We start from the raw sequence: 57,671 nt of genomic DNA, 5'->3' as shown, positions 1-57,671 counted from the left end.
AGGCGATCAATACTGGAAATGGAGATACTTTAAAAAAAGGGATTACAGATTTACAGGGAGGAATTCAACAAAATCAAAAGTCTACAAAAGCATTAATAGAAGAATTAATGCAATTAAAAAATGCTATTGGAGAAGATGTTAGAACATTTGGAAGTCATAAAGAGACATTGCAATCGATTTTAAAAAACCAAGGTGCCGATGTGGAGGCTGACCAAAAGCGTCTAGAGGACCTTTTAGGACAAGTAAAATATCAGAAAGATATAGAATCTAAGGGGTTAGACATGGTGAAAATTCCCTTTATTCCAACCTTGATTGCTGGTGGCATAATGATAGGTGATGCAAGAGGTAAGTTAGGTTGGCTAGAACCTGAATTAGCAAAATTGCGTCAGACTGTAGATTATAAAATAACATTGAATCGTGTAGTTGGAGTTGCATTTCATAATATTAGTGATATGCATAGTATGCTTGATAGTGCTATCACTGCTCTTACCTATATGTCTACGCAATGGGAGGATTTAGATTCTCAATATTCGGGTGTACTGGAACATATTGATAAAGCTGATCAAAAAGCTGATCAAAATAAATATAAATTCTTAACCCCTAGCTTAAATGCAGCGAAAAACAGTTGGAAAACATTAAAAACAGATGTTGTCACTTTGCAAGAAGGGATAAAAATTGCAGAGAAAAAAGAACAGGATTTTTTGAATCAGCTTCGTCCATCAAACGTTTTCTACTTTTATAAAAAGATTCATAACGCATACACTTTTGAAATAAAGACTGGAACAAATGCGCCAAATGCGTCTTATAAAGTTATGAATTTAACTAAAAACACTGTTCATAATATGTGGAGTGGAGGGGCTAATACTAACATGTGGGCTGATTGGCTTTCATTCAATCCAAATGATGAATTTGCGGTAGTAGCAGTAGTGAATGGTAAAGAATATGTTGTGTATAAAGACAAAGTACAAAATATAATGAACTGAATCTGAAAGTAACGAAGTAATTGGAGCTGGACAATAAACTAGACAACAAGTTAATTGAAAAATTGTAATGGCATATTTCTCCTTATGTCCTAGAATACTTAGCTCAAGAAAAAGTAAATATTGAACCAAGGCGTTACTTGCATTATGTGGATGGCTTTACCGAAAGGTTTCAAGTACATTACTCATACAATTATGTAGTTATCCTGAAGCATCTACAGGTGTTCTTATCGACCTTGAGGAACTACTTAGCTTCCTAAGTGTAGTAATTTTATGCAAAATTAAGTGAACGTTTTTGTACATAGATTAGTTGACATTCATATAGATTTTTTCCATTTTCAAAGATAGTTTTGTTTTTTATGTTATTTTTCAAAAATTACTGTTGAAGTTCCTATATTCATGACTCAGTATATAATTATTGTTTGATGAAATGACATACCACGTCCCTTAGAGTTTCAGACATACTACGATAACTTAAAGAAAAAAGATAATAGTAGTCAACGGTTACTATTATCTTTTTTGAACTATTTTTCATTAAATTTTCCAGATTTTATCCTAGTTTAAAATTTATGCATTTGAACTGTTTATACAATTTGTAGGATTTTTAGCTTTTTTGTCGAATACACTTAATGCAAGGAGGGACATTACATGATTATTAAAGATTATTTCATCAACCTTTCTATTTTTTCTTTATTAGTTAGCGCAGCAATATTTATTCAAGTGTTTACAATTAATTCTAGTCGATATTTCGAAAAGCTCTATGGAGGGATTATTGCAGTTACGTTAATGTTCTTTTCTTTTCCATACATGGGATTTTCCTACGATCTTCGAGTTGTTCCTCTTATTCTATCTTTTATTTACTTTGGTCGTATTGCTGGTTGGATTACGCTAATTAGCATAATATTAATGCGTATTTTTTACATTGGAGAGTATTGGGAACCTCCTGTGATTGCTTATTTATGTATGGGGATTCTATTTTCTACTTTTAAAATTTATGTAAAAAAACTACATCCTTTTAAAAGTGCATCTTTATATTTTTCTGTTTTTATTGGAATAAAGTGGTTAGTTGGGGTATTATTTAACACTACATTACTTTACACAGGAGGCTTATTATATATAGCGTTAGGACTTTTAATTGGGCTATTTCTTATGGAAGCCTACCAGAGATTGTATTATTTAACACAGGACTTATCTAAAATGAATCGAGAATTAAAAAAATCGAAGCAAGAACTTACAGATACCGTACATGAGCTTCAAGGAGGAATTTTTAAATTTAAAAAAGTGGATAAGCACTTTATACACACTTTATGTGATGGACAGTTTTATTATCAAAACGGATTTTATTCTGAACAGGTGGTAGGAAAAAGCTTACGTACTATTGATGCTTCTATTATTCCTCCACATTTAGTTCCACAATTGATGAAGTACTATCTCCAGGCATGGGAAGGAAAAGAAATTATATTTGAATTACCTTGGCCAAATGATAAAACTATTATTCTTATTGCGCTTAGGCCAATTAAACGAAATGGACAAGTTATTGAAGTTGTTGGTTCTACAGTTGATATAACCGAAAGGAAAAAGGTAGAATCAGAATTAAGCGCTACCAAAGAATTATTAGAATCATTTATAAAGCATAATCTAGATGCTATTACCATTTCTGATCGAGAAGGGCATATTTTACAAGCCAATAAAGCTTATGAAAAGATATTTGGGTGGTCATCACAAGAAATCATAGGTAAGAGATTACCTTGTGTACCGGATTTTTTAATGGAAGAATCGCTTGAAAATATTCAGAAAATTCTAACAGGAGAATCGGTGGTTACTAGATTAGAAACTGTTAGACAACGGAGTGATGGGAGTCTTCTTGATATCAGTCTGACAGTTTCTCCTATACTAGATGTAAGAGGAAATGTGATAGCTTTATCAGCAATATGTAGAGACATCTCTGAAAGAAAACAAGCAGAAAGAGAACGGCATCGATTACACCAGCAATTAAGAGATAGTGAAATGAAGTACCGTGCACTAATTGAACAAGCAACTGATGCGGTATATGTAGTAGAGCTAAATGAAGATAATGCTCCAAGTCGATTTATTGAGGTAAACCCTGTTGGGTGTAGAAGATTTGGATATAGTAGAGAAGAGTTGCTCTCATTATCATTTTCAAATATAGTACCACAAGATTCTCAAATGATCGTAAGGCTATTAGAAAAAATTAAAAAGGGAGAAACTTCCTTCACTTTGCAAGATGAATATGTTTTTCCAACAGGAAAAGTAATAACAACTGAGTTTAGTGTTCGTGTTTTTAACTTAAATGGTAAAAAGGTTTTCCTAAGTATTTCTCGTGATATCACTGAACGGCTAAAAACAGAAGAATTATTACGAAAATCTGAAAAACTTGCTGTTGTAGGACAATTAGCGACTGTAATGGCTCATGAGATTAATAATCCATTAACTGCAATGAAAGGGTTCATGCAATTACTAAAATCAACGGAAAATGAGAATAATCAGGGTTATATTAATATAATATCATCAGAGATTGAGCGTATAGAGAGCATTACAACTGAATTTATGGCGGTAGCCAAACCACAGGTAGTAAAAATGCAACCTAATAATATGAGTGTGCTAATGGATCAAGTTTTAATGCTACTACAACCTCAAGCAATGATGAATAATATAAAATTTAGAATCGATCTTAACCCTGGTATTCCATTGATTTCATGTGAAGGAAATCAATTAAAACAAGTATTTGTTAATATATTAAAAAATGCAATTGAATCTATGCCGATGGGAGGGGAAATTCTGATTCAAATAAATATACTTGATAATAATCAAGTAAGCATTCGTTTTATCGATCAAGGGTGTGGGATTCCAAAAGAACGTATACCATACCTCGGAGAACCTTTTTATAGTATTAAAGAAGAGGGGATTGGCTTAGGATTAATGATCTGTTATAAAATCATTGAAACACATCAGGGAAAGATATTTATTAAGAGTGAAATGAATAAGGGGACTACAGTTGAAGTCACTCTCCCTATTTGTACACTTCAAAATTAAGATATTCTCTTACTGAAATTTTTTAAGAAACCATACAGAATGTAATGCCAATGTTACTTAATGAAATAATAAAGAGAAGAACACTGGTAAAATTGTACCCTATAGAATAGACATTTGAAAAAGCTTGTTATAAAAACATCCTTTCTTTAGAACCAAAAGAAAGGATGTTTTTAATATCGTAATTCTTCTTGAAAATATTTCTGATATTTACTTGTAATACATTTTTTTAACTAATTTTGGTTAAGTTATTTTCAAAGGCGTTATTATTAATTCAATAAGTATACTTACATATCACCATCTCTAATTTTAAAAACTGCAATTTCCTGAAAACTATATATAGTTTCTTTCTGAAAGGAAGGGTATTATCAATTGAAACCACATGAAAGAATATCTGTTTACCCAATAGAATCTTTGCAGGATTTAATGAAATTACTAAAAAAATCTAAAGATTTTATAACGTTGGAGATCGCTTCAAACAAATCCTCTATAGTCATTTCATATTTTAGAACCTTAATCGATGTAAATATATTTCATGAAGAGGTTTTAACTTATATAAAAGAGAAGAGCTTCGATTCATTACAAGATATTCGGTCTGTCTTACCCTTTGAAAATTCAAAAATAACAAATCAAATGGAAGATATTCAGGATAGTATTTTAAACGGCTATATACTTATTCAGTTCGATACAGATAAATTAAATTGTTTGTTAGTAAATGTGTCAAAGAAAGAAAAAAGGGATATTACAAAAGCTGAAATTGAATACAATATTGTGGGTCCGCAAATCGCATTTGTCGAAGATTTAGATGTGAATTTAAATTTGGTACGTAGAAAGCTTCCAACACCCTATTTACAAATGAAGGAATTGAAAGTAGGCGCGCTCTCTAACACAACTGTTGCAATTGTATTTATTGAGGGAATTGTAAATGATCAAAATCTACAAGAAATTATAAAACGGGTAAGCCAAATAAAAACAGACCATGTTTTGGATAGTACTTATTTGATTCAGTTAATTGCAGACAACCCGAATTCTATATTCCCTCAATTTTTGAATACAGAACGTCCGGACCGTGTAGCAGCTGTATTAGCAGAAGGGAAAATTGTACTTTTTGTAGATGGCTCGCCTTATGCTATCACTCTTCCAACAACATTAATTGACTTTTTTTCTACGACAGAAGATTATACCATGCCTTGGATTATGGCCTCATTTTTTCGACTGTTAAGGATTTTTGCTTTTATCTTTTCTGTTTTAACGACTCCATTATATGTTTCGATCTTAACATATCATTATGAGCTAATTCCAAAAGAACTTCTTGAAACGTTGATCATATCGAGAAGTAAAGTACCTTTTCCTCCAGTCATTGAAGCACTTTTTTTAGAAATAACGATTGAATTACTGAGAGAAGCGGGGACACGTTTACCAACTAAAGTGGGTCTAACTGTCGGTATAGTAGGGGGTATTGTTATTGGACAAGCATCGGTAGAGGCAAGTCTTACAAGTAACGTACTTATTATTATTGTTGCACTTTCAGCTCTTAGTTCATTTACAGCACCAATATATCGAATTGGTAATACAATTCGAGTAATTCGTTTTCCTTTTATAATAGCTGCACACCTGTTGGGCTTATTAGGAATTGTTTTAACAAGTTCTTTACTTTTAGCACGCCTATTACGTACAGAATCATTAAGACGTCCTTATTTGTTCCCTTTTTATCCTACACGCCCTACAGATTGGAAAGACAGCATTATACGTATGCCAATCTCAGCGATGTTCCGACGTCCTATTTTTTCAAGGTCTAAACAGCGTTTTCGTTTTAATCCAGAAGAGGTAGAGAAAAATAAAATCAAATCACGAAATGATTTTGATGATTGAAATTAACAGGGAGGAGCATTATGAAACAGGTCCCAATTGAGTATCAAGTCTCTCCATATATGGTGTTTTTTTTAATTATTACTATACAGATGGGGGTTGGTATGCTTGGTTTTGAAAGGATTAGTGCAAAATTAGTTGGAAATGATGCGTGGATTAGCACGCTGCTTTTTGGAATATCTGTTAATCTTATGATTTGGATTATATATCAGATTTTAAATCAGGGTAATGGAGATATCATTGCAATCAATCAAGACGTACTTGGAAAATGGATTGGTGGATTGTTCAACTTCATTTTTTTATCTTATATTGTATTGTTAGGTGCAACAACACTACATACTTATATAGAAGTAGTACATGTTTGGATGTTTCCTTCCATTTCATCTTGGATTATAGCAGGGGCTTTTTTGGGTCTATGTTATTACATTGTGACTGGAGGATTTCGTGTAGTTGCTGGAATCGGCTTCTTTGGAATCGTTATCCCAAGCATTCTAATCTTCACATTTTTTTATCCTTTGCAGTATGCAGATTTCCAAAATTTATTTCCAATTGCACAGCATTCATTCCTAGAAATTATGAAAGGAATGAAAGGAAATATGTTTAGTTTTTTTGGATTTGAAATGTTATTGTTATACTACCCATTTATTAAAAAGGCAAGAACGTCTCAAAAATATGCGCACTATGCAAATTTAGTAACGACTATTGTCTACACATACCTTATGATTTTAACTCTTGCGTTTTTTAGTGAAAAACAACTAGCGAGCGCGATATGGGCATATTTAAGCATGATTAAAATTATACAATTTCCCTTTATAGAGCGGTTTGAATACATTATTGTTTCTGTTTGGGCTTTTTTTATATTACCCAATGTTTCCTTTACATTATGGGGAGTAAGTCGTGGTATAAAAGAGGCACTGGGAATAAAGCAAAAATATGTTTTGCCAGTTATCATCCTGTTCATCTTTGTTTTATCATTTTTCTTGAATAACCGTAATAAAATTAACTTATTAAATACTTGGACAGGTCAAATTGGCTTTGTATATATATATGTATACCTACCTATATTATGGCTAATTCAAACCGCCAAAATAAAGTTAAGGAGATAAACATGAAGCGATGGATACTTTTCCTTATAGTAAGTGTCTTCTTAATAGGTTGTGCTAAAACGAAAATTGTGGATGACATTGACTTAGTTCAAGTTGCGGCATATGATACCGAAGCAAAAGGTAAGCTAAAAGGAACCTTTGCGATTTCAGCTTATAAAGGAGGCGGGGAAGGTGAAACGAAAATCTATTCAGCATCAGGCCAGACTGGTAGAGAAGTTCTTGCAAGAGCATCCGAAAAATCTTCTGGACCTCTAGAGTTGGGGCAATTGCGTGTTATTATATTTAATGAAAAAATAATTGATAAGGGAATGCAGGAAATTTTAGAGACTTTGAACCGAAATCCTAGTGTAGGAAATGCAATTTATTTAGCAATTACAAATGTAAAAGGGGAATCACTATTAAAGGGGAACTATTCTGAAGAAAAAGAAATTGCTTCCTATCTATCCTCTTTACTGGAGCAAAATATGGATAATGGAACGCAGCCAAAAACAAATTTTTTTATGTTTTTAAACCAACTTAATGATGATGCGAGAGATTCATATTTACCGATAATATCTAAAAAAGGTAATGTGTTGGAGTTAGATGGAATAGCACTTTTTAAAAGATGTAAAATGGTTGATAAAGTAAACCCTAAAGATTTATTTGTATTTAAATTGTTGACAGATAATTTTAAACAAGGTACATACCAATTCAAACTACCTGGTTCCTCAAATACTTACGCCACGATAGAGAATATAAAAGCTAGAACAAAATATAAGATGGAGGGGAATAGTAAGCATCCATTCGTAAATGCTCATATTCAAGTTAAAGCTGAAATTCAAGAATTTACAAAAACAAAAAATCTAGATAATCCTAAAGAAATAAAAAAATTAGAAAAAATTATGGAAAAAGAAATAGAAAAAAAAGCAACTACATTGATAAAGAGATTTATTAAAAAAGACACAGATCCTATAGGACTTAGAAAGCTTGGTAGAACTCACGTAAGAAAATGGAACAGTCAAGAATGGGAAGAATCCTATAAACATTTACGTTTTCGTGTAACAGCTGATGTAAAAGTAACCCAATCTGGTGTTACAGAATAAATCAAATAAGATATGGAAAATTTTAGTAAAAAAATATAGTCTCGCAGGAGATTAGGGAGAAGAGAAACGATTAACAAAGAATTTCATAAACATTAAGATGCTTCGTTAATCGTTTTTATACCTGTAGCTTTATCACTTATAGTAATCATAATTATAATAAAAGAACACCGAAACAAATTCCCGATACCACATAATTATGAGAGGACAATAAAGCATCAAGATATAATGTATGCTTTGTCTGGAAAAAAGAATTTAAGTACTTCAAGGTTAAACACTTAACTTTAAAATAGTAAATTCGTTGCTTGTAGCACTTCAACTAGACTGTGCCCCCGAAAGTTAGAAAGGTCGGTTTATTAAGTAGCCTCTAGGGAATGAGCCTAGTACAATACGGGATTCATTTCCTTTTATTTTTCCTTGATTCTTTCATGATTATAGTATTTTATATACTTTGCTAATTCTGGTTTAAATTCTGTTATACTTTCAAATTCTTTCGATACAGAAATAGACATACAAAAACGCCATTCTTTCTTATAAATTTACAGAAAGAATGGCGTATTCTTCAAAAGTGAGTTCCTTTATTGAAAAGTTTTAGTTCTATATGACAGATAAAAGGGCAAGCAACGCTAAAATAGCGAGAAATCCTTGTTTCATGATAATTGATTTATTGGATGTGAAACCTCCGGAAATAGCTGCTACCACTACACAAATGATGAAAAATAATTGAATCATATAACCAATGGGATTGTTTCCAAGTATAAGTCCCCGAGTGAGGCCAGCTGCTAAGAATTCATTATATAAACCGTTTGCAAATTAATTGTCTAAGTATTTCTAAGTTTAAAGAGTACAGTGTCTTCGTTTTTTATTGAATCAACTTTTACATGTTGGTTCAATATTTTCTATTCTCTTGGAACTTAGTTCTCGTTTACTTCTCACAAAAGCAATAAAATCTATTATCTCTTCTGTTGACAGTGCTTCTCCATCTATTAAAAGTGTTGGATCTGGATCGTTTAGGAGTCTTGTAATATCAATTACATCTTTGTTTTGATGTGAATGATCAATTCGGCCTAATATATAATCTACAGATGTATCAAATAAATCGGCTATTTTTGATAAAGATTGTAATGAAGGTAATCTATAACCATTTTCATACCCGGCATAGGTGCTTTTCGCAATCCCAAGTCGATCTGCTGTCTCTTGTAAGGACCATTTTTGATTTTTTCTTAATTTAGATAAACGTTCCAGCATTCGTCTCATACCCCATCTAATTTTATTAAATTAATTATAACATAGAAAAAGAATCAAGAATAGAAAAAAAGTACGCGTATTGAATACAAAATCTTGATTAATTCAAATTAAGTTCTATAATGATAAATATAAATACGCATTACGCGAACGATATATCGTTGTTTATTTTATGGAGGGGTTGTGTATGAAGAAAATTTTATTACTTGCAACTGGTGGGACAATTGCATCTGTGGAGGGGAATGAGGGGCTTGTTCCAGGATTGTCCGCTGAGGAATTATTGAATTATTTTTCGAAGTCTTCTCGAAACTTAGAAATAGATTGCAAAATCTTAATGAATATTGATAGTACCAATATGCAACCTGAGCACTGGAAAGAAATAGCTAATGCTGTTTTTAATCACTATGATGACTATGACGGGTTTGTGATTACACATGGAACGGATACGTTAGCTTATACATCTTCTGCGTTATCTTATATGCTGCAAGGTTTAAGAAAACCAGTTGTTTTAACAGGTTCACAAGTACCTATTAGTTTTAAAAAGACAGACGCAAAGAAAAATGTAGCTGATGCTCTTAGGTTTGCCTGTGAGGATGTTGGCGGTGTGTTTATTGTTTTTGATAGTAGGGTGATTATTGGGACGAGAGCAGTTAAAATGCGAACAAAAAGTTATGATGCATTTGAAAGTGTGAATTATCCATATGTTGCTGAGGTAAATGAAGATGAAGTGAAATATCATTGGAAGCCAACTTCCTCACATAGTGAACTTTCAATAAATACTAATTTATGTACGGATGTTTTTCTTATGAAATTGTATCCAGGTACAAAGCCTGAGGTATTTGATTGTTTAAAAGATTTGTATAAAGGGATTATTATTGAAAGTTTTGGAAACGGTGGATTACCTTTTGAAGGAAGGAACTTGCTTTCGAAAATTCAAGAGTTGACTGAAATGGGGATTGCTGTAGTGATTACTACTCAATGCCTGGAAGAAGGAGAAGACATACTTCTCTATGAAGTAGGACGGAAAGTGGCGCAACATCAAGTAATATTGTCTGGAGATATGAATACGGAAGCCATCATAGCAAAATTGATGTGGGCGCTTGGGAAAACTAATAAATTAGAAGAGATTAAAAAAATTATTGAAGAGCCTTTAGCCTACGATTTAACAATAAAATCTGATAAGGATTGGTAATGACTTCATATGATTTATTTAGGTTTTACATTTAATATGGGGGAGAAATTAAAATGGCAATGACAAACAAGAACGTGCGAGTGGAGAATGATTTTTTGGGAGGAAAGGAATTACCTATTGAGGCATATTACGGAATTCAGACTTTACGCGCTGTTGAAAATTTCCCGATTACAGGGTATAAAATTCATGAAAGTTTAATTAGAGCGTTCGCAATTGTAAAAAAAGCAGCAGCGCTTGCGAATACAGATGTAGGAAGATTGGAATTGAACAAGGGCGGCGCGATCGCAGAAGCTGCTCAAGAAATTCTTGATGGAAAATGGCATGATCATTTCATCGTAGATCCAATTCAAGGCGGAGCGGGTACTTCAATGAACATGAATGCAAATGAAGTCATTGCAAATCGTGCTCTTGAATTATTAGGGATGGAAAAGGGAGACTATCATTATATTAGTCCAAATAGTCATGTAAATATGGCCCAATCAACAAATGATGCATTCCCAACGGCGATTCATATCGCAACGTTAAATGCATTAGAAGGCTTATTACAAACGATGGGTTATATGCATGATGTATTTGAATTAAAAGCAGAACAGTTCGATCATGTGATTAAAATGGGACGTACACATTTACAAGACGCTGTGCCAATCCGTCTTGGACAAGAATTTAAAGCATACTCTCGCGTACTTGAACGTGATATGAAACGAATTCAACAATCGCGTCAACATTTATATGAAGTAAATATGGGGGCAACTGCAGTTGGTACAGGCTTAAATGCAGATCCAGAATACATTGAAGCAGTTGTAAAACATTTAGCTGCAATCAGTGAATTACCGCTTGTTGGTGCAGAAGATTTAGTAGATGCGACGCAAAATACGGATGCGTATACTGAAGTATCTGCAGCACTGAAAGTATGTATGATGAATATGTCTAAAATTGCAAATGACCTTCGCTTAATGGCATCAGGTCCACGTGTTGGTTTAGCAGAAATTATGTTACCAGCTCGTCAACCAGGTTCATCTATTATGCCAGGGAAAGTAAATCCTGTTATGCCAGAAGTTATTAATCAAATTGCGTTCCAAGTAATAGGTAATGATCATACAATTTGCCTTGCTTCAGAAGCAGGACAATTAGAATTAAACGTGATGGAACCAGTACTCGTTTTCAACTTACTGCAATCGATTAGCATTATGAATAACGGTTTCCGTGCCTTTACAGATAATTGCTTAAAAGGAATTGAATCGAATGAAGATCGCTTAAAAGAGTATGTTGAGAAAAGTGTAGGAATTATTACAGCCGTGAACCCTCATATCGGTTATGAAGCAGCAGCTCGCGTTGCGAAAGAAGCAATCGCGACAGGGCAATCTGTTCGAGAACTTTGTGTGAAAAATGGTGTATTGTCACAAGAGGACTTAGAGTTAATTCTAGATCCATTCGAAATGACACACCCAGGGATTGCAGGAGCAACTCTTTTAAAGAAAAATTAAAAGAAGAGGGGGGACAAGTCCCTCCTCTTTGTTTACAATATAGGGATTTTATATGTGAATAGAGGTAGGGAGATTATAAGTAAGTAACAGTGGCGTTTAATAGTTCATAGAAACAAAATTAAGAGGAGCAGCAATATAATCAACATCACTTTTAAATAAAGAGGATTTATTAAAACATCTTATCATGTTAACAACAAGTTTACATGAATCTTTATAAAAAACTATGACCAACCATGAATCAATAGTTGGCCATAATAATCTCAAAGACCAATATCTTTTAATCCAGGACTATGCTCATTTGGCATTTCAGGAAGTTCTGGTACAGGAAAACCTTTTGGCGGGTCCGTTACTGCTAATGTTCCTTTGTTTCTACTTGGTGATTCACCTTGGAATATTTCTCCCATTCTTGTTGGATCTAAGCTAAAATTAAATTGTGCGTTATGGAATCCCATGTCTACATACTTTCTGCACTCTGGGTATTTATTAATATCATAGTTCGGCACAGGGAAGAGTTTCCCCCATTCAACACCCAATGTCTCTAAAGCTTTTGCGAAAGCATTTTGATGTGCATTATCACGTACAATTAAAAATGCAAGTGTTTCTCTAAAAGTTTGATTGGAACTCATTTCATAAATTCTAGTTTTTTGAAGTACACCTGTAGATTCAAGTACTACGTTATCTAATAAATCGCTAATTAAATTCCCATGGCTATATACCCAAGATCCATTCCATGGGTTGCCAGCTGCATCAACGGGCAATGAACTTTGAGCACCTACAATAAAGTGATGAGGATTGGCATGTTTAACCGCTTCATCAAGTGGTGCCGTGTCAACACCTGCATTTCCTGGTGTAGGTTCACCAGATCCAGTTAATAGTTGATTAATTGTATGTTGTACAAGTTCTACATGGCTTATTTCTTCTAAAAAAACACCTCGAAGTAAATCACGATATTGCTTCTCTTTCCCTCTAAAATTTGAGCTTTGGAAGAAGTATTGCATCATTGTACGCATTTCGCCATAATGCCCACCTAATATTTCTTGTAAAACTTTTGCGGCAGCTGGATCTGGCTTGTCCGGCTTGATAATATTAATCAGTTCTTCTTTATAATAAAACATGAAGTACACCTCTTTTAAGTTAGTTAACATTGTTATCGTGTCCGCCATTTGGTTACTTAATACTTTAATTCATGTTTTTACCAATTATTTATTGCCTCAAAATGCAAAGTTTTTGAAAATAACTATTTTAGATGTGAGATGAAAATAGGGGATAGATACTTAGCATTTAATAAAAAAAGATAAGATTACGAAATGTAATCTTATCTTTAAGGCTTCAGAATGACTTTTATACAGTCGTCTTCACGATTATTAAAAATTTGATAACCGTAGCTCGCTTCTTCAAGGGGGATTTTGTGTGTAATAATCTCTTTTGGATCAAATTCTTTATTTGTTATTTTTTCAAATAGTTCCGGCATAAAATGAATGACAGGTGCTTGTCCCATTTTAAGATTAATATTTCTAACCCAAAATGCCCCGAGTGGAAATGCATTATAATTGCCACCATAAACGCCGGTCATTTGAACCGTTCCATATTTCCTTACGGCTTTCGTAGCGATTTGAATAGGGCCGAGAGTTCCGCCTTGTAGTTTCAATTTTTGTTCCAGAAATTCTAGAGGCGATTTTTTTCCATCCATTCCCACGCAATCAATGACTACATCGGCACCGCCATGTGTAATTTCCTTTAAATGTTCTCCCATATCTGGAAATTTTGTAAACTCAAATACCTCAACATTGTTAATCTTTTTTGCATAATTCATCCGATAATCTAAGTAATCCACTGCAATTACACGTTTAGCACCTTGCATCCAAGCGAATTTTTGTGTCATTAATCCAACAGGTCCACAACCAAGGACGATAACAGTATCACCTGGCTTAACGCCTGCGTTTATTACACTCCAATAGGCTGTTGGTAAAACATCTGATAGAAATAGTAGGGATTCATCTTCAAGTTCGCATGATTCCGGTATAACAAATGGAGTAAAATTACCAAATGGAACTTTTAAATATTCTGCTTGTCCTCCTGGATGATTACCAAATTTCTCTGTATAACCAAAGTATCCACCAGAATCGTAATGAGGGTTTGAGTTATCACATTGACTTTCCATTTCATGTTGGCAATAGAAACAATGTCCACAAGAAACGTTGAAGGGGATGACAACACGATCGCCTTTTTTCACTTTAGTGACATCTGGCCCGACTTCTTCAACGATTCCCATTGGTTCATGGCCGATAATGTATCCTTGAGGTAAGGGCATGTTGCCTTGATATAGATGTAAATCAGAACCGCAAATAGCGGTTGAAGTAATTTTTACAATAATATCATCTTTTTTCTCTAATTTTGCATCATCCACTTGTTTAACCTGTACTTGGTTTGGTCCTTGATAGGTTACAGCTTTCATCTCATATCTCCTTTTGAATTATGTCTCAAAACATAATTTTATTTAATCTCTTGGTGAAATAGAAATCTTTCTTTTATTTACTGAAGGGAATTAGAAAGTATATATAGTGTTGTTATGAAAGTATGTTATATCAGTTATTCTTTCTTATATGTTTTGCCCTACTTTAAGAAAAAAATCAATTTTTATTCATAATCTAATTTCCATAAAAAGGATAATTATTATTTCATAATTTGTAGCATATTAAAAACATCGGAGGTGAAACAATATGGGAAAAAATAATAGTGGAAGTCGTAATGAAGTATTAGTTCGAGGCGCTGAACAAGCTCTTGATCAAATGAAATATGAAATTGCACAAGAGTTTGGTGTACAACTTGGTGCAGATACAACAGCTCGTTCAAACGGATCTGTTGGTGGTGAAATTACAAAACGTTTAGTAGCAATGGCAGAACAACAACTTGGTGGTAGAGCTAACCGCTAAGTAAATTAGCTTAAAATATAGCAAATATGTAAATCAATTTCTTTTGTGTATTCATAAAAATAAAAAACCTTATATTAAACAGATTCTCACTCAAAGATTATTGATAATCTTCTTTCATAATCTTTGGGTATTTAATTTGTAAACTACTTTCCTAAACAATAAACACGCAGTGTTGGAAAGGTGTTTTCCATGCATAGTAGAAAATCTTTTGCAGGAAAAAGCATACTTAAAAATTTGATTTCAATATTGAAATCAATATTTATTATGATATTTTCGAAAGGTAGGAATTTAAAAATGGGTATATTAAGTGGAAATCCTCAAAATGAACCGTTACATTACGGAGAAGTATTTGATATTTGGAGTTATCTTCTTGCTGCACAAGGTGCAATCGCAAGCCATCAAGTATTTATGAATCACACAGGTGACGAAGATTTAAAGAAGTTTTTAGAAAGCTTAATTGAAAATGATATGAATTCGGAAATAGAAGAGTTAAAAACTCTTTTAAAGGTTAATGGAATAGCTTTACCACCTGCTCCGCCAGAACGACCAGTTGCATCTATTGAAGACATTCCTCCTGGAGCACGTATTAATGATGCAGAAATTGCAGCAGCGGTTTCTACAGGGTTAGCAGCTGGACTTGTGACATGTAGTCAAGTAATGGGAAAATGCCTTCGAGAAGATGTAGGTATGCTATTCGGACAATTTCATATGAAAAAAGCGCAGGCAGGTGTAACTCTGCTACGTTTAAGTAAGAAAAAGGGATGGGTAGTTCCACCTCCATTACATGTAAGAAATTCAGATCAAGCTTAATAAACAAAAATAAAAAAGTGGCGTTGGCCACTTTTTTATTTTTTAGATGTATCCTTAAGCTTGGATTTATTTATGGTGGAAGAATCTATATATTCATCTGACATTTCTATAGCATATTTATCATGATGAATATGATTGTGATTTCTTAATTCATTGTCGTTACGCAGTACTAGCCTCTTCATATAAATGTGGAAGAAAATTTCTGTTCCACCAATAATTAAAGCGGCTATAAATGAAGAAAGTCCAATATTACGAGTAACATCTAAATCAGTAAACAAGGATGTTAGTAACCAAATTCCAAAGAAGCTTAAGCCTAAATCTGCCATTGTAGCAATCATATTTCCGTATTTAGGTAAAATGAAGAGATCACCGATTAAATAGGCAGCTCCTGTAAGGAAAAGAGAAATTAGTAATACTCTAGGAATTGAAATGCCTTTAAAGATACTAAGTACGATAAGTAATACTGCAGTTATCGCTGTGTATTTAATTAATAAAGCAACAAAATGTTTCATCATTTTCCTCCATTGTGTAAAAGTATATGGAATACAATATTTCATTAAAAACGGGTTATGCTGTTAAATAGCTTAACCCGTTTTATGTTGTACTGGAGGCCTATTTATGATATCCCATGGCACGTAAGGTGTATTTCGTTCTCCTATACACGATTATTTTTAGTTTAAAGAGAATCAACTATACCTTTGAATTCACGGTCGTAATTACCAATTAATTAGCTATATATTTTAGCATGTAATTTAACATATTAAAGAAAGAAGGAGGTGAATGAACATGTCAAACAATAACAGTGGAAACAGCAATCAATTATTAGTACGTGGCGCTGAACAAGCTCTTGATCAAATGAAATATGAAATCGCTCAAGAATTTGGCGTACAACTTGGTGCAGATGCAACAGCTCGTGCAAACGGATCTGTTGGTGGTGAAATTACGAAACGTCTTGTATCATTAGCTGAGCAACAACTTGGCGGTGGCGTTACTCGCTAATTTTATATATGAAATGGATATAGAGGAGAGGCATGCCGTCTCTCCTTCCTCATACATTTTTTAATAAATAAGCTTAGTAGCGTTACAATTTTTTTAACTTTATTTGTTTAATTTTTATACTCTCGAGGTTTTAAATACATAATTAATTTTTGTGAAATAAAAGATAAGAGGTTATATTTGATGCGAAAGGGGCAGAAAAAATGAAATATGAAGCGTTATTTACAGTTGAGATTTCTGTAGGAAGTGAAAGAGTAGCAAACCATAAAATAAAGGCTCATGATGTCGTTGATGTTGTTGAAAAGCTTGCTGAGAAGTACTTAAGTGACCATGAGGGGCATTCTCAAAATGAATAAAGGAGAATAGTAATATGACCTGTCATGATGTTAAGAACGATACGAAAGAAAAAAAAGATTTAAAATGGTGGCAACTCGCACTTATTGGGATTGGTTGTACAATAGGGACCGGCTTCTTTTTAGGATCCAGTATAGGAATTAAAATAGGTGGTTCGTCAATTATTCTTATTCTTATTTTAACTGGATTTACTACTTATATTGTATTTGAAGCATTGGCAAAAATGGCTGTAGAAGATCCGCAAACAGGATCTTTTCGCATTTACTCAAAAAAAGCTTTTGGAAATTGGGCGGGTTTTAGTCATGGATGGACATATTGGTGTTCTGAACTGCTTATTATGGGCAGCCAGTTAAGTGCGTTAGGAATCTTTTCACGCTACTGGTTTCCTAAAATACCGTTATGGATATTTGCTGCTATATATGGAGTAGCGGCTATATTAATTATTTTTATAGGGGTAAAAATATTCGAACGTTTAGAGAAATGGATGGCTATTATAAAAATCGCTGCTATTATAGGGTTTATTGTAATTGCTATTTTAGTTATTTTAGGATTTATAAAAGGTGGTTTATATAAAGCACAAATTCCGCGGAATTTTAAAGACTGGTTCCCAAATGGATTAAAAGGCACTTGGTCCTCTCTAATTTATGCATTTTATGCATTTGGAGGAATCGAAATTATGGGGTTAATGACAATAAGACTGAAAGACCCTAAAGATGCACAAAAATCAGGAAGAGTAATGTTAATGATTTTAACGATTATTTACGTAGTCTCTTTAGGGTTGGCAATTATGATGGTTCCATTAAACCAGTTTAATACGAAAGAAAGCCCTTTTGTAGTAGCATTACAAGACTATAATTTGCCGTATGTGCCATTTATTTTAAATGTAGTATTAATTTTAGCGGGTTTTTCAACATTAGTTGGTTCATTATTTGCAGTGACAAGTGTACTCATGAACTTAGCTGAAGAAGGTGATGCACCTGCAATGTTTGCTAAAAAAAACAAAAAAAACATCTCATTCCCAGCCCTAATTCTTATTATAATTGGACTTGGTGCCTCTATCCTTAGTGCTTTATTACTACCGAAAAATATATATGAATATGTAACAACTGCAGCTGGATTAATGTTGTTATATACATGGAGTCTCATTCTTCTTTCATTTTGGAGATTAATGAATCCAAAAGGTTGGATGCAGATAAAAAGCATTATTGGTCTTATAATGATTGCACTAGCTGTTAGTGGGACATTATTGCAAAAAACAACGCGTTTTGGTTTCCTAGTGAGTTTGTTGTTTTTAGGAATAGTTATTATTGTTACTATAATTGTTCATTTTGTCTCAAGGAAAAGGAATACAGCTATATGAAGAATCTATTTTTACACAATATGAGTAGTATGTAACAACTAAATAATAGAAGCTATTGAAAAATGATTTGGTAAGTTTGAAAACCAAAATATAATCCATAAATAATAAGTGATATACCAGATACTACCGTTATAAGAGACAATATACGAGCATTCAAAATTTTACGAAATATACTAGATGTACTCGCCATTGTAATATCCCAAATAAAAATGCCTAAAATAATACCAAAGCTATATAACAAAAGCTGCTCTTTATTATAGGAAGAAGCGGCTTTTGCTAATATAGAGCCGAAAATTCCAAGCCAAAATAGAATTGTCAATGGATTCGATAAAGACATAAAAAAACCAGAAAAAAAGCTTTTAATAATTGAATCATCATTTCTAGTATTACTAATACTAATTTGATTCGCATTTTTTAAACTTTCAATGCCTGTATAGATTAAAACAAAAGCTCCGAAAGACCATAAGAAAAGTTTTATAATATCTTTTTCGAGGAAATGAATTACACCTAAATAAATAAGTGTCATGTAGATAACATCTGCAAGTAAGGCTCCTATGCCAAGAATCCAAGCGTGAAAAAACCCACTCCTAATACCTTTTTCTAGCTGCGCAGCATTTATAGGTCCCATTGGAGCAGATAATGATAAACCTAAGAAAACATAGCTTAAAAATATGCCCACGTATAATATGCTCCTCCCACTAAATTTGATCTATATTAAATCTATTCAGTGGTTAAAGTTTGTACAACTAAATAATAAAAAACGGAGTGAATTACTTATTTTTATGAAAGTATTTTATGATTCGAGAAAATGGACACTTGGATGGGACGGTTTCATCATCACGTAAAAAATATTGCTGCCATTCATAATTATCTTTTTCACCATAATCTTTAAGAGAGGGATGAATAGGAGCTTTGTCATAAGCGGCTAGACGTTGGCGTATTAAGTTTTTTAGTTTTCGACTGCGTTTCTCAGAATTCATAACTCCCTGTAAAACCCATCTAGGTGTTAAAGCGAGCATCATACATGAAAAATGTCTACTTTGTCTATTAACATGGGCGGGTGTAGCGCAGTAAACGAAATATGATTCATTATGAAAGCAAAATTCCCAAGTATTCTCCATAGGGTCATTTGGAATGTGCGTAGGCCATTCCATCTCGTCCAAACAACTGGTTTTATTAAGTAGAGACCAATAAATATGTTCAAAATCTTCAACTGTAGTTTCTCGCAGTAAATCTATTGGTGTATGAATAAAAACAATAAGTGAGGCGTATTGACCTGTGTCTCTAGAACATTCAGTATATTCTTTAAGTAATGCAGCAAAACCCTCGCTAGTATTCGTATCTCTAGGATCACCAATGAACCCGTACCTGAGGTGATTTGCTGTAAAGCCGTGTTGAGCTGGTATACAAGGAAACAATTTATCTTTATCTGTCATTTTTAATTTAAAAGAACGGAAAGCTTCTCGTTGCCAATGTGGAAGGGTAATAATATTTTTTTGTAAAGAGTCTTTATCATAAAGTATAGTCATCTTTTTATCCCTCCTAAGTCATAATATATAACCTATTAATTATTTAAGAATAGGTGACTAACACGGCTAGAATAATTATTTTTTAATCTATAAAAATAAAATGATTTAATGAAAAATCCCCTTCAATGTAGTTACTTTAATAGTGGATCTTTAATAACGTATAAATTTAAGTAGCTATAAAATTTAAAAAATATAAAAGGAATATGTAGGTACAATGTTCACATTTATATTTTCTAACTAATATGGTTTATAACGAAACAAGAAAGGATGTATTATGATGGGGGTTTTCAAGGAAGAAAAAATTAAATTTATAGATTGTAAAGGCGAAGAAGTCATTTTGAAAATCAAAATTAAGGATATAAAAAAGTAGGGAAGAGGAATTAAGGATACTTTATTGTGATTAACATAGAAGGATGAAAAGTAATCATGAATTAGATTGAAATGAATTCAGTAGTATAGGCCCTTTTTGAATTTTTTTGCATAGTGTGGCATGAATGAATATTAAGGGGGAACATCTATGTCTTATCCTAATCAGCTAGCTTGGCATGAAACATTGGAGTTACATGAATTAGTAGCATTTCAAGCAAACGGTTTAATCAAATTAAAAAAATCAGTTAGGAATGTATCAGATCAAGCACTTCAATCGTTATATATTAAAGCTATAAATGTCATCCAAAACAACTTACAAGAGTTAGTACAATTTTATCCTTATGCTCCTGGATTTCAAGCACAGCATCGTGATGACACTGGATTTTACGCCGGAGATTTACTTGGATTAGCAAAGACATCTGTTCGAAATTATGCAATTGCAATTACTGAAACTGCAACGCCTCGTCTTAGAGAAGTTTTAACCCGTCAAATAAATGGTGCTATACAATTACATGCGCAGGTTTTTAACTTTATGTACGAACGTGGTTACTATCCAGCTTACGATTTAAAACAACTATTAAAAAATGATGTTCAAAATGTGCAAAAGGCAATACAAATGCAATATTAAAATGAAGATATGGAAATTATCTTTAGAGGAAAACTATAGTTTATTTATAGGTCAATTAGTTAAGACTCAATGGTAATTTCCATTGTTAATAAAATGATTAAATGCTAAAAATATAGATTCATTCTAAAATGTTAAAGAGATTATATTAGCGCTATTGTAGGATGGTGAACCTCTTAAAGCTTTTTTAGTGAGTTTTAACCAAATATTAAATACGCTTGAGAATAAATATTTATATGATACATCTAATTCAATGTTATTTTCCTTTGGCACTAAGTATGTTTAGCACGTTTTTCTTTTGGGAAAAATAAGAATATACATTAGTGGAAAGGATAGGATTTAATGGTTACCAAAACCGATAATACAAGCTATTTAACCTCTTCTGTTTATTTGACCCGTAATCTATGGTCAGGTATCTTGTTTGGCATAGGATTAGTAGCTTTTATAGATGAAACTATTTTTCATCAACTGCTGCATTGGCACCATTTCTATGATAAATCTACAACAGATATTGGACTCATTTCAGATGGTCTTTTTCATGCTTTTAGTTGGTTTGCAACGATTGGTTCCTTGTTTATGGTTGCTGATCTTCGTCGTAGAAATGCATTTTGGTTGAAAAGATGGTGGAGCGGATTAATGCTTGGTAGTGGTGGATTTCAATTATATGACGGTATAATTCAACATAAACTAATGAAAATACATCAGATTCGATACGTAGATAATGTTCTTATCTACGACGTAATATGGAACATAATTGCGACTGTAATGCTCTTAATTGGCATTCTGCTAGTTTTTCAGACAAGAACTGATGAAAGATTATTGAGAGGTAAAAGCTTAAATGAACAATAACCATCTTCATCATGAAATATGGAATGCACTGGATATTTTACTATTCGTATTCATTTTAATTATGTTAATAATTTATATAGTAGCCATGATTTTATCAAATCGCCATTACAAACGATGGCCGTTATATCGAAGTGTCTTCTGGATTTTAGGACTTATTTGTGTGGCAATAGCAGTTGTTGGGCCCTTAGCTCATCGTGCTCATAATGATTTCACAGTGCATATGCTTGTGCATTTACTCCTTGGGATGCTTGCTCCAATTTTTATAGCATTAGCCGCTCCAATGACTCTTTTTTTACGAACGCTCAATGTGAAAGCAGCACGACGTCTTTCAAGGATACTAAAGAGTAGGCCTCTACAACTTCTTACTCATCCAATCATCGCAACCTTGCTTAATTTAGGAGGACTATGGATTCTCTATACGACTAGCTTATACTCGATGATGCACGAAAGTATACTTCTTCATTTGTTCATACATTTCCACGTTTTTATTGCAGGATATCTGTTTACCACATCAATGATTTATGTTGATTTAATATCCCATAGGTATAGCTATATGTACCGATCAATTATTTTAATAATTGCATCAGCTGGTCATGGGATATTATCAAAATACATATATGCTCATCCGCCTACTGGTGTAGTTACTGAACAAGCTGAAATGGGAGGCGTGCTGATGTATTATGGCGGGGATTTCATTGATATTGTTCTTATTTTTATACTTTGTTTGCAATGGTCTAGGGGTAGCAGACAGAGAACAAAAGTTAATAATGTAGTAAGGTCATGGGATGTATCGGATTTTTTGAAACTAAAAACTTTGAAATAAAATTTAGTTAAATCGTATTATGGATTAAGTATGGTATGAACAAAATTTAAAAAAGTATGTTAAAAGTAAAAAGAGCAGTTATTTATTATGACTGCTCTTTTTTATGGTAAGAAGTACAACCTGGGTAAGAAGCAGGCTACACTACAGGTAGTGTTTGCGGAATATCGAGTTTTATTCAATAAGGATAGTTCCATTCTTAAAATAAAGATGTTGTCTAAGATTATTGTTTTTTACATATTTTAATATCCTTTGACGTTTTGATTTTGTGATACATTTTAGTTTTTTGTTTAATTTATGTTTTTATCTACATATTTTCCATAATCAGGTGTAGCAATTTTATCAAATTCTTGAGCGAGTGTATTGAGGCTTGTTGATAGCAATTCACCTGACATCGGTATCCCATGTCCAGTAACAGCGGTTAGAGGCTTTAACTTCTCTAGCTTAATAACTGACTCTTTAGCGGCTTTCCAGTCTGTTGTTAAATAACGAGGCGGACCGCTTATTTCCTGTTCCTGAGTAATTACCTTATATAGATATTCCTGCTTCACCGTAACAAAAGCGTCCCCAGCAATTAATGTTCGGTCTTTTTCTCGGAATAATGAAATATGACCTGGAGTGTGTCCTGGTGTATGAATCCATCTAAACTCTGGCATATGGGGAACAGTTCCATCTGTAGGAAGTACTTTTATGCTACTTCCTAAATCAATCGGTTCGTTAGGGAACAGAGGGGACATTTTCGCTACCATACCACCTTCAACTGTTGGATCTGGTTCAGGATAGCTTTGTTGTCCGGTCAGGAAAGGTATCTCCATTTGATGGGCATAGACGGGAACATCCCAATACTTAATGAGTTCAATTATTCCACCAACATGATCAAAATGCCCGTGAGTTAAAATAATTGCTTTTGGGCGGCTGTTTGTACCAAATCGATCCTCAGCGACAGAGATAATTTCATTTGCACATTTAGGCATTCCAGCATCAACTAAAACAAAATCATTGCTCTCGGGATTTCCAACAAAACAGATGTTGACGATTTGAATCGTGTAACAAAATAAATCAGGCAATACTTCGATGCCATGACCACTTTCAATTGAAGTTGCTGGAATAAACTTATAATCACTTCCATAATTCATCTCATTGTCCACTTTTTATCCCCCTTAATATATGTTAATACGACATTATAGTTCCCTAATTTCTCAAATCCATTTTGGAGGATCTGAGAAAAGAATGAGTGGGGGATTAAAAAAACAATAATTTACTCCTAGAATTAATGTGGAGACATATCAATTTATATAAAGTGCAAACAAAAAATATTGATTGTAAAGTCGTAGTTTCTACTATTATTTTGAGTTTAAGTGTATATCTTTTAAGAGGATATACCAAGTTCTTTTATTTTGATAATTACTTGAAACTTGAATAGGGAAAACATGATCAAGCCCCCATTCTAATTCGTTTATTTCATTTTCAAGTCCTGTTGGATAGAGTAAAAGAATCTTAAAATTATTTTTAACAATATTCGATAAAACGGTTTGTAATTCTAGTGCTTCAGTCAAGTTTCCGCCCCATCTAACAAATAAAATGGATTGTGAATGATGAATTTTTTCGTAAAAGTTATCAATTCTTCGATCTAATTTTTGTTTAAAATCATGGTATGTGATGAACCAATCTTCATTTGGAATAACAGGGAAATCATGATAAGATGTTACGTTATATTTTGTGTCTTTTATAATATGAGAAAAAACAGGTTGTATCACACCATCATTAAACACAATATTTTGTTCCGGCATTGCGTGCATGTTTTTTAAATCCATAAAGTCTATAAAATTATTTTTCAATAATGTATTGATAGAAGAAAGATTGGGTGATTCAAACCAATCTAGAGGACCTGAATATTTCCGCAGCCTATATTTTTTCAGATGAATAGCGGTATAACAATTTTCCCCTAAACTAATAACATCATCATAAATTCCTTGAAGCTTTTTCATTTCCAATACAATCATCCTTTTTTGGGAAAATAGGAGAACTAATTCATTATAAATAATATATGTATGTATAAAACCTCCTGTGAAAAGGCTCACAGGAGGTTAAACTAAAGCGTATTTCGGGTTATATACTATTTGTCGAGGTAAGAATTGTGTGTGATAATTAATGGCGTTTTAGAAAAAAGGGGAAAAACAGAAGTACATTGAAGTTAGTTGTGAATAAATTATAATTTAAAATTGAGCGGAAATAAGGAGCCCCAGTTACTTCATTATGCAACTGGGGCATTTTTTAATCTCTTCCTAACTTAATTATATCATGTAAATCAAGTTCGAAATAGACTGTTTATTCGTATTTACTACTGCTACAATCAAGAACACATGAATAGTAAGGAGAGGTGCCAAATGAGTTCTTTCGTTCTCGGTTTTCAGGAAATAGAAAAAATGCAGCTTTCACTTGTTGGTGGAAAAGGATTGAATTTAGGGGAGTTATCCAATATTCAAGGGATACAAGTGCCAGAAGGATTTTGTGTTACAACGGTAGGGTATGAACAGGCCATCGGAAAAAATGAAGCATTTCAAACTTTGTTGAATCAATTAAAAATGCTAAAAATTGAGGAACGAGATCAAATTGGTGAAATTAGTAAGAAGATTAGAGAAGTCATTATGGCGGTACAAATCCCTTCTGATGTAGTGGAATCAGTAGCTCATTATCTCTCACGTTTTGGAAATGAACATGCGTATGCCGTGCGTTCTAGTGCTACGGCTGAAGATTTACCGTATGCTTCGTTTGCTGGGCAACAAGATACGTATTTAAATATTATCGGAGAAAACGCAATTTTACAGCATGTAAAAAAGTGCTGGGCTTCTTTATTTACAGAGCGAGCAGTCATGTACCGTATGCAAAATGGTTTTGAACATAATCAAGTTTCTATATGTGTTGTTGTTCAAAAAATGGTTTTCCCGCAGGCTTCAGGAATTTTATTTACCGCTGATCCGATTACTTCTAACCGGAAGGTGTTATCAATCGATGCCAGTTTTGGACTTGGTGAGGCATTAGTATCAGGACTGGTCTCTGCTGATAATTATAAAGTAAAAGAAGGCGAAATCGTCGATAAGATGATCGCAACTAAAAAATTAGCTATCTATGGCTTACAAGAAGGCGGAACAGAAACAAAACAGATTGATCCGGCTCAGCAAAAAATTCAAACATTGTCTGAACAACAAATTTTACAACTAGCAAGTATCGGAAGACAGATTGAAGCTTATTTTGGTTGTCCGCAAGATATTGAATGGTGTTTAGTGGATGATACATTTTATATTGTCCAAAGTCGCCCCATTACGACTTTATATCCAATACCAGAAGTAAATGATGGGGGAAATCATGTGTATATATCGGTTGGTCACCAACAAATGATGACCGATGCGATGAAACCACTAGGGTTATCTTTTTTCCTGTTAACGACTAGTGCTCCTATGCGTAAAGCGGGAGGAAGGCTATTTGTTGATGCTACGCAACAATTAGCTTTACCTGCTAGCAGAGCTTATTTAGTAAACACTTTAGGGAAGTCGGATCCACTCGTAAGAGATGCATTAACGACTATAATCGAGCGAGATCATTTTATTAAATTATTACCGAATGAAGAAAAAGAAAAGAGTGCTAGTAAAAGTAAGCCACCAGTAAGTTCGCAACCAGAAATCGAAATTGATCCAGCAATCGTTACAGATTTAATAAAGAATAGTGAAGCATCAATCGAAGAGTTAAAACGAAACATGCAAACGAAATCAGGGGTGGATGTACTTGATTTTATTTTAGAAGACATTCAGCAATTAAAGAAAGTATTATTTAACCCGCAAAGTATAGCGGTCATTATGGCAGGTATGAATGCTTCGGCTTGGATCAATGAAAAAATGGAGCAATGGCTAGGCGAAAAGAATGTAGCAGACGCGCTTTCTCAATCGGTACAAAATAATATTACGTCAGAAATGGGGCTAGCATTAATGGATGTTGCTGATGTGATTCGGCCGTATCCAGAAGTTATTGCGTATTTACAACATGTAGAAGAGGATAACTTTTTAGATGAACTTGTTCAGTATAACGGCGGAGAAAAAGCTCGAGATACAATCATTGCTTTTCTAAATAAATATGGAATGAGATGTAGCGGAGAAATCGACATTACGAAAACGCGCTGGAGTGAGAAGCCAACAACCATTATCCCAATGATATTAAATAATATAAGAGACTTTGAATATGGTGCGAGTAAGCGGAAGTTTGAAGAAGGACTGCAAGAAGCTTTAAAAAAAGAAGAAGAATTATTAGACCGATTGCAGCACTTGCCGGATAGTAAACAAAAAGTAGAAGAAGCGAAGCGAATGATTCGTAATATCCGTAATTTTATTGGCTATCGTGAATATCCAAAATACGGTATGATTAATCGTTATTTCATATATAAGCAGGCGTTATTGAAAGAAGCTGAGCAACTTGTGCAGAGCGGTGTTATTCATGAAGTTGATGATATTTACTATTTAACTTTTGAAGAGCTTCACGAAGTTGTTCGCACGAAGAAACTAGATTACGAAATTATTCATAAACAAAAAAATGATTATAAATTATATGAAAAACTAACGCCTCCGCGTGTAATGACGTCTGATGGAGAAATCATTACAGGTAAATATAAACGTGAAAACCTTCCAGCTGACGCGATTATAGGCCTGCCTGTTTCTTCAGGAGTGATTGAGGGAAGAGCTCGCGTTATTTTAAACATGGAAGAAGCGAATTTAGAAGAAGGAGATATATTAGTTACTGCGTTTACTGACCCTGGCTGGACACCATTATTTGTATCTATAAAAGGATTAGTCACTGAAGTCGGCGGGCTGATGACCCATGGAGCGGTTATCGCACGTGAATATGGATTACCAGCAGTTGTCGGGGTAGAGAATGCTACGAAATTAATAAAAGATGGGCAACGAATACGAGTACATGGAACAGAAGGGTATATTGAAGTGTTGTAATGAAATAAAAGATCATCCGCTATAAATAGTGGATGATCTTTTATTTTGCAACAACTCATTTCTTTAAACCAGCCGCATAAAAAGGTCCATGAACGGCGATTGTTGATAAAATACGAGCAATCTCCTCAGGTGTTTCTTTTTGTCCATTATTTAACCATTGTTGGATGACACCTATATGTGCAGATGCCATATAAGAAGTTAAATATTCGCTTGGAACAAGTAAATTCTCCTTATTAATGAGAGGACCATTCGTATCTTCAAATAATGTTTTCCACATAAAGTCTTTCAGTTTTGTTTGGAAAGATAAATCTCCTTTCGGACTTAGTACAGCTCTCATAAAATCACTATTTTCATTTAGAAATTCAAGAATAGAAGTGATAAGTATAAATGGCATTGTTGGAGAAGGATTTGATCCAAGATCAGCAATAACTTCCGGGAATTTCTGTTTAGCAATGTTAGAAAACTCGTACATAATGTCTTCTTGGCATTTTGTCATTAAATCAAATTTATCTTGATAGTGCGCATAGAAAGTACCGCGATTAATGTTTGCTTTCGTTGTAATATCTTTCACTGTAATGGCGTCAAAACCTTTTTCTTCAATTAGCTCCACCAATGCATTTCGTATGGCAGTTTTTGTACGAACAACACGCAAATCTAAATTATTATCGCGCAAAGCATATCCCTCCTTAATTTTAGCCAACACATTTCAAGAATGTGTATGATAACCGACACATTCACGATTTTTGATTATTGTATAAGGTTCAACTCGAACATATAATTCAAAATATAAATAAACAACACGTTGTTGGTTATTATAAATCAAATGATAGGAGGAGAAAAGAAAATGTTTAAAAATAAACTTTTATGGTTATCACCAGTTATTGCCTTACTTGTAGTTTTTATTTTTTCATTAACATTATTTCCAGCCGTTCAACCTCAGCCGAAAAACTTGCCAATTGCAATTGTAAATGAGGATCAAGGTGTAGAAATTCCAAATCAAGCTAAAATGAATATAGGGCAAACAATTGTTGATACGGTGAAAAAATCATCGAAATCAGATGGAGGAGAACCTGCGGTAAAGTGGGTAGAAGTGAAAAATAAGGAAGCAGTTCAAAAAGGGTTAAATAATAAAGAGTACTATGCAGCGTTAGTCATTCAGAAAGAATTTAGCGCAAAACAAGCGTCATTACGAACACCGCAACCATCTTCACCCGAGATAGAAATATATATTAATCAAGGAATGAATACGGCTGCATCAACTATGGCAGGGCAAATATTACAGGCGACTGTTGATAATATGAACAATACTGTTCGTACACAAATATTAGAAGGGTTGAAAGCAAAAGGAGCTACTGTAACAACAGATCAAGCTGAGAAATTAGTAGCACCTATTGTAAAGAACGTGAAAAATGTGAATGAGGTCGGCAAAAATAGTGCGAACGGTAATTCACCAATATCATTATTCCAGCCGTTATGGATTGCAAGTTTAGCTAGCGCAGCGATTATTTTTATTGCGATTAGTAAAATGCCAGTAAGCTCAAGAAAAGAAAACTTTCTGTTAAAAGTAAAACAAATCGTAACAGGAGCCATTGCGACACTTGTAATTGGGTTTGGTCTTACATGGATTGCAGATGGGATGGTAGAGTTAAATATTTCGAACTTCACAGATACAGCTCTATTCTTATCCATTACTTCTTTTAGTTTCTTCTTAATGATATCCGCGGTACTTTCATTAGTTGGGCTAAAAGGAATCGGTTTATTCGCTTTATTACTATTCTTCGGGGCGCCGTTATTATCATTAGCACCTGAGATGTTGTCTCCGTTTTATCAAGACTGGGTTTATCCATGGTTACCAATGAAATTTATGATTGAAGGCCTAAGAGACATCTTCTTCTTCGGAAAAGGGTTAAGCTGGAATACACCTGTTACTGTACTCGTTTGGATTGGTATAGTAAGTATGGTTACTATATTAGCAACTGCATTCAAACATAGTGCAATAAAAGGGCATAAAACAGAATTGAACGCTTAAAAACAAGCCGTTTCACTAATTAGTGAAACGGCTTGTTTTTGATTTTTTCTCAATGTAAATGCCGGATTGTTGAAAAGTGTAGAGTTTAGAATTAAGTCGAGATTTCTAGAGGTCGCGTACATTCCAAACAATCTCACCACGTTCATCATCCCACGTACTGTGATGACGCTTAAATCCTATCTTTTCTAGTACCCGGAGGGAAGCGATATTCCAAGCACCTACAGTCGACCAAAGTCTTTGGCGCCCAGTAGCAATCGCCGCGTCCAGTACAACAGATGCCGCCTCAGTCGCATAACCTTTACCATGAGCGCTGCGGAAAAACTCGTATGCAATCTCCGGCTCTTCAAGTGTGGAACGACCGATAACAGTATCCGATGAAATCACCTTTGTCTCTCCTTCGAATAGTGAGAAGGGAAATACCATTTTCGTCTGCCTTTTTGCGCATCTCAATAAGCCGGTTACGAACGGATTCGAGGGTCGGCATGTCCACACCACGTTCGCCAATTAATTTTCTCATCCAAACTGAATCGGATTCCTCCCACATACTCAGGTCAAGTCGTTCGGTTTTTAGCTGGAACTTCATAGTTTTAAATAAAGATGGCATAGTGGAACCTCCTAGTTATGTCACTGAACTCATAATAGCTTCGCACCGCATCATGTTGAACCTCTCGTTAATTCGCGAATTTATTTTCCAACTCCCACGAGAGTTTATAGCAACAGTATATAATAGTATTATTTTATGCATAATCAATTCCTTTGCAAAATAGACCCTTTTCTCTAACTTTTCTTTCAATCTAAAGCCGTCCCGTTATATACACAGGCTCCTACTATTTCTAAATGCATAAAATGTTAAGCGAAAGTATGGGGGGATATGATGTATAATTCGAATTATTATGATTGGTATAGGCAGAATGATAAGTTAATTAGTGATATTGAAAAAGCTATAAATGGAGAGTATAGCGCTATAAGCTGCTATGCAAAATTAGCAAATATGGCTCCAAATCAAGTAGAACAAAAACAAATTCTTGAAATTCGTAATGATGAAATAAAGCATTTCCACCACTTTGTACAAATTTATACGAACTTAACTGGTAGGCAGCCAAAACCACAAATTACTGAAGACTGCCCAAATACGTATTTACAAGGATTAGAGTTCGCTATACAAGATGAACAAAAAACAGTAGATTTTTATTTGGAAATTTCAGATGAGACATCGGATGCACATTTGAAAGAGTTGTTACGGAGAATAGCTGCGGATGAACAAAATCATGCAGTATGGTTTTTATATTACTTCGTGAAGTCGAAGTGAGCATTAAGAATGAACGACTGATGTGGCGCATATATTAAAAAATATTTTAAAACGTAGTGCAACAATTGAATGAAATATTTAAATGTAAGCAGAAGGAAACCGTTTCGCTAGTAGTGGAGCGGTTTTTTATGATGTACATATGTATCGACAAAATATAGTAATTACATTTGATATATAATGTATGAAACGAAAATGAATAAGTTAGGAGCAAGCATATGAAAAGAGGGTTTACAGTAGATATTCTAGATGAATATGATAATTTACTTTGGAAAGTATTAAAGCCAATTGATATTACTGTATTTGATTGGCGAGTGAGGGATGAGGAGTCCTACTTAATAGCACGTGGTGAATTGGATGAGGCATTATTTCCAGAAGAACCAAGTGTAGTGGAAGGGTTAGCATTGAAAAAGTTAGTTAAAGACAACATATATTATCTTATTTTTGCAGATTTAAAAGCATATCCTAAAGGAGAAAAAGCGATAGATATTGAAACATATGAAGAGTTTAAGGAAAGTAAGTGTGAGCTAATCGTATTAGCAGTGGATGCTCAATACATACAAATTTATGCGAAAGATCAAAAAGCGATTGAATTAATGTATGAAAACGTACGGAAACAAGGATTTTATGTGAAATATGTTACAGACGAAAACGACGGTAGAACGCGTTTGTCAGTATGGTAGCAATTTGAAAGGGGAAAGGCAATATGGAGAGAAATATAAGTAAAGAATATGCAATTCGAATTGCTACTGAAAATGAAAGTGATAGTATTATCCTTTTATTAAAAGAGGTAGCACAATGGCTACAATATAAAGAAGTGGATCAGTGGCAGTATCTTTTAGGAGAGGAAGCTACGGCTGAAATACTAGAATGTATAAGAGAGAAATATACATATGTTGTTCTGAAAGAAGCTGAAATAGTTGGTACGGTTACAGTTTCTCCTAAACAAAATGAATGGGATGAACATATTTTTGGTAAAGAGGAAGTTTCTAATTCATTATATATTCATAGATTTGCGGTGAAACGGAAGTATAAGGGAAATGGAATAGGAGAATGGATTTTACGGTGGGTAGAAGAGAATGTGCAATGTGATAAAGAGTATTTGAAGTTAGATTGCGTGGGGCATAATCGTACGTTGAATGATTTTTATAAGAAAAATAGTTTTGAATATGTTGGAAGTACGGATGGGCTTAGTAAGTTTCAAAAGAAAAGGAGAATGTGAATGCATCCAATTAACGTAAGTTTAGTTGAAAAGTTAATACAGGAACAGTTTCCTGAATGGGCCCATTTAGAAGTGAAACCTGTAAAGTTTAGTGGGCATGATAATAGGACGTTTCACTTAGGGGATGAGATGAGTGTAAGATTGCCAAGTGATGTGGCATATGCACCGCAAGTAGAGAAAGAAAATAGTTGGCTTCCTATATTAAATAAGGGGCTTTCTTTACCGATTTCTACCCCACTTGCGAAAGGAAATCCGTCTGAAGCGTATCCATTGCCTTGGTCTATTAATAAGTGGATAGAGGGAGAAACAGTTACGAAACAAAACGTTCGGGATTTAAATGAATTTGCGGCGGACTTAGGATCTTTTTTAGTAGAATTGCAATCTATTAATGCGAGTAACGGACCTTTAGCTGGAACACATAATTTTTACCGAGGCGGACTTATATCTGTATATGATGAAGAGGCGAGAGTTGCTATTGAAAATAATAAGGATGTTTTTGACGAGGCATTATTAAAGCACCTTTGGAATGTAGCACTTAGTTCAATATGGGACCGTAAGCCAGTTTGGATTCATGGAGATGTAGCACCAGGGAATTTACTCGTTAAAGATGGAAAACTTTGTGCTGTAATTGATTTTGGTATTTTAGGCGTAGGAGATCCTGCTTGTGATGCAGCGATGGCGTGGACGTTTTTTGATGAAAATAGTAGAAATGTATTTAAAGAAGTATTACGCATGGATGAAGAGACGTGGAATAGAGCGAGAGGATGGGCACTTTGGAAGGCGATAATTACATATGATGCGAATAGGGATAGTAATGAAAAAGTAGCAGAAGAATCGTATCGTATCATTCAAGTGCTTGTGGATGATTATGAGAGGTAATAGAAAAGCCTATTTTAAAATAGGCTTTTTCATATGATTAAATAGTAGAAATGGAAAGAAGGAATACAACATTATTATACAGAATATTTAGATAATAGGAGGTGTCGAATTTTGAGTGAAATTGAATTAAAGAGTAATGTAATTAAGACAGGGCGAGAGAAGGGGATTATTCTTCGGTTTATACTTGCTAGTCTCGTTGGGGTGTTTATGTTTTTCGTTCCTGTTACGATAAATGGTGCATCGTCTATTATGATTGATCATATCGTATCGTGGATTAGGGCTTCGGTTCCTGGCGTAGTACCTTATTATGCATTATTTGTTATGGCGATTGGTGCGATTTATCCATTTTATACGAAGAAATGGAATGCATCTATTGTAGACATTTGTTTTTCTATTTTAAAAGTAGTTGGCGTTGTTTTTGGCATATTATATTGTTTAAAAGTAGGACCAGCTTGGTTCTTTGCGCCAGATGTTGGACCGTTTTTATATGAGAAGCTAGTCATATCAGTAAGTTTGCTCGTTCCAATTGGCTCGGCGTTTTTAGCGTTATTAGTCGGATATGGATTGCTTGAATTTATCGGTACATTTTGTCGTCCGATTATGAGGCCATTATGGAATACGCCGGGGAGATCGGCAATCGATGCAGTTGCGTCCTTCGTTGGAAGTTATTCGCTTGCTCTCCTTATTACGAATCGCGTGTATAAAGAAGGAAAGTATACGACAAAAGAAGCGGCGATTATCGCTACAGGATTTTCTACAGTATCCGCTACATTTATGATCATCATCGCAAAAACATTAGATATTATGCATTTATGGAATGTTTATTTTTGGACTACACTTGTTGTAACATTCATCGTGACTGCTATCACCGTAAGAATCCCGCCCCTTAGTAGAAAACCAGATACATATGTAACAGAAGAAGGGTTCCCAGAGCCTGTTTATAAAGAGAAAATGTTAGAACGTGCTTGGGAAGATGCGTTAGAAGTATCAAAGTCTGCACCGAGCATTATGAAAAATATTGCAATGAATTTAAAAGACGGATTTATTATGACAATGGGAATTTTACCATCCATTATGTCAGTAGGATTAATTGGTATCGTCTTAGCGAAGTTCACGCCAACATTTGATTGGATTAGTTATATTTTCTATCCGTTTACATGGCTATTACAATTACCGGAAGCAGACTTAGCTGCTAAAGCGGCATCCGTTGGTATTGCAGAAATGTTTTTACCGTCATTATTAGTTGTAAGTGCGCCACTTGTGACAAAGTTTGTCATTGCAGTTGTTTCCGTATCATCTATACTGTTTTTCTCCGCTTCCATTCCTTGTATATTATCAACAGATATTCCGTTAAAAGTATCTGAACTTATTATTCTGTATGTGCAGAGAACGATTTTAACGTTGCTTATCATTACGCCGATTGCTTATTTGTTGCTTTGAACTATAATGTAAGTTCTGAATATATGGCGTTTACTAAATTGTGTAAATGAATATTTATCGTAAAAGCGTAGGTAGTGTGAAATTATAAGTGCGATGCTTGAATAAAGGCATCGTATTTTTTATTTTTAGATGTACTATATGTTTATGGCGCTAATTCATTAATATATATTAATAAAACTATGTTAATGATGTGTTATAGTAACAACAAAGGGGGCTTAAAAATGGAAATTATTCACGAAAGAGCAAAGTTGCGGTTAATGGATAATATTGATGTCGAAACTTTGTTTTCGATTGTAGAAGGAAATCGGGATATTTGGGCGTATTTAATCTCTAAAATGGATAGTGTGCAAGATATGCAACAATACGTTCAAAAAGCAATAAAGGGTTACGGAAGAGGTACTCAAATACCTTTCATAGTCGTAGATCAACAGTCGAATAAGATTGTAGGAAGTACACGGTTATATAATATTTCAGTAGAAGATAAGACAGTTGAGTTAGGGCAAACGTGGTATCATCCGAGTGTGCAACGTACGAGTATAAATACAGAGTGTAAGTATATGCTTCTTCAGTATGCTTTTGAAAAACTGCATATGCTTAGGGTACAAATTAAGACGGATGCAAGAAATGAAAAAGCCCAACGAGCAATTGAAAGATTAGGCGCAGTAAAAGAGGGTGTGCTTCGAAATGAAAGAAAATTACCGAATGGTTATGTGAGAGATGCGGTGGTGTACAGTATTATCTCGAGTGAATGGCCAGGCATAAAAGAACAATTGTTAGAAAAATTAGAGTTGTATAAAGAAAAGTTATAATTCGTGTTTTGAAAGGTATATTGTTCGTGAGATATGAAAAATATACCTTTTTTCTTACAAAATGCTACTTTATTTTAATTCCTTTTGTTTCATCGTTCCCTTCTGAGAAAAAATTCGTTACAATGTAGTTGTATGGTAATAAACTTATGAATTTAAAAAATGTAATGAAAACCGCAAATGAAAATGAATTGATAATCCTCAATTTTAAATGAAAACCCTTTTATACATAAATAACAAGTAAAGTTCCTTCTTTTAAATAAACTCAAACAAAACGATTTGATATAAATGTTTTTTATAGAAGTATGGATGATGTACGGAGGCAATTACAAATGAAAGAAAATAAGAAGAGTAAGAAAAGACGAATCTTTCAAGTATTTTTACTAATGATTTGTTCTGCTATTTTATATGTAAGTTATGCAGCTTACGATATTTGGAGTTATCGTTTTAAAGCAAATGATGACGTGAAAACGGATGCTGGTATCGTACTAGGAGCAGCTTCATGGAACGGAAAACCATCTCCTGTATTTAAAGAAAGAATTAATCATGCGATTTCTTTATATAAGAACGGAAATATTAAAAAGATTATTTTTACAGGTGGTACAAAGTTCGAGGCAGAACTTGAGGAAGCACGTACTGCAAGAGTATATGCAATGAAACAAGGTGTAAAAGAGGAAGATATTTTAATTGAAACTAAATCCCTTTTCACTGAAGAAAATTTAAAAAATGCGAAGCAAGTTGGAATAGAGAACGGCATACAAACATACACGATTGTAAGTGATCCACTTCATATGAAACGCGCAATGAGAATCGCAAAACATATTAATATTGAAGCGTATGCTTCACCAACGCCGACATCAGCATATAAAACGTTAGATACAGAAATACCATTCTTCTTTAAAGAATTATTCTCGTATATTGGATATGTAACCTCTTTGCCATTAAAAGCATTGAAGGGGGACTAATATAAGAAAAGGATCTATCCTTAAATAGGAACTTTTCTTATTAGTCAAAAACATTGTATTTTTATCGGAATAGTGAAACAATAGAGAGGTAGCTTCATATAATCATAATGACAAAATGAACGGTTTATGAATCGAGCATAAAGTGAAACTTTAATCAGTGGGTGGGTTTCTCACTGATTATTAGTTGAACCAATCGGGCGTTTACGGGCAGTTGATCTCCCACCTAACTTCCTTTGCTTCACCTGAATTTTTAGGTGGGAGTTTTACTGCCCGCAAATAGCGGGATAAAGGAGATTATAGTATGGCACTCTCATTTGTTGAAACAGAAGAACAGTCTTTAATTATTGAGAAAATAAATAAATTGATCCCGAAGTTCATGGAAAGGGAGCATCAGCTAAGTGAATTAGGATCATTTCCGTATGAAAATATAAATGATTTGAAAGATATCGGATATACGAAATTAACGTTACCGAAGGAATTTGGTGGTAGTGCGATTTCTTTATATGACTTCGTTTTATTTCAAGAGAAAATCGCGGAAGGCTGCGGAGCTACTGCATTATCGATTGGCTGGCATCTTGGCATTGTGAAAGAGTTAGCGGAAAATCGCTCTTGGAATGATGAGATGTTCAAATGGTTTTGCGAAGAAGTACGTAATGGTGCGCTCTTTAACAGGGCAGCAACAGAACCGAAAACAGGGAGTCCAACGCGTGGTGGCAAACCAGAAACAATAGCGGTTCAACAAGGCGAGAAGTGGGTTATAAATGGAAGAAAAACTTTTACAACGATGGCGCCAGTACTTGATTATTTTATTATTTCAGCAAGTATGGAAGGCCGTGAAGAAGTTGGTGAGTTTGTTATTCCAAGAAATACACTCGGTGTATCTATTGAAGAAACGTGGGATAGCGTTGCAATGCGAGGGACTGCTAGCCACGACCTTGTCTTACAAAATGTAGAGATAGAAAGTCGCTTTTTTACAGATATAAAGGGCGGGAATGTGAAACAAAAGGGTATTGGCTGGTTGCTACATATACCAGCATGTTATTTAGGAATTGCACAATCAGCAAGAAATTATGCAGTTCAGTTTGCGGGATCATACAAACCAAATAGTTTAAACCATTCTATTAGTTTATTACCGAATGTTAGAAGATTAGTTGGAGAATTAGAACTCGAGCTTATGCAAGCTCGCGTCTTTTTATATCAAATTGCGAAAAAATACGATGAGGCAGAAGATAAACTGTCACTGCAAGCAGAATTAGCGGCAGTGAAATACGCCGTAACAAATGCGGCGATATCTATAGTGGATAAATCAATGCGCATCGTAGGAGCAAAAAGTTTATCAGAAAAAAATCCGCTTCACCGTTACTATTTAAACGTCAGAGCAGGACTGCATAATCCACCGATGGATGATGCAACACTGTCTATGCTGGCGGATGCGGCGTTTCGGTCGTGATTTTTGAAGTTTACATTTTATTGTTTATGGATATTATAGTTGTTTTGAAAGCACGGGTTTGATTAGTAATCAAACCCGTGCTTTTTATGTGTATGAAGTACTTAATGGAGATGTAGGTTTTTAATATAAATAATTATCATGGTGTTGTGATTGTTTCTTGTTGAAAAATTCTTATTGTAATGCCAGTTTGGAGGCTGTATAAACATTTTTCGTATTTAATCCCAAATTAAAGGTCTTTCCAAGTTAACCATTCGCAAATATTGTAAAAATTGACCCGCATGGACCGCATCATGATAGGCAATTCGTAATAGCATATCACCTAAATATCGTTGATAGCCAACATCACTTCTATCAATAAGTCTTGAATCTAGCTCGGCTATGCTTATTGATTGAACATATTCTATGAAGTCAGTAAAGTGTGATTGTGCCAATTCAATTTCTTTTTTTACACAAGTAATTGGCTCGTCATCATACGGGGTACGTATGTCGTTTATTGAACCGTTGTTTTTTATAATCATATGATAGTAAAAAGTTGAGCTCCATACGTGACGAATCATTTCACCAAAGGACATAGCCTCATGATCAGGCTTCCAATTAAGAAAATTATCGGGAAGAGAATTCCATAATTTTTCTGAGCGCCTTCTCGTTTCTTTTAAATTTAATATACTAAGATCAATTGCATTCATAATACATTCTCCTTTACTATTAAACTTAAAATAATTGTATCAATTTAATAGTTAGGGTATCATCGAAATATGAATGTATATCCGAATATCTCATATATAGCTAAACTAATTGCTGAACCTACAAGAGCAATCATCTTAGATTGTCTAATGAATAATCAGGCACTACCTGCTAGTGAATTGGCTTATATGGCAAAAGTGTCACATCCAACAATTAGTTCGCATCTTTCTAAATTAGTAGAAGGGAATTTACTTACAGTTGAACAACATGGTAGACATCGTTACTATCGACTTGCTAATCAAGAAGTTGCAGAAGTGCTTGAAAAGTTAGGGACAATTGCACCAACAGTTCAAGTTCGCTCTTTAAAACAATCAAGCCAACTAAAACAAATTCGTTATGCTCGAACTTGTTATGATCATCTTGCAGGTAAACTCGGTGTAGAGATAACTGAAAAATTACTAGATAGGCAATTTATAATTTTAGAGGGTGGAGAATACATTGTAACGGAACAAGGTAAGGAATGGTTTCTGAATTTTGGAATAAATGTTGATGAGGCAGATACAAAAAGGAGGGTATTTGCAAAACCTTGCCTTGATTGGAGTGAACGGCGTTACCATATTTCTGGTTGGTTAGGGTCTGCAATTGCAAAACTGCTTTTTGAACAGGGATGGATTACGAAAACGGATAAGAACCGAGCTGTCCATCTTACAAAGAAAGGTGTAAAGTTATTGGAAGATCAATTAGGCATTGATATGAAAACTGAGGAAAGAAAAGCTTGAAATTAGAAAAGTCCGTCAAAATGACGGGTTTTTTCATTATGGTAGGAGTGTACATGAATAATAGGATGTTACCAATAATTGTTGCCAATAAAAAAATCTTTCTTTTCATTCTTCTTTTTTAAGTTTTAAAGGAGAAAGCTAGGCTTCTTATTTTTACTAATGTTATAATAAGAAAAAAGCACGAAAAGAGGTCATCTCATGCTAGAGGTTATTGCAACATGTTTAGAAGATGTAAAACGAATTGAAAGCGCTGGCGGCAAGCGGATTGAATTAATTTCATCTTATACAGAAGGTGGTTTAACACCGAGTTATGCTTTTATAAAAAAAGCGGTAGAAGCGGTAAGTATACCAATTCATGTTATGATTCGTCCGCATGCGAAGTCTTTTACATATACGGAAGAAGAAATTGAAATGATGAAAGAAGATATTATAGTTGCGCAGAAGTTAGGAGCAGCTGGTGTAGTGTTAGGCGTATTAAACGAACGAAATGAAGTGGATGAAGAGAAATTAGCGGATTTACTATCTGTTGTAGATGGAATAAATGTAACGTACCACCGTGCGATAGATGATATAGAAAATCCAGTAGAAGCAATGAACACTTTAAAGAAGTTTCATAAAGTGACTCACGTTCTAACTTCAGGTGGACAAGGAAATATAGTAGAGAATATTCCGGTGCTTACTGAAATGCAAAAGGTAAGTGATGGTCAAATTCAGCTTGTAGCTGGAGCTGGCGTGACGAAAGAAAATATAAAGCGATTGCTAGATGAAACTGGAATCAAGCAGGCGCATGTCGGTACAGCGGTAAGAGAAGGGAAATCATGTTTTTCTGAAATAGATCCTAATTTAGTACAAGAATTAGTTGAAATAATAAAATAAGTGCTTAAGAAAGAGGAGAAACGATGAAGGAAAATACGAAGAAAGAATTATTCTCTTGGGCTAAAACGATAGGTTTTACCCTTGTATTAATTGCTATTATTCGCGGTGTTTTATTTACACCTTCTTTAGTGCAAGGTGAATCAATGATGCCCACTTTAAAAAATAACGAACGAGTTCTCGTGAATAAGATTGGTTATAGTATAAGTGGATTAGATCGCTTTGATATTATCGTCTTCCACGGAAAAGAAGGATATGATTTAGTAAAACGAGTAATTGGTTTGCCAGGCGATACAGTTGAGTATAAAAATGATGTTTTATATGTAAACGGAAAAGCGATGGAAGAACCATATTTAAAACAGTTTAAAGAAAAAGCAGTAGGCCGTGTATTAACTCCAGACTTTACGTTAGAACAAATCACTGGGAAAACGAAAGTGCCAGAAGGCCAAGTATTTGTTTTAGGGGATAATCGTGAAGTTTCTAAGGATGGTCGCATGTTTGGCTTTATTTCAGAAGATGAAATCGTCGGAAAAGGACAAGCTGTTTTCTGGCCGTTGGAACAAGTAAGAGCGTTATAAAGTGTGGTGAAGTATGGGAGAGGTATCCTTCCATACTTTTTTATTTGCTTAAAATCTATTGATTGAATTGAAAGAATATTTTATAATTTTAAATTATATGTTTGTTTCGAAAAACGGAATTTAAGTTCCATAATTCGGAACGAAAGGGAGATAGAATGAGTATAAATAAAACGGCAGTTAAGACAATGGATATTTTAGAGTTGTTTTATGAGCATGAAGAGCTAAGTTTAACTGAGATGGTTCAGCTTACAAATATGCCGAAAACATCTGTTTATCGTTTAATTGGCTCGTTGGAAGAGATGGAGTTTTTACAAAAAAACGAAAAGGGGAAATATCGTTTAGGGGTCGTATTTTTACGGTTCGGTCAACTTGTTTCACAACGATTATCAGTAAGAAATATAGCAATTCCTTATATGAAAGAACTTAGAGATAGTTTAGGACAGGCAGTTAATTTAATAATTCAAGATGGTAATGACGCAATTTATGTTGAAAAGATGGAAGGTGTTCAGCCAGTACGCGTGTATACGGCGGTTGGAAGAAGAGCACCGCTTTATGCTGGTGCATGTCCAAGAATTTTACTATCGTATTTCTCTGAGGAAGAGAAACGGAGATACATAGAGGAAGTGAATTTAAAACAGTTTGCAGATGGAACAATCGTGGATAAGGAACAATTGTTAGAAGTGTTGCAAATGGCAAAAAAGGAAGGCTACACAATTAGCTACTCTGAGTTAGAAAATCATACAGCAGCTATAGCAGCGCCTATTTTTGCGAGCGGTGGAATGGTTGTAGCAGGCATTAGTATTTCGGGATTAGCAATTGAGTACAGCGAAAGTAACATTTCATATTTTATTGCGAAGGTGAAAGAAACAGCGCATCGCATTTCGAAAGAACTCGGCTTTTTGGCATAGAAAGAGGGAGTAGGATGAAATTTTCTGCGTTAGGGGATCAAGCAATTATTGTTACATTTGGTGAAGAAATTAAGATGGATATATATGAGAAAGTACAGCGGTTATTTCAAGCACTGCAGCAACATCCGTTTGCAGGAATGATAGAGTGCGTTCCGTCGTTTACTTCATTAGCTGTTTACTACAATGTATACGAAGTATGGAAGGGAAATGAGAGAAGTGAAAGGTCACATGATTACGTTCGCCAGTATATAAAGGAACTGTGTGATTCTTATAAAGAAGAAGTAAAACAGAATGTGAAACATATTTCTATACCAGTGTGCTACGGGGGAGAATATGGACCAGATTTAGAAGAAGTCGCGCATTATCACGGTTTACAAGTAGAAGATGTGATTCGAATACATAGTGAAACTACATATTTTGTATATATGCTAGGTTTTACACCAGGATTTCCGTATTTAGGAGGACTTTCAAAAGAATTAGAAACACCTAGAAAAGAAACACCACGGTTACAAATCTCTCCTGGTTCAGTAGGTATTGGCGGAAATCAAACAGGTATATATCCGCTTGAAACACCAGGAGGATGGAATATTATCGGCCGAACTCCTATTTCATTATTTAATCCGGAAGAAGAAATACCAACATATATTCAAAGTGGTATGTATTTACGATTTATTCCAATAACGAAGGAAGAGTACGTATCACTTGAGGGGGTTAAAGAATGGATGTAGAAGTTTTGCATGCGGGAATGTTTACAACAGTCCAAGATTTAGGGCGATCTCATTATCAACAATACGGTGTGCCAGTTGGCGGGGTGATGGATCAAAGTACACTTCGGATGATCAATATGTTAGTTGGTAATGAAGAGAATGAAGCGGGACTCGAAATGACGATTATGGGACCTAAATTGTTAATAAAGAAAACGACTTTACTTGCGATTGGCGGAGCAGATATGGAACCGTTATTGAATGGAGAACGTATCCCCTTATGGCGTCCCATGTTAGCGGAAGAAGGTAGTATGCTTTGTTTTGGAAAAGTGAAAAGTGGTTGCAGAGCGTATGTGACCTTTGCGGGTGGAATACATATTGAGCGTACAATGGGAAGCAAAAGTACGTACATACGTGCTGCGATTGGTGGTATAGAAGGAAGAATGCTGAAAAAGGGTGACTACTTCCAAATTGGTGCACAACCAGAAATGGCGAATCGTTTCATACAAGACTTACAAAAAGATGAGCGTATAAAAACGAAATGGGCAATTAGCAACAGTGTACTACCAAAGTATAAGAAACATCCTAAGCTTCGTGTCATAGCTGACTTTGAATACGATCAATTTACAGAAGAAAGTAGAAAGGCATTTTTTACGAAAGAGTATAAGGTATCTAATTATGCTGACCGTATGGGCTATAGGGTTGAGGGAGAAGTTTTAAATAGGAATGAAGAAAAAGAGATTTTATCGAGTCCTGTTACATTTGGAACCATTCAAGTTCCTAATGGTGGACAGCCGATTATATTAATGGCAGATAGGCAAACGACAGGTGGCTATCCGAGAATGGGAAATATCATTTCAGTAGATTTACCTCTTCTTGCCCAGCTAAAGCCGGGGGACTATGTTTCTTTTGAGAAAATTACGCTTGAAGAAGCGGAACAATTGTACATAGAACAAGAAGTAAATATGAATCTATTAAAGAAATTCATCGCTTTACGAAGCTAAAATTAGGAGGAATACATTATGACTACAATCGATTTAAACTGTGATTTAGGAGAAAGTTTTGGCGCTTATAAAATGGGGAATGATGATGAAATTCTTCCGTTCGTTTCCTCTATAAACGTTGCTTGCGGTTTTCATGCGGGTGATCCGTCTATTATGCGTCAAACTGTTGAAAAAGCTTTGGAGCATAACGTAGCAGTAGGGGCGCATCCTGGATTTCCTGATTTAATTGGATTCGGTAGAAGAAACATGAATGTTTCAGCAAGTGAAGTATACGATTATGTTTTATATCAAACAGGCGCATTAGACGCATTTGTGAAAGCGGCAGGCGGGAAAATGCAGCATGTAAAGCCGCACGGTGCCTTATATAATATGGCGGCGTCTAATCCGGAAATTGCAGATGCAATTGCAAAGGCAATTTATCATATAAATCCAAGTCTATTACTTTATGGATTAGCAAATAGCGAGGCGTTTATACAGGCTGCAGAAAAATACAAAGTAACTCTCGTACAAGAGGCTTTTGCGGATCGTACATATAAGCAAGATGGTACATTAACGAGCCGTACAGAAGAAAATGCGCTTATAAAAGATGAAGACGAAGCGATAAAGCAAGTACTTCAAATGGTGAAAGAAGGCTATGTAAATTCGGTGAATGGTGAGAAAGTAGCAGTTCAGGCGCAGACGATTTGTTTACACGGTGATGGGGAAAAAGCAGTACAATTTGCAGAAAGAATATACAGAACATTCAAACTCAATGGTATTTCTATTTGTGCACCGAAATAAAAAATAGGGGGAAGTGCTAGAAATGATTAAATTAATCGGAATACTACTTGTTGCAGTGGGCTTTTTATTTAGATTAAATACACTTTTAGTAGTTATGGTTGCAGGTATTGTTACTGGTATGGTTTCAGGGTTAAGTTTTTATGATGTGATCAGCATGTTCGGTAAATTTTTCATAGAAAATAGATATATGTCTATGCCAATTATATTAACTTTACCGGTAATCGGAATTTTAGAGCGTTACGGTTTAAAAGAAAGAGCAGAAGCACTTATAACGAAATCAAAAGGAGCAACAACTGGAAGAGTATTAATGTCATATTTTACGATAAGAGAATCGTCAGCAGCACTAGGGCTTAATATTGGTGGGCATGCGCAAACAGTAAGGCCGCTCGTTGCACCGATGGCAGAAGGGGCCGCGCAAGGTAAATACGGTAAACTTCCTGAAAAATTAAGAGAAAAGATTAAAGCAAACGCAGCAGCTGCTGAAAATACAGCTTGGTTTTTCGGAGAAGATATTTTCATCGCAACTGGAGCTATTTTATTAATGAAAGGATTCTTCGATTCAGTAGGTATGCATGTCGGAGTATGGGATATGGCACTTTGGGGCATTCCGACAGCAATATCTGCACTTATTGTAAGCTGGATTAGATTTAGAAGGTTTGATAAATATATAGAGAAAACAATGAAGGCAGAAGGAAAAGAAGAGAAGGAGGCAATTTAATATGAACATCATCACAATGGATACAATCTATTATGCATTAGGGATAATCGTTGCTTTTATCACTGTTCGTATCGCATTCGATCGTGAACATCCAAACAGATTCGGTTCTAGTTTATTTTGGGCATTGTTTGCAGTTACATTTTTATTTGGAAATGTAATTCCTTCGTTTTACGTTGGCTGTATCGTGCTCGCTATGGTCGTTTTAGCCTCGCTAAATAAAGTAACAAAATCAGAGGAAAAAGAAGTTCCAGTACAAGAACGTATGAAACATGCTGAGAAATTAAAAAATAAAATTTTTATGCCTGCACTATTAATTCCTATTTTTACAATTATCGGTACGTTGACCTTAGGGAAAATTAAATGGGGAAATGTCTCTCTTGTTGATCCAGATAAAGTAACATTAGTTGCACTAGCGTTTGGTGCATTACTTGCATTTGTTGCGGCGATGCGTATTACAAAATCAAAAATAACAACACCTGTACAAGAAGGAAGCAGACTATTACAAGCTGTTGGCTGGGCGGTAATTTTACCACAAATGTTAGCAGCACTTGGCGGTATATTCGCGAAGTCTGGCGTTGGACAAGTTGTTTCAGACTTAGTCGGACAAGTGCTACCGACAGAGTATCCGTTCGTTGCCGTTATGGCGTACTGTTTAGGCATGATGCTATTTACAGTCGTAATGGGAAATGCATTCGCAGCGTTTGCTGTTATTACTGGCGGAATTGGATTACCTTTAATAGTTCAAATGCACGGCGGAAACCCAGCAATTATGGCAGCGCTCGGTATGTTTGCTGGATATTGCGGAACGCTGCTTACACCAATGGCAGCAAACTTTAATATCGTACCTGCGATGCTTTTAGAGCTAAAGGATAAAAATGCGGTTATTAAAGCGCAAGTACCAATTGCTCTTTCAATTTTTATCATAAATATGTTTATTATGTACGGCCTAGTATATCGTTTCTAATTAGGAGGTAATAACAGTAAATGAGAATCTATAAAAAACTATAAAAATTTACAATTACAGGTTTTATATTTTACAGAATTCAACCTATAATATTTTCAGGTGATGAAAAGGGGGGAAAGGATGAAAACAACACGTACTTGTAAAATCAATTCTATTACAAAAGAACAAACGGAAGATTTAATTACTTTAATCCGTACGTTCGAAAGTGCAAAACGATATAGTTTTAATCGTTTGATTGAGGGCGAAAACGAGAAAGAATTGATAAAAAAACTACAACCTAAATATTTGTTAAATAAACGTTTTTGTGAAGATGCGATTTTACAAGCGCAATCGATCCTTTTCTCTCAAAAAGAACTTCTTCCTGTTTACCTAGAAAACAATCAAAAAAAGTTAGAAAAGACGTTACAAAAAATAGATGATTATGAACGCGGCAAAAAAAGACCTAAACAAGTTGCATTAGAAACTTGTTTAATTGGCTTAAGAAAACGAAAACAAAAATTAGAACAAAGAATTGAAACGTATGCAAAACATATTAAAAATAAAACATTACCTCCTATTATTTTTGGTGGGCGGAAAAATTTCTATGAAAGAATGAAAAACAAGATATCCAATCAAGAATGGAAAGATTTGCGGACACGACAATTATATTCTCGTGGAGATAAAAGCAAAAAAGGGAATTTGAACATGCGCATTACAGTTGATGACTGTGGGCAAGGATGGTTAGAAATTGCAAATCCATTAGGACGAACAAATGGAAAAACAAAAAGCCCACGAATCAAAGTTCCGATTATCATTCCATATCATTTTTATCATCAAATCACAAATGTCGTTATGGGAAAGCGAATCGGTGTAAATCCAAAAGGAAAACCGATTATAGAGCATCAAAAATATAGTGTAGAAATCATTCGTAAACAAAATGAATTTTATGTAAATATTACGTTTGATGAAACACAAATAGGTCGTGTACTAGATTTGAAGGAAACACCACAATCAGATGTAATTGCAGGAATTGATGTAAATCCGGACCGTATTGCAGTTAGTTTATGTACAAAACAAGGTAATTTTAAAGGTTCAAAAAATTTTTATCTACACAATCTGAATGCGTTTTTAACAAATAAACGCGCAACGATAATTGGACAAATCGTACAACAAATTAAAACATGGTTATTGGAAAACAATGTAGGTGGAATTGTTTTAGAAGATTTAAAGTTTCAACAATCTCATGATACTGATAAATACAGTAATCGTAATTTCCATCAATTTACGTATAAAAAGATGTTGAACAGTTTAATTCGTATGTCTCTTCGTAACGGATTTTCTGTTAAAACAGTAAACCCCGCTTATACAAGTGTGATTGGAAAATTAAAATACAGTAAAAATTTCGGTATTAGTGTTCATGAAGCAGCCGCATTCACGATTGCAAGACGTGGATTGGAATTGCAAGAACAATTACCACAAGAGATTATATTATTATTAAAAAACCAAATTACAACAAAACTGCGTATTCTTGTTGCTTCCATGGAAGAAAGTAAAAAGAATACGAAAAAAGTATATAAAAAATGGTTACAAACAATTCAAACGTGGAAAGAATATCACAATTGGAAATTGTGGAGCATTCTTCACAAAACTGTTTATATGAGCAATCAACAATTCATATTTAAAATTTAAATGAGAAGGGGGGGGACTGGTTTATTTCTTATAACCTCTTGCATACTACTGACTTGGATGAATGGTAGTATGCAAGAACAGATCGTTCCTAACAGGAACCTGCCGTCATTCTTTCACAATAGGTGGATGAAAAGGTCACAACCCTTACGGACAGGAAAAAGGTGAAATTCCTTTTCGGTAGTTGGCATTTGACTTGGTTCGCCAACAATTTATAGATTTTTATAAGAATTTTAAACCAGGATAAAACTATGAAAACAGTATTATTAACAGGGTTTGATCCGTTCGGCGGAGAAAATATCAATCCAGCTTGGGAAGTAGCAAAAGGTTTGCATGAAAAAACAATTGGAGAATACAAGATAATAAGCAAACAAGTACCAACTGTATTTCATAAATCAATAAGCGTATTAAAAGAGTATATAGAAGAACTAGCGCCGGAAATTATTATATGCATTGGACAAGCTGGGGGCAGACCAGATATTACGATAGAACGTATCGCAATTAATATTGATGATGCAAGAATCGCTGACAATGAAGGGAATCAGCCGGTAGATGTACCGGTTGTAGAAGAAGGAGCGATTGCGTATTGGTCTACACTTCCGATGAAAGCAATCGTAAAAAAACTTCGCGAAGAGGGTATACCGTCATCTGTTTCACAGACGGCAGGCACATTCGTTTGTAATCACTTATTCTATGGACTTATGCATGAACTAGAGAAACATGATAAGAAAATAAAAGGCGGATTCATTCATATTCCGTTTTTACCAGAACAAGCGAGTAATTATCCAGGGCAACCGAGTATGTCACTTTCTACTATTCGTAAGGGGATAGAATTGGCAATCGAAGTAACGACGACAGTTAAGGTAGATATTGTAGAGGTTGGGGGCGCAACGCATTAAGTAAAATGAATTGTACAACACCTCCTGTAAACAACTGGTATAATAAGAATAGGAAAATACATAGAGGTGATTTTTGTGCAACAATTTGAAGAAGTACGTTCAATTTTAGAAAAAGCGAAGAAAATTACAGTATTAACAGGCGCTGGTGCAAGTACGGAAAGTGGTATTCCAGATTTTCGTTCAGCAAATGGATTGTATGCTGATGCGAATGTGGAGATGTACTTATCAAGAGGGTACTATAACCGAAGTCCGAAAGAATTTTGGAAGCATTATAAAGAAATCTTTCAAATTAATACGTTCCATCAATATAAACCAAATCGTGGCCATCGCTTTTTAGCTGAGCTAGAAGAACAAGGGAAAGATATTACGATTTTAACGCAAAATATTGACGGTTTACATCAATTAGGTGGCAGTAAGCATGTCATCGATTTACATGGAACACTTCAAACAGCACATTGTCCAAAATGTAAATCAGGCTATGATTTACAGTATATGATTGATCATGAAGTACCGCGTTGTGAGAAGTGTAATTTCATTTTAAATCCAGATGTTGTTTTATACGGAGATACACTGCCGCAATATCAAAATGCGATGAAACGTTTATATGAAACAGGTGTACTTCTCGTTATGGGAACGTCATTAAAAGTACAACCTGTCGCTTCATTCCCGGAAATCGCAAAGAGGGAAGTAGGAGCAACAACTATTTTAGTAAATGAAGAGTTAACAGGACAGGAATATAACTTTGATTTTGTTTTTCAAAATAAGATTGGTGAGTTTGTTGAAGGGTTATCTTCAATGAAATAAGTTATCGAAAAAACTGAGGTATCTGCCTCAGTTTTTTATTTGAGTTATCGCTGTTTTAAGCCATATGAAAACATTTTGATAATGTAGTAACAACATCTCTATAATTTATAAAAATCAATTTGCCCCATTTTTCTTTTAGAATAATATTCATGTTATTGTGCATTAAGGGAATGGTAATAAATAGGATGTAAAAACAAAAAAACTGAAAATTAAATCTTTTATTTCTTTTATAATTAATATAAAATTCTATATATATCATATAAATAAATTTGATACATAATGATTTTGCGTAGAAATGTTAATAGAATGAAGCGAGGGAGCGAAATGAGACAGAAAAAGGAGCAGAAAAAACAATCGAAAAAGAAAAAGACTCATATTCCATTTCGGTTAAATGTACTATTTTTTATTGTCTTTCTTTTATTTTCAGCTATTATAATTCAATTAGGTAAAGTACAAATCATTGATGGAGAAACGTATAGAAATGAAGTAAATAAAAAGGAAGATGTAACGGTAAGCACTCCCGTTCCTAGAGGGAAAATGTTTGATCGGCAAGGTCACGTTATTGTAAATAATAAACCATTGCGAACCGTTACATATACGAAAATGAGAGGAGTAGACTCGAAAGAAGTTTTACAAGTAGCAAGAGATTTAGCCAAACTAATTGAAATGTCGCAAGAGGACATTGATAAGTTAACAGAGACAGATAAGAAAGATTTTTGGATGCAGTTAAATGAAAAGCGGGCAGCAGCGAAAGTAACGAAAGAAGATGAGAGTAAATTTAGAAAGCAAGAAATAGAAGGAAAAGAGTTAGATAAAAAAGTAGAAGAACTGCGCCGGGAAAGAATTACACAAGAAGAATTAAATGAGCTTTCAAAGGAAGATATAGAAGTATTAGTAATTAAAAGCAAAATGAATGCGGGATATAAAATGACGCCGCAAATCGTTAAAAAAGATGTAAGTCAAAATGAATATGCTGTCGTTAGTGAAAGGTTGGCAAGTTTACCAGGGGTAGATACAACAGTAGATTGGGAACGTGAATACCCAAATGATAAAATACTGCGCTCTATACTAGGTAGCGTTTCTAATGAAAATGAGGGGTTGCCAAGAGAACAATTAGATTATTATTTAGTTCGTGATTATAATCGAAACGACCGTATTGGTAAAAGTTACATCGAAAAACAATACGAAGATGCACTACATGGAACGAAAGAACAGTCTAAAAATATTATGGATAAAACAGGGAAGATTGTTCGAACAGAAAAAGTGACTGAAGGAAAAAGTGGAAATAACTTGATGTTAACAGTCGATATGGATTTACAGAAAAGAGTAGAGGGAAGCCTTGAAAAGAATTTACGAGCCTTTCATGCTGCAGAGCCGATGATGGATCGTGCGTTCGTAGTAATGATGAATCCGAAAAACGGTCAAATTTTATCAATGGCAGGAAAGAAAATTGTAAATAAAGATGGCGGGATGCAAATAGAAGATTATGCCTTAGGAACGATGACAAGTTCTTATGAGTTAGGGTCAACTGTAAAAGGGGCTACTTTATTAACTGGATATCAAACAGAAGCGATTAAGCCGTATACACATTTCTTTGATGCGCCAATGTATTTTAAAGGAAGTTCTAAGCCGAAGAAATCGTGGAAAGAATTTGGAGATATTGATGATTTAAGAGCTTTGCAAGTGTCATCGAACGTTTATATGTTTAATACAGCTTTAAAAATGGCAGGCATTAATTATGTCCCAAACAATCCATTAGACATTAAACAAGAAACATTTAATAAAATGCGCTACTATTTTAGACAATTTGGCCTAGGTGTGTCGACTGGTATTGACCTGCCAAATGAATCAATCGGTCAAATAGGTAGAACTGATAACATACCCGGATTTTTACTTGATTACGCGATTGGACAGTATGATACATATACGCCGCTTCAGCTTGCGCAATATATTTCAACCATTGCAAATGGCGGTTACCGAATGAAACCACAAATTGTACAAGAAGTTAGAGAGCAACCGAATAGACCAGAGGATGTAGGAAAAGTCGTTCGGTCGATTGAACCAGTTGTATTAAATAGAGTGGATATGGACACTTCGTACATTAATCATGTAAAAGAAGGATTTAGAAGAGTTTTTCAAGAAGCTGACGGAACAGGTACCGGAACGTTTAAAGGTTTACCATATAAACCAGCGGGAAAAACAGGAACAGCTGAGACAGTATATGGTGGAGAAAGTGATATTGGAAGAGATGAGAACAACAACCGAAAAAAATGTTATAATTTAACTCTTGCCGGTTATGCGCCATATGATGCTGATCCGGAAATAGCTTTTTCAGTTGTTGTGCCGTGGGTGAATGATGATAAATCAGGAATTAATTCTGCCATTGGTAAAGAGATTTTGGATGCGTATTTTGAATTAAAAACAAATAGATCAAATGCAAATTCAATTCCATTAGAACAACCGAACAAAGCACAATAAAAATAGTATCACTGCATGGAAACATATTGTGCAGTGATATATTTTTTGAGTTAAAAAGCGCTTTATAAGGTGGGAATGGATATGAAAAAGGAAATTAAGAGAGGCTGGGGAAAGTACATACTATTTATATTGGTGATGGTAATAGGCTACCATTCTTTTACTTTATGTAAAGTGGAAGGGGAATCGATGCAGCCGACTTTATATGAAGAAGATTACGTATTTGTAAATAAAGCGGTAGTACGTCTTTCTAATTTACAACACGGAGAAATTGTCATTATAAAGGAAGCGGATGAATCGAAATATTATGTGAAACGTGTAATAGGGCTTCCGGGTGATGTAATTAACATAACGAACGGAAAGGTATATGTGAACGATAAAAAGCAAGAAGAACCATATACGAACAAAGATTTATTTAACAACACACAAGTGTTTTATAACTTTCAAAAGACAAAAATTCCGCCAAATAAGTTATTTGTAATGGGAGATAACCGCGAAGTAAGTAGAGATAGTCGCAATGGCTTAGGATATATTGAAGAAGATAACATAATTGGCAAGGTGGAATTTGTATATTATCCATTTTCAAAAATGAAAATGATAGAATAAGTGGGGGGATGAGCAAAACCCCACTTATTAAAGTTTCACTTTATTTTCTTTAAAAAACCTTTTGGATTAAATGATATGAAAAATTTATGTTTAGACTCGTCGATTATGAAGTTATTATTTTTAGTTAAAAACTCATCCACAGCTTCCATCGGGCCAGGACCCCAATCGGGAAGAAGCGGATTTCCATTAATGGAGGTATCTTCTACAATTATATAACTGCCAGTAGTGACGATAGATTTATATAGTAAGAGTTCTTTGGATACATGCTCTTTACTATGATCAGAATCTAAAATAACTAAAATCACATCATCAGGTTTGCGCATGCTTACTATTGTTTGGATGGCCTGCACAGAAACAGAAGATGCTGTTAAATACGTAATCCGATTATGTGATGGCCGATTTGGCTGCGGAGTTATATCGATAGTAAGTACGTGACCTTTTCCAATTAAATCTAACATAGAAGCTAAATACAGTGCACTACCACCGTGAAAAGTCCCGCATTCAATAATTAAATCGGGCTTTAATTCATAAATGATTTCTTGATACAAAAAGAGATCAGAGGGAAGTTTACAGATTGGAACTCCAAACCAATGTGTATCTTTTAACCACACAAGGCTATCGTAATATTGTTTTAGAAATTCATTGCTTATAGTATCGATTTTAAATTCTCCTTTCTAAAAAGGCTTCTCTCGTTTGACGTAAAGTGTTTACGCATGAAAGTTGTACTATATATTATGTAGTAAGGAATTGTAAGGCGAGTGTTTTTACTTGAAAATAAGCCAAATAACTCATGTGGAAAATGAAAGGAAATAATCGTATGTACAAATACACAATTTGCTTTATTAGAAAAAGTGATAAAATATTGCTATTAAATAGAAATAAAAAGCCGAATATGGGGATGTGGAATGGTGTTGGAGGAAAAATATAAGAGAATGAAACGCCATACGAAGGAATAATTAGAGAAACATTTGAGGAAACGGGTATAGAACTTTCAAGTGTAACGTATAAAGGGACTGTTGGTTTTAAAGGTAAAGATGAGCCCCAGGCTAGTGAAGGAATGTATGTGTTCGTTGCTGATCTGCCAGATGGCATGCAGATGAATACACCATTTCGTACGGCTGAAGGATTATTAGAATGGAAAGAAATTGATTGGATATTAGATGGTGATAATAGAGGTGTAGTTAGCAATTTACCAAAATACTTACCGACAGTATTAACAGAAGAAAATAAGTTAAAACATATATTCACGTACGATAACCGGAATATTATTAATTACACAACTGCATGTTTGACAGAAGATGATGCGAACAAGCGATATGAAAAACAACTTGTTTCTCAATAGAAGAGGATAGTGAAAAATCACGTTTTTACTCTCATTATATATGCGAGGTGATTATATGCTTCAGAAATACAATTCATTGGTCATAATTGTAATATGTATGATATAACTTTTCTTATGGTGAAAGAGTAGAGAACATACGTAAACGGAAAAGAGGTGGCTTTGCCACCTCTTTTCCGTTAGTCACGAATCGCCTTAATGATAAACCGATGTTGTTTCACATCAAAATATCCTTTTTGTAAGATAATTTCATGTATACGATATAACTCCTCATAATACCTTTCGACAGTAAAATCAGGAATTTGCCACGGAATTGCTTTTAAATAATAGACGATAGCGCCAATATCATAAAAGCGTTGGAAAGGGAATTCTTCCTTTGCTTCTAAAATAGTAAATCCAGTTTCCTCTAACTCACTACATGCTGCTTCAAGTGACCAACTTGCAAATTCGTTATTTAGCGGTGCGTTAAATTGCTCATTAAGTTCCACACAATCGAGACCACCAACTTGTTGTGTAAGGAAAATCCCATTTTGAGAAAGGATTCTTTTTACTTCAGAAGCAGCATATGATTCATGTTGGTTTAGGATTAGATTAAACTGACCATCTTGAAATGGCAATGCAGTATCATCGTTCACCTCTACAACAGTAACCCCTAAAGGCTCTAATTTCTTTCGAGCAATTGGCACGTTTGGAGCGTAGCCCTCAGTAGCATAAATAGTTGACGGGAACGGTTGTAACATAGATAAAAACTCTCCACCGCCAGTTCCCATATCTAGCATTGATTTAGTGCGTTGCATAAGCTGGAAAGCAGTACTGCCGTACGACCATGATAAAGGCTCACTCTTCATTCGGCCCGTTTCTGAAATGAAAGAAAAATCCCAACCGCTAAAATGTGTATTTGAACTTTCTAATAAAGTTAAAAATAATGGATCACGTTTCATAATTGTATCCTCCTATTTTGTAAGTAAATGATATGGTGAGAAAAGAAAAAAGGAGGACCTCTTATGAAAGGGGAACGGTTTTACGTTTCGTGTTCGAATAGATTCATATAAATTCGCTCCTTGTGAGAATGGTTATTTATATATTCGGGATAATTGAGTGGAAATCCTTTGAAGGAATAGAAGAAGGCAGTTGTTTAATGAAAAAATAAATTGAGTTATCTATTTTTATAGTGTAATTGTTCATTCATACGCATAAAAAACTATTCTCTCCATAAAATAGTAAAATTATATTGGAGGTTGAATTATGAAAAAATTTAGTGTATTTTCAATAACCTTGATGACTTTTGGACTATTATTATTTGGATTAAATAGGATAATAGATAGCTATTCTGAGCCTATTATCCTATTAGGGTATATTACTTTTTTAATTGGAGTGGTTCTGAGTATTATAGCGATCGCTAGACGTGAAGATGGAAGCTTAAAATTCATATCACTTATCTCTTTCTTTGTTGTCCTGTTTTTCATTACTTGGTTTGAGTCGGTTCAGGTACTACGAATTATTACTTGGATAAAAAATATTTATTAAAATTTAAATTGTTGGTAAAAATGGGAAACCTTAAATTTAGGTTTCCTTTTATTATATTCGATTATCAATATTAAAATTTAATAGAGCCATTAATAAAAGAAAAAAATATATAAACTGAGTGTAAAAATATTTTAATTCTTTGAAAACATTCAGCGATTTAGTATTCTTTATATATGGAATATTTTGTTTATGCGAAAAGAGGGCAAGGTGCTATATGAAAAGAATAAAAAATGTAATGTTACTATTGTTATGTTTCTTATGTTTAAGTGGTTGTAATTATGAAGATGAAGATCAGGTGAAAAAATATGTAAAAAAAAAGCACGGAATTGATGTGATTGTAACAGATTGGGGTGCTATACACGAAGGGAATATGGGGCATACATACCATACTGTTCAAGCGAAAAACAATAAAAATATTCAATTTAGAGTAGAGGTTGATGGCTTAGTATACTCAAGAATAAAAGGTGATGAATATCAATACGGAAAAAAAACATATGAGGAATATAAGAAATTTAAACCAATGCTAGAAGAAATTAAAAAATTAGGTTACGTGGAACCTGAAAATAAAAATGTTTTTCAATATATAGTGGATGATGATATAGAGGAGAAACCAACGGATACGTTATTATTAACTTTAAAAATGAGTGACAAGATTGATTACAGTCAATTCCAATCAAAAGAATTAGATCGTTTATATGCTCTAATCCAATTCATTCAGAAGAGTAATAGAAAGATAACAAAACTTGAAATTGAGGATTATAATGGTAAATCTATAGGTTTCCCTTTTCAAAATATACAAAAAGCTATAACGAAAGAAGAACTGCTTTTAACAATGAAAAACACAGTAAACGGTTATTGGACATATTTGGTTCAAACTGAAACCAAAGTAGGCGAAAGATTAAATGAGATACAAAATAGCCACTTTGAAATTGAGGATATTATTTGTCCACACCCGAAAGACGGCAATTGTCTAGAGTATGAATTGACATTAGTTTTCAATGACAGTGAGATAAAATATAGAAATGATCCATATGTAATAGAGGATTTGAGAAAGGTAGTCACTATTCTTAAAGAAGAACTATATAATAAGGAATTTAACATATTTTTAAGGAACAAGGATGGAACAAGTTATTCACTCTGGCTATCATCCGAAAAAATTAAGGAAAGTAATAACATAGAAGAGTTAGTAAAATAATGATATAAAGAAGAAATTTAAAGTACTTTTTATGTTTGTTATTTCTGTATTCAAAAGGAAAACCGCTTATACTTCATTTTTGAAGCATAAGCGGTTTTGTTTAAAATACTCAAAAACAAAAATCTTTTGGTAAAGTACCATTTTTAATAACTGTTCTTAACCCATGTTTTATAATCCAAGGATTAATAGGATGCTGTTTATCACGTAATTGCTGTAACCACTGAAAAACGAGTTCTTTATCTTCTTTCGTAATATCGTTAATATGATTGGCTACAGATTTTTGAACATATTTAGAAGGGTCATTCATTAACGGTTCAAGAAGTTGTAAATTGTACTTAAAATTACCTTTTAGAGCTCCTATTTTTTTAGCCCAAGGAAGCCTTGGTCTTGTACCTTCAGAAACTAATCTTCTAATGTGGCTGTTTTCGTCATGAAGCCACTGTTGTAATATAGTTAGTGTGTCTTCATGATATGTTTCAAGAAAAGGCCGAATGGCATATTCAGCAGTATTTCTTTTCGTTATTTCATACATGGCGTTGAATGAGGTTTCAAAGTCGTTAAGTCCATATTTTTCAACGTATTTTGCGATAGGCATGTACATATATCCATTTGTAAACGTGCCTACTTCTGTTGTATTTTCTGGTCCTAATGTTTTCAGTAATATATGTATTGCGGCATTAAAATCTTTTTGTAAAGCATTGTGTAATTCATCTGCAATTACTTCAATACGCTGTTTTAACTCTAAATTTTCAACTTTACAAGCTACAGAATCTACAAAGATGCTTTTAGAGAAACAAGGATCGTGTTTACAAATAGAATCAGCTATTTTTTCTGCTAATTCTTCATTAAATAAAAATTTTAACGGAACATATTTACCCATTTTTTCACCTCGGTGGTCAAATGAAAACAATTTTTATTTTTTAATCGACAATCCATAAACCAAAGTCTCACTCGGAGTCGTAATACTAAAACCTGTCGTCTTATAATCAAGCTTCACTGTATCACCAGTGTAGTCTTTCGTAAATGAATCCATTTGTACGATAAGCTCCGCATCTTCATATACAACATCATCTGCGTTAAATGTATCCCAAATTAAATCGACATCAACGAAAATACTACAAGAGTTTGTCATTGTTCCTCTAATGCCAATGATCTTTTTGTCTTCACGTTCTAATCTATGTATAGCTGCTTTTGCTTCATCAGTAATGCGAATGTTCATTGTATCCCAACCTTTTATTTATATTTCTTCTATTATGGCAAAAACAGGAGCAATAGGGAAGCAAAGAGGTTTGCAACAAAAAACGAGCAAACAAATTTGAACTGCACCCCAATTGTTAGACACAGTCTAACAATTGGAGGTGCAGTTTTTCTATGGCTAAATTTACAGCTGATGAAAAAATACAAATCGTTCTACGTTATTTGAACGG

The 57,671-nt window shown here is 34.3% G+C and carries 55 protein-coding genes and 4 pseudogenes (1 of these 59 running past the window's edge); 42 read left to right on the top strand and 17 right to left on the bottom strand.

The genetic code is table 11. The features are described 5' to 3' along the window. From hblB to ACTFO4_RS12780, 5 genes are all read left to right on the top strand, one after another. Nucleotides 1-983 carry the 3' portion of a hemolysin BL regulatory component HblB gene (hblB, locus tag ACTFO4_RS12800; protein WP_078421656.1) on the top strand. The gene continues 418 nt to the left of window position 1, outside the view, so only the last 983 of its 1,401 coding nucleotides appear in the window; its start codon lies beyond the left edge, outside the window; the stop codon is at nt 981-983. A 645-nt stretch (nt 984-1,628) separates the two neighbouring features. Then, nucleotides 1,629-4,034 (top strand): PAS domain S-box protein, encoded by a 2,406-nt coding sequence (locus ACTFO4_RS12795; protein WP_326235074.1) that lies wholly within the window; start codon nt 1,629-1,631, stop codon nt 4,032-4,034. A 369-nt stretch (nt 4,035-4,403) separates the two neighbouring features. After that, a complete protein-coding gene (locus ACTFO4_RS12790) occupies nt 4,404-5,903 on the top strand; it encodes a spore germination protein (protein ID WP_440014389.1) in 1,500 nt (499 codons plus the stop codon). Between the two features lie 20 nt (nt 5,904-5,923). Then, nucleotides 5,924-7,006: a GerAB/ArcD/ProY family transporter gene (locus tag ACTFO4_RS12785; protein ID WP_000815828.1), complete on the top strand. Its 1,083-nt coding sequence runs from the start codon at nt 5,924-5,926 to the stop codon at nt 7,004-7,006. A 2-nt stretch (nt 7,007-7,008) separates the two neighbouring features. Beyond that, complete coding sequence (locus ACTFO4_RS12780) at nt 7,009-8,088, top strand: Ger(x)C family spore germination protein (RefSeq protein ID WP_000832874.1); 1,080 nt, start codon at nt 7,009-7,011, stop codon at nt 8,086-8,088. 404 nt (nt 8,089-8,492) lie between these two features. Here ACTFO4_RS12780 and ACTFO4_RS12775 read toward each other — a convergent pair. From ACTFO4_RS12775 to ansR, 3 genes and pseudogenes are all read right to left on the bottom strand, one after another. Next, nucleotides 8,493-8,579: pseudogene (locus tag ACTFO4_RS12775) on the bottom strand (IS3 family transposase); the annotation flags it as partial. A 103-nt stretch (nt 8,580-8,682) separates the two neighbouring features. Continuing rightward, a pseudogene (locus tag ACTFO4_RS12770) lies at nt 8,683-8,898 on the bottom strand (DUF1304 domain-containing protein); the annotation flags it as partial. A gap of 57 nt (nt 8,899-8,955) precedes the next feature. Continuing rightward, nucleotides 8,956-9,333: an HTH-type transcriptional regulator AnsR gene (ansR, locus tag ACTFO4_RS12765; protein WP_000893564.1), complete on the bottom strand. Its 378-nt coding sequence runs from the start codon at nt 9,331-9,333 to the stop codon at nt 8,956-8,958. A 184-nt stretch (nt 9,334-9,517) separates the two neighbouring features. Here ansR and ansA point away from each other — a divergent pair, with 184 nt between their 5' ends. Beyond that, a complete protein-coding gene (gene ansA, locus ACTFO4_RS12760; RefSeq protein ID WP_000722302.1) occupies nt 9,518-10,522 on the top strand; it encodes an asparaginase in 1,005 nt (334 codons plus the stop codon). 53 nt (nt 10,523-10,575) lie between these two features. Then, nucleotides 10,576-12,006: an aspartate ammonia-lyase gene (aspA, locus tag ACTFO4_RS12755; RefSeq protein ID WP_440014388.1), complete on the top strand. Its 1,431-nt coding sequence runs from the start codon at nt 10,576-10,578 to the stop codon at nt 12,004-12,006. 260 nt (nt 12,007-12,266) lie between these two features. Here aspA and ACTFO4_RS12750 read toward each other — a convergent pair whose 3' ends face one another. Beyond that, complete coding sequence (locus ACTFO4_RS12750) at nt 12,267-13,121, bottom strand: manganese catalase family protein (protein ID WP_000500357.1); 855 nt, start codon at nt 13,119-13,121, stop codon at nt 12,267-12,269. Between the two features lie 206 nt (nt 13,122-13,327). Further along, nucleotides 13,328-14,461, bottom strand: a complete 1,134-nt coding sequence (locus tag ACTFO4_RS12745) for a zinc-dependent alcohol dehydrogenase (protein ID WP_000649085.1) — start codon at nt 14,459-14,461, stop codon at nt 13,328-13,330. A gap of 265 nt (nt 14,462-14,726) precedes the next feature. On the opposite strand from ACTFO4_RS12745, the gene sasP reads away from it, so the two are divergent. Beyond that, on the top strand, nt 14,727-14,939 hold the full coding sequence (sasP, locus tag ACTFO4_RS12740) for a small acid-soluble spore protein, SasP family (RefSeq protein WP_000517671.1): 213 nt from the start codon (nt 14,727-14,729) through the stop codon (nt 14,937-14,939). A gap of 294 nt (nt 14,940-15,233) precedes the next feature. Beyond that, complete coding sequence (locus tag ACTFO4_RS12735; RefSeq protein WP_000512129.1) at nt 15,234-15,749, top strand: DUF3231 family protein; 516 nt, start codon at nt 15,234-15,236, stop codon at nt 15,747-15,749. Nucleotides 15,750-15,784: 35 nt separating this feature from the next. Here ACTFO4_RS12735 and ACTFO4_RS12730 read toward each other — a convergent pair whose 3' ends face one another. Further along, complete coding sequence (locus ACTFO4_RS12730; protein ID WP_000680267.1) at nt 15,785-16,261, bottom strand: YndM family protein; 477 nt, start codon at nt 16,259-16,261, stop codon at nt 15,785-15,787. Nucleotides 16,262-16,535: 274 nt separating this feature from the next. On the opposite strand from ACTFO4_RS12730, the gene ACTFO4_RS12725 reads away from it, so the two are divergent. The 3 genes from ACTFO4_RS12725 (at nt 16,536) to ACTFO4_RS12715 (ending at nt 18,459) form a co-directional block, all read left to right on the top strand. Further along, nucleotides 16,536-16,748: an alpha/beta-type small acid-soluble spore protein gene (locus tag ACTFO4_RS12725; protein WP_000069657.1), complete on the top strand. Its 213-nt coding sequence runs from the start codon at nt 16,536-16,538 to the stop codon at nt 16,746-16,748. Between the two features lie 200 nt (nt 16,749-16,948). Next, nucleotides 16,949-17,101, top strand: a complete 153-nt coding sequence (locus tag ACTFO4_RS12720; protein ID WP_000872953.1) for a hypothetical protein — start codon at nt 16,949-16,951, stop codon at nt 17,099-17,101. A 14-nt stretch (nt 17,102-17,115) separates the two neighbouring features. Continuing rightward, complete coding sequence (locus ACTFO4_RS12715) at nt 17,116-18,459, top strand: amino acid permease (RefSeq protein WP_000128220.1); 1,344 nt, start codon at nt 17,116-17,118, stop codon at nt 18,457-18,459. A 52-nt stretch (nt 18,460-18,511) separates the two neighbouring features. On the opposite strand, the gene ACTFO4_RS12710 is transcribed toward ACTFO4_RS12715, so the two are convergent. After that, nucleotides 18,512-19,138, bottom strand: a complete 627-nt coding sequence (locus ACTFO4_RS12710; RefSeq protein WP_098583580.1) for a LysE family transporter — start codon at nt 19,136-19,138, stop codon at nt 18,512-18,514. A gap of 91 nt (nt 19,139-19,229) precedes the next feature. Then, nucleotides 19,230-19,988: a YqcI/YcgG family protein gene (locus ACTFO4_RS12705; protein ID WP_000154287.1), complete on the bottom strand. Its 759-nt coding sequence runs from the start codon at nt 19,986-19,988 to the stop codon at nt 19,230-19,232. 517 nt (nt 19,989-20,505) lie between these two features. Between ACTFO4_RS12705 and cotF the strand changes: the two genes are divergently transcribed. The 3 genes from cotF (at nt 20,506) to ACTFO4_RS12690 (ending at nt 22,654) form a co-directional block, all read left to right on the top strand. Beyond that, complete coding sequence (cotF, locus tag ACTFO4_RS12700; protein ID WP_000121390.1) at nt 20,506-20,985, top strand: spore coat protein CotF; 480 nt, start codon at nt 20,506-20,508, stop codon at nt 20,983-20,985. 339 nt (nt 20,986-21,324) lie between these two features. Next, nucleotides 21,325-21,831, top strand: coding sequence for a DUF2243 domain-containing protein (locus ACTFO4_RS12695; RefSeq protein WP_000256782.1), 507 nt, complete (start codon nt 21,325-21,327; stop codon nt 21,829-21,831). Continuing rightward, nucleotides 21,821-22,654: a cytochrome c oxidase assembly protein gene (locus ACTFO4_RS12690; protein ID WP_001063484.1), complete on the top strand. Its 834-nt coding sequence runs from the start codon at nt 21,821-21,823 to the stop codon at nt 22,652-22,654. The genes ACTFO4_RS12695 and ACTFO4_RS12690 overlap by 11 nt, the downstream gene beginning before the upstream one ends. Before the next feature lie 287 nt (nt 22,655-22,941). Here the strand turns inward: ACTFO4_RS12690 and ACTFO4_RS12685 are convergent, their stop codons facing one another. Together ACTFO4_RS12685 and ACTFO4_RS12680 are read right to left on the bottom strand one after the other, a co-directional pair. After that, on the bottom strand, nt 22,942-23,799 hold the full coding sequence (locus ACTFO4_RS12685; protein ID WP_000368273.1) for an MBL fold metallo-hydrolase: 858 nt from the start codon (nt 23,797-23,799) through the stop codon (nt 22,942-22,944). Between the two features lie 195 nt (nt 23,800-23,994). Continuing rightward, on the bottom strand, nt 23,995-24,654 hold the full coding sequence (locus ACTFO4_RS12680) for a DUF1796 family putative cysteine peptidase (RefSeq protein ID WP_050552316.1): 660 nt from the start codon (nt 24,652-24,654) through the stop codon (nt 23,995-23,997). A 384-nt stretch (nt 24,655-25,038) separates the two neighbouring features. Here ACTFO4_RS12680 and ppsA point away from each other — a divergent pair, with 384 nt between their 5' ends. Next, nucleotides 25,039-27,645, top strand: coding sequence for a phosphoenolpyruvate synthase (gene ppsA / locus ACTFO4_RS12675; protein ID WP_440014387.1), 2,607 nt, complete (start codon nt 25,039-25,041; stop codon nt 27,643-27,645). A gap of 55 nt (nt 27,646-27,700) precedes the next feature. Here the strand turns inward: ppsA and ACTFO4_RS12670 are convergent, their stop codons facing one another. Then, the gene (locus ACTFO4_RS12670) at nt 27,701-28,318 is read right to left on the bottom strand and encodes a TetR/AcrR family transcriptional regulator (RefSeq protein WP_061457399.1); all 618 of its coding nucleotides are present in this window, start codon (nt 28,316-28,318) and stop codon (nt 27,701-27,703) included. Nucleotides 28,319-28,489: 171 nt separating this feature from the next. Between ACTFO4_RS12670 and ACTFO4_RS12665 the strand changes: the two genes are divergently transcribed. Continuing rightward, complete coding sequence (locus tag ACTFO4_RS12665; protein WP_440014386.1) at nt 28,490-29,674, top strand: YhgE/Pip domain-containing protein; 1,185 nt, start codon at nt 28,490-28,492, stop codon at nt 29,672-29,674. Nucleotides 29,675-29,779: 105 nt separating this feature from the next. Here the strand turns inward: ACTFO4_RS12665 and ACTFO4_RS12660 are convergent. Further along, nucleotides 29,780-30,278: pseudogene (locus ACTFO4_RS12660) on the bottom strand (GNAT family N-acetyltransferase). 270 nt (nt 30,279-30,548) lie between these two features. Here ACTFO4_RS12660 and ACTFO4_RS12655 point away from each other — a divergent pair. From ACTFO4_RS12655 to ACTFO4_RS12620, 8 genes are all read left to right on the top strand, one after another. Further along, on the top strand, nt 30,549-30,983 hold the full coding sequence (locus tag ACTFO4_RS12655; protein ID WP_000282827.1) for a ferritin-like domain-containing protein: 435 nt from the start codon (nt 30,549-30,551) through the stop codon (nt 30,981-30,983). 215 nt (nt 30,984-31,198) lie between these two features. Continuing rightward, nucleotides 31,199-31,663, top strand: a complete 465-nt coding sequence (locus tag ACTFO4_RS12650) for a DUF2691 family protein (protein WP_061457396.1) — start codon at nt 31,199-31,201, stop codon at nt 31,661-31,663. A 23-nt stretch (nt 31,664-31,686) separates the two neighbouring features. Then, complete coding sequence (locus tag ACTFO4_RS12645; protein ID WP_000440749.1) at nt 31,687-32,202, top strand: GNAT family N-acetyltransferase; 516 nt, start codon at nt 31,687-31,689, stop codon at nt 32,200-32,202. Continuing rightward, nucleotides 32,203-33,081, top strand: a complete 879-nt coding sequence (locus tag ACTFO4_RS12640) for an aminoglycoside phosphotransferase family protein (RefSeq protein ID WP_438882684.1) — start codon at nt 32,203-32,205, stop codon at nt 33,079-33,081. A gap of 111 nt (nt 33,082-33,192) precedes the next feature. Next, nucleotides 33,193-34,521, top strand: a complete 1,329-nt coding sequence (locus ACTFO4_RS12635; protein ID WP_001289418.1) for a YjiH family protein — start codon at nt 33,193-33,195, stop codon at nt 34,519-34,521. A gap of 221 nt (nt 34,522-34,742) precedes the next feature. Further along, nucleotides 34,743-35,330, top strand: coding sequence for a GNAT family N-acetyltransferase (locus ACTFO4_RS12630; protein WP_000402578.1), 588 nt, complete (start codon nt 34,743-34,745; stop codon nt 35,328-35,330). Between the two features lie 329 nt (nt 35,331-35,659). Further along, on the top strand, nt 35,660-36,292 hold the full coding sequence (locus tag ACTFO4_RS12625) for a YdcF family protein (protein ID WP_000662215.1): 633 nt from the start codon (nt 35,660-35,662) through the stop codon (nt 36,290-36,292). A 301-nt stretch (nt 36,293-36,593) separates the two neighbouring features. After that, nucleotides 36,594-37,742: an acyl-CoA dehydrogenase family protein gene (locus tag ACTFO4_RS12620; RefSeq protein ID WP_326235066.1), complete on the top strand. Its 1,149-nt coding sequence runs from the start codon at nt 36,594-36,596 to the stop codon at nt 37,740-37,742. A gap of 215 nt (nt 37,743-37,957) precedes the next feature. Here ACTFO4_RS12620 and ACTFO4_RS12615 read toward each other — a convergent pair whose 3' ends face one another. Continuing rightward, a complete protein-coding gene (locus ACTFO4_RS12615) occupies nt 37,958-38,428 on the bottom strand; it encodes a DinB family protein (RefSeq protein WP_326235065.1) in 471 nt (156 codons plus the stop codon). Between the two features lie 69 nt (nt 38,429-38,497). On the opposite strand from ACTFO4_RS12615, the gene ACTFO4_RS12610 reads away from it, so the two are divergent. The 14 genes from ACTFO4_RS12610 to lepB (ACTFO4_RS12545) all read left to right on the top strand — a co-directional run bounded on the left by ACTFO4_RS12610 (nt 38,498) and on the right by lepB (ACTFO4_RS12545) (nt 52,183). Beyond that, entirely contained in the window at nt 38,498-39,205 is a 708-nt protein-coding gene (locus ACTFO4_RS12610; RefSeq protein ID WP_257115450.1) for an ArsR/SmtB family transcription factor, read from the top strand. 198 nt (nt 39,206-39,403) lie between these two features. Beyond that, complete coding sequence (locus ACTFO4_RS12605) at nt 39,404-40,081, top strand: copper homeostasis protein CutC (protein ID WP_078421494.1); 678 nt, start codon at nt 39,404-39,406, stop codon at nt 40,079-40,081. A gap of 23 nt (nt 40,082-40,104) precedes the next feature. Then, entirely contained in the window at nt 40,105-40,656 is a 552-nt protein-coding gene (gene lepB, locus ACTFO4_RS12600) for a signal peptidase I (protein ID WP_000662501.1), read from the top strand. 155 nt (nt 40,657-40,811) lie between these two features. Then, nucleotides 40,812-41,564, top strand: coding sequence for an IclR family transcriptional regulator (locus ACTFO4_RS12595; protein ID WP_063536745.1), 753 nt, complete (start codon nt 40,812-40,814; stop codon nt 41,562-41,564). 14 nt (nt 41,565-41,578) lie between these two features. Then, nucleotides 41,579-42,292 (top strand): 5-oxoprolinase subunit PxpB, encoded by a 714-nt coding sequence (gene pxpB, locus ACTFO4_RS12590; protein ID WP_098582845.1) that lies wholly within the window; start codon nt 41,579-41,581, stop codon nt 42,290-42,292. Next, entirely contained in the window at nt 42,283-43,272 is a 990-nt protein-coding gene (locus ACTFO4_RS12585; protein ID WP_440014385.1) for a biotin-dependent carboxyltransferase family protein, read from the top strand. Before pxpB ends, ACTFO4_RS12585 begins: the two co-directional genes overlap by 10 nt. 18 nt (nt 43,273-43,290) lie before the next feature. Next, nucleotides 43,291-44,052: a 5-oxoprolinase subunit PxpA gene (gene pxpA / locus ACTFO4_RS12580; RefSeq protein WP_061457393.1), complete on the top strand. Its 762-nt coding sequence runs from the start codon at nt 43,291-43,293 to the stop codon at nt 44,050-44,052. 22 nt (nt 44,053-44,074) lie between these two features. Then, nucleotides 44,075-44,770, top strand: a complete 696-nt coding sequence (locus tag ACTFO4_RS12575) for a DUF969 domain-containing protein (RefSeq protein ID WP_000593392.1) — start codon at nt 44,075-44,077, stop codon at nt 44,768-44,770. Nucleotide 44,771: 1 nt separating this feature from the next. Further along, nucleotides 44,772-45,734, top strand: a complete 963-nt coding sequence (locus ACTFO4_RS12570) for a DUF979 domain-containing protein (protein ID WP_440014384.1) — start codon at nt 44,772-44,774, stop codon at nt 45,732-45,734. Between the two features lie 120 nt (nt 45,735-45,854). Further along, nucleotides 45,855-47,402, top strand: a complete 1,548-nt coding sequence (locus tag ACTFO4_RS12565) for an IS200/IS605 family accessory protein TnpB-related protein (protein WP_000859083.1) — start codon at nt 45,855-45,857, stop codon at nt 47,400-47,402. A 248-nt stretch (nt 47,403-47,650) separates the two neighbouring features. Further along, a complete protein-coding gene (pcp, locus tag ACTFO4_RS12560; protein ID WP_000859708.1) occupies nt 47,651-48,298 on the top strand; it encodes a pyroglutamyl-peptidase I in 648 nt (215 codons plus the stop codon). Between the two features lie 66 nt (nt 48,299-48,364). Next, complete coding sequence (locus ACTFO4_RS12555) at nt 48,365-49,102, top strand: NAD-dependent protein deacylase (RefSeq protein ID WP_074554685.1); 738 nt, start codon at nt 48,365-48,367, stop codon at nt 49,100-49,102. Between the two features lie 324 nt (nt 49,103-49,426). After that, nucleotides 49,427-51,580 (top strand): peptidoglycan D,D-transpeptidase FtsI family protein, encoded by a 2,154-nt coding sequence (locus ACTFO4_RS12550; RefSeq protein ID WP_103621598.1) that lies wholly within the window; start codon nt 49,427-49,429, stop codon nt 51,578-51,580. An 81-nt stretch (nt 51,581-51,661) separates the two neighbouring features. After that, on the top strand, nt 51,662-52,183 hold the full coding sequence (gene lepB, locus ACTFO4_RS12545) for a signal peptidase I (RefSeq protein WP_016122761.1): 522 nt from the start codon (nt 51,662-51,664) through the stop codon (nt 52,181-52,183). A gap of 35 nt (nt 52,184-52,218) precedes the next feature. Here lepB (ACTFO4_RS12545) and ACTFO4_RS12540 read toward each other — a convergent pair whose 3' ends face one another. Then, nucleotides 52,219-52,842, bottom strand: coding sequence for a cephalosporin hydroxylase family protein (locus ACTFO4_RS12540; protein ID WP_268258618.1), 624 nt, complete (start codon nt 52,840-52,842; stop codon nt 52,219-52,221). A gap of 158 nt (nt 52,843-53,000) precedes the next feature. On the opposite strand from ACTFO4_RS12540, the pseudogene ACTFO4_RS12535 reads away from it, so the two are divergent. Further along, nucleotides 53,001-53,525 (top strand): annotated as a pseudogene (locus ACTFO4_RS12535) (NUDIX hydrolase). Nucleotides 53,526-53,701: 176 nt separating this feature from the next. Here ACTFO4_RS12535 and ACTFO4_RS12530 read toward each other — a convergent pair. After that, a complete protein-coding gene (locus tag ACTFO4_RS12530) occupies nt 53,702-54,463 on the bottom strand; it encodes a class I SAM-dependent methyltransferase (protein ID WP_410987931.1) in 762 nt (253 codons plus the stop codon). A 304-nt stretch (nt 54,464-54,767) separates the two neighbouring features. Here ACTFO4_RS12530 and ACTFO4_RS12525 point away from each other — a divergent pair, with 304 nt between their 5' ends. Then, nucleotides 54,768-55,049: a hypothetical protein gene (locus tag ACTFO4_RS12525; protein WP_078421501.1), complete on the top strand. Its 282-nt coding sequence runs from the start codon at nt 54,768-54,770 to the stop codon at nt 55,047-55,049. A gap of 214 nt (nt 55,050-55,263) precedes the next feature. Then, nucleotides 55,264-56,244, top strand: coding sequence for a hypothetical protein (locus ACTFO4_RS12520; protein WP_326235059.1), 981 nt, complete (start codon nt 55,264-55,266; stop codon nt 56,242-56,244). Nucleotides 56,245-56,353: 109 nt separating this feature from the next. Here ACTFO4_RS12520 and ACTFO4_RS12515 read toward each other — a convergent pair whose 3' ends face one another. Together ACTFO4_RS12515 and ACTFO4_RS12510 are read right to left on the bottom strand one after the other, a co-directional pair. Further along, on the bottom strand, nt 56,354-57,124 hold the full coding sequence (locus ACTFO4_RS12515; RefSeq protein WP_326235058.1) for a DNA alkylation repair protein: 771 nt from the start codon (nt 57,122-57,124) through the stop codon (nt 56,354-56,356). Nucleotides 57,125-57,157: 33 nt separating this feature from the next. Continuing rightward, nucleotides 57,158-57,463, bottom strand: coding sequence for an iron-sulfur cluster biosynthesis family protein (locus tag ACTFO4_RS12510; protein WP_326235057.1), 306 nt, complete (start codon nt 57,461-57,463; stop codon nt 57,158-57,160). Between the last annotated feature and the right edge of the window lie 208 nt (nt 57,464-57,671).

The organism is Bacillus cereus group sp. MYBKT14-1, assembly GCF_051915185.1.
In the GTDB taxonomy this organism is placed as follows: Bacteria; Bacillota; Bacilli; order Bacillales; family Bacillaceae_G; genus Bacillus_A; species Bacillus_A cereus.
The sequence above is the reverse complement of the archived record's forward strand: the minus strand, read 5'-3'. Positions and strand labels throughout refer to the sequence as shown.

Coding starts and splice junctions, on each gene's coding strand:
- ACTFO4_RS12795 (WP_326235074.1), top strand. CDS start 1,629: ATGATTATTAAAGATTATTTCATCAACCTTTCTATTTTTTCTTTATTA.
- ACTFO4_RS12785 (WP_000815828.1), top strand. CDS start 5,924: ATGAAACAGGTCCCAATTGAGTATCAAGTCTCTCCATATATGGTGTTT.
- ACTFO4_RS12780 (WP_000832874.1), top strand. CDS start 7,009: ATGAAGCGATGGATACTTTTCCTTATAGTAAGTGTCTTCTTAATAGGT.
- ansR (WP_000893564.1), bottom strand. CDS start 9,333: ATGCTGGAACGTTTATCTAAATTAAGAAAAAATCAAAAATGGTCCTTA.
- ansA (WP_000722302.1), top strand. CDS start 9,518: ATGAAGAAAATTTTATTACTTGCAACTGGTGGGACAATTGCATCTGTG.
- aspA (WP_440014388.1), top strand. CDS start 10,576: ATGGCAATGACAAACAAGAACGTGCGAGTGGAGAATGATTTTTTGGGA.
- ACTFO4_RS12750 (WP_000500357.1), bottom strand. CDS start 13,121: ATGTTTTATTATAAAGAAGAACTGATTAATATTATCAAGCCGGACAAG.
- ACTFO4_RS12745 (WP_000649085.1), bottom strand. CDS start 14,461: ATGAAAGCTGTAACCTATCAAGGACCAAACCAAGTACAGGTTAAACAA.
- sasP (WP_000517671.1), top strand. CDS start 14,727: ATGGGAAAAAATAATAGTGGAAGTCGTAATGAAGTATTAGTTCGAGGC.
- ACTFO4_RS12735 (WP_000512129.1), top strand. CDS start 15,234: ATGGGTATATTAAGTGGAAATCCTCAAAATGAACCGTTACATTACGGA.
- ACTFO4_RS12730 (WP_000680267.1), bottom strand. CDS start 16,261: ATGAAACATTTTGTTGCTTTATTAATTAAATACACAGCGATAACTGCA.
- ACTFO4_RS12725 (WP_000069657.1), top strand. CDS start 16,536: ATGTCAAACAATAACAGTGGAAACAGCAATCAATTATTAGTACGTGGC.
- ACTFO4_RS12720 (WP_000872953.1), top strand. CDS start 16,949: ATGAAATATGAAGCGTTATTTACAGTTGAGATTTCTGTAGGAAGTGAA.
- ACTFO4_RS12715 (WP_000128220.1), top strand. CDS start 17,116: ATGACCTGTCATGATGTTAAGAACGATACGAAAGAAAAAAAAGATTTA.
- ACTFO4_RS12705 (WP_000154287.1), bottom strand. CDS start 19,988: ATGACTATACTTTATGATAAAGACTCTTTACAAAAAAATATTATTACC.
- cotF (WP_000121390.1), top strand. CDS start 20,506: ATGTCTTATCCTAATCAGCTAGCTTGGCATGAAACATTGGAGTTACAT.
- ACTFO4_RS12695 (WP_000256782.1), top strand. CDS start 21,325: ATGGTTACCAAAACCGATAATACAAGCTATTTAACCTCTTCTGTTTAT.
- ACTFO4_RS12690 (WP_001063484.1), top strand. CDS start 21,821: ATGAACAATAACCATCTTCATCATGAAATATGGAATGCACTGGATATT.
- ACTFO4_RS12680 (WP_050552316.1), bottom strand. CDS start 24,654: ATGATTGTATTGGAAATGAAAAAGCTTCAAGGAATTTATGATGATGTT.
- ppsA (WP_440014387.1), top strand. CDS start 25,039: ATGAGTTCTTTCGTTCTCGGTTTTCAGGAAATAGAAAAAATGCAGCTT.
- ACTFO4_RS12665 (WP_440014386.1), top strand. CDS start 28,490: ATGTTTAAAAATAAACTTTTATGGTTATCACCAGTTATTGCCTTACTT.
- ACTFO4_RS12655 (WP_000282827.1), top strand. CDS start 30,549: ATGTATAATTCGAATTATTATGATTGGTATAGGCAGAATGATAAGTTA.
- ACTFO4_RS12650 (WP_061457396.1), top strand. CDS start 31,199: ATGAAAAGAGGGTTTACAGTAGATATTCTAGATGAATATGATAATTTA.
- ACTFO4_RS12645 (WP_000440749.1), top strand. CDS start 31,687: ATGGAGAGAAATATAAGTAAAGAATATGCAATTCGAATTGCTACTGAA.
- ACTFO4_RS12640 (WP_438882684.1), top strand. CDS start 32,203: ATGCATCCAATTAACGTAAGTTTAGTTGAAAAGTTAATACAGGAACAG.
- ACTFO4_RS12630 (WP_000402578.1), top strand. CDS start 34,743: ATGGAAATTATTCACGAAAGAGCAAAGTTGCGGTTAATGGATAATATT.
- ACTFO4_RS12625 (WP_000662215.1), top strand. CDS start 35,660: ATGAAAGAAAATAAGAAGAGTAAGAAAAGACGAATCTTTCAAGTATTT.
- ACTFO4_RS12620 (WP_326235066.1), top strand. CDS start 36,594: ATGGCACTCTCATTTGTTGAAACAGAAGAACAGTCTTTAATTATTGAG.
- ACTFO4_RS12615 (WP_326235065.1), bottom strand. CDS start 38,428: ATGAATGCAATTGATCTTAGTATATTAAATTTAAAAGAAACGAGAAGG.
- ACTFO4_RS12610 (WP_257115450.1), top strand. CDS start 38,498: ATGAATGTATATCCGAATATCTCATATATAGCTAAACTAATTGCTGAA.
- ACTFO4_RS12605 (WP_078421494.1), top strand. CDS start 39,404: ATGCTAGAGGTTATTGCAACATGTTTAGAAGATGTAAAACGAATTGAA.
- lepB (WP_000662501.1), top strand. CDS start 40,105: ATGAAGGAAAATACGAAGAAAGAATTATTCTCTTGGGCTAAAACGATA.
- ACTFO4_RS12595 (WP_063536745.1), top strand. CDS start 40,812: ATGAGTATAAATAAAACGGCAGTTAAGACAATGGATATTTTAGAGTTG.
- pxpB (WP_098582845.1), top strand. CDS start 41,579: ATGAAATTTTCTGCGTTAGGGGATCAAGCAATTATTGTTACATTTGGT.
- ACTFO4_RS12585 (WP_440014385.1), top strand. CDS start 42,283: ATGGATGTAGAAGTTTTGCATGCGGGAATGTTTACAACAGTCCAAGAT.
- pxpA (WP_061457393.1), top strand. CDS start 43,291: ATGACTACAATCGATTTAAACTGTGATTTAGGAGAAAGTTTTGGCGCT.
- ACTFO4_RS12575 (WP_000593392.1), top strand. CDS start 44,075: ATGATTAAATTAATCGGAATACTACTTGTTGCAGTGGGCTTTTTATTT.
- ACTFO4_RS12570 (WP_440014384.1), top strand. CDS start 44,772: ATGAACATCATCACAATGGATACAATCTATTATGCATTAGGGATAATC.
- ACTFO4_RS12565 (WP_000859083.1), top strand. CDS start 45,855: ATGAAAACAACACGTACTTGTAAAATCAATTCTATTACAAAAGAACAA.
- pcp (WP_000859708.1), top strand. CDS start 47,651: ATGAAAACAGTATTATTAACAGGGTTTGATCCGTTCGGCGGAGAAAAT.
- ACTFO4_RS12550 (WP_103621598.1), top strand. CDS start 49,427: ATGAGACAGAAAAAGGAGCAGAAAAAACAATCGAAAAAGAAAAAGACT.
- lepB (WP_016122761.1), top strand. CDS start 51,662: ATGAAAAAGGAAATTAAGAGAGGCTGGGGAAAGTACATACTATTTATA.
- ACTFO4_RS12530 (WP_410987931.1), bottom strand. CDS start 54,463: ATGAAACGTGATCCATTATTTTTAACTTTATTAGAAAGTTCAAATACA.
- ACTFO4_RS12525 (WP_078421501.1), top strand. CDS start 54,768: ATGAAAAAATTTAGTGTATTTTCAATAACCTTGATGACTTTTGGACTA.
- ACTFO4_RS12520 (WP_326235059.1), top strand. CDS start 55,264: ATGAAAAGAATAAAAAATGTAATGTTACTATTGTTATGTTTCTTATGT.
- ACTFO4_RS12515 (WP_326235058.1), bottom strand. CDS start 57,124: ATGGGTAAATATGTTCCGTTAAAATTTTTATTTAATGAAGAATTAGCA.
- ACTFO4_RS12510 (WP_326235057.1), bottom strand. CDS start 57,463: ATGAACATTCGCATTACTGATGAAGCAAAAGCAGCTATACATAGATTA.